We start from the raw sequence: 54,828 nt of genomic DNA, 5'->3' as shown, positions 1-54,828 counted from the left end.
GCAAAATCGTGCTGGCCACCGTCAAGGGTGACGTGCACGACATCGGCAAGAACATCGTCGGGGTGGTGCTCCAGTGCAACAACTTCGAGATCGTGGATCTCGGGGTCATGGTCTCCTGCGAGACCATCCTCAAGACGGCCCGGGAAGTGAACGCCGACATCATCGGCCTGTCGGGCCTCATCACTCCGTCCCTGGACGAGATGGTGCACGTGGCCAAAGAGATGGAGCGTCAGGGGTTCAAGCTGCCGCTGCTCATCGGCGGAGCCACCACTTCCAAGGCCCACACCGCGGTGAAGATAGAGCAGAACTACTCCGAGCCCGTGGTCTATGTCTCCAACGCCTCCCGCGCCGTGGGGGTGGCCCAGAGCCTGCTGAGCCCGGAGCTCAAGCCCGCCTTCGTCGCCCGCATCGACAAGGAGTACGAGATTGCCCGGGATCAGCATGCCCGCAAGCAGCCGCGCTCCAAGCCGGTCAGCCTGGCCCATGCCCGCGCCAACCGCCATCAGCTGGACTGGGTGGGCTATGAGCCCCCGGCGCCCCGGGAGCCCGGCGTGCAGACCTTCGAAAACGTACCCATTTCAGTGCTGCGTCCCTACATCGACTGGACGCCGTTTTTCCTGAGCTGGGAGCTGGCGGGCAAGTTCCCCCGCATTCTGGAGGATGACGTCGTGGGGGAGGAGGCGACGCGCCTCTACGCCGACGCCAACGCCATGCTGGATCAGCTGGAGAAGGATCAGAGCGTGCGCTGCGCCGGTATCGTCGGCCTGTTCCCCGCCAACGCCGTGGGGGACAGCATCGAGGTCTACACCGACGAGACCCGCACCCAGGTGCGCAAGGTGCTGCACCACCTGCGCCAGCAGAGCGAGAAGCAGGGCTTCCCCAACTACTGTCTGGCGGACTATGTGGCGCCGAAGGAGAGCGGCAAGCCCGACTGGATCGGCGCCTTCGCGGTGACCGGCGGCATCGGCGAGGAGGCCATCGCCAAGGCCTACAAGGCGGACCACGACGACTACAACGCCATTCTCATCCAGGCGGTGTGCGATCGCCTCGCCGAGGCCTTTGCCGAATACCTCCACGAGCAGGTGCGCAAAGTGCACTGGGGCTATGCCCCGGACGAGGCGCTCAGCAACGAAGAGCTTATCCGCGAAAATTACCAGGGGATACGTCCGGCGCCGGGCTACCCGGCCTGCCCGGAGCACACCGAGAAGGGGAGCATCTGGGAGCTGCTGGGGGTGGAGCAGGCCATCGGTATGCAGCTCACCGAGTCCTACGCCATGTGGCCGGGGGCGGCGGTATCCGGCTGGTACTTCTCCCACCCCGAGAGCAAATACTTCGCCGTGGCCCAGATCCAGCAGGATCAGGTGGAAGACTACGCCATGCGCAAGGGGATGACCCTGGCAGAGGCCGAACGCTGGCTGGGACCCAACCTGCATTGATCCCCGTCTGCCTCGCCTCACGCGGTGCGGGGCAGACGCCGGGTATGCACGCCATATCGAGGTTGCCATGAAGATTGGATTTGTCGGTCTGGGGGCTGTGGTGCAGACAGCCTATCTGCCTGCACTCGCCGCACTGGCGGAAAATACCGAGATATGGGGTTTTGATCCCGCCATCACCCTGCCCGGCGTCATGTCCGCCCCGACCCTGGAAGCCCTGCTGGCCGAACCCCTGGATCGGCTGGTGATCGCCACGCCTTCCCTGCTGCATCTGCCTGTGCTGGAGCAGGCACTGGCCAGCGCCATTCCCCTCATCCTGGTGGAGAAACCCGTGGTGGCCACCCTGGCCCAGCACGATCGCCTGCACGCCCTGCTGGCGGACCCCGAGGTCGCAGCCAGGGTGCTGGCGCTGGATCACTGGATGGCCCGCAATGCCGTCCAGCAGTTGCTGCTGAGCGGCAAACTGGATGAAGGCTGGCAGCCTCGGGAATCAGACGGCGCCGGGGGCGGGCTGGCCACCCTCGCCGATATCAGCGCGGTGGAGGGCTTTTTGCTGGAACCCTGCGGCCTGGACGAGGCGGGGGAGCCCTATGCCCTCAACTTCGCCACCGGGGAGCCGGATCGGCGGGTCCTGCGCCATCCAGACGGGGTGATCCTCGACATCGGCACCCATCTGCTGGCGATGATCCGGGAGCTGCTGGTGGCCCTGGGTGGGGACGACCGCCTGCACCTGATCGCGGAGGGCGTCTGCGACCGGCTGGGGCAGCCCATCCGGCGCGGGGATCTGGAGACCGCCGAGGGGCGGGCCTGCCTGCGCGGCGAGGCGGCAGGGGTGCCCCTGACCCTCTGGCTCGACAAGTATGCCGGTCCCGGGGTGGAGAAGAAGGGGCTTTGCCTGCACTTCAAAGACGGGCGGCGCATCGAGCTGCTTCGCCGCGGCAACCTGGAGTGGCTGCACCATCACGACGTCGACGGGATGCGGGGCTGGCAACGTGAGGGGCCCCTCTATCGCCACTGCATCGCCCAGACCCTGCTGGTCCCCGTGCCTTTGGGAGGCTGGGCCGGCACCACGGCGCGCCGTTTGCAGGAGGTCGCCCTGCTGCTTGAGTTGCAACAAGGGCTGCGCGGCCCCCATTGACGTCGCTGTGCGCCATCCGGCATGAGGGCTGGTGGCTGGCGCCGTCTTGCAGAACGGTCCGTTCTTGAGTGCAGCACTCTCGGTTTTTGCCCGTTCTTGCAGAACCGCGCATGGTGAGGGGAAAGGATTGGCGTTGCCAGTCGTTCATGGCACCTTATACTCTCCAGTCCGATTATCAGGTCTGCCATTTCCATGAATATTGCCATTTTATCCCGTGAGCCCAACAACTATTCCACCCGCCGTCTGGTCGAGGTGGCCCGGGCCCGTGGGCATCAGGTCGAGGTGCTCGACACCCTGCGCTGCTACATGAACATCGCCTCCCACAGCCCCTCCATCCATTACGAAGGACGGGAGCTGGAGAGCTATGACGCAGTGATCCCGCGCATCGGTGCCAGCATCACCTTCTATGGCACCGCCGTGCTGCGCCAGTTCGAGATGATGAGCACCATGGCTCTCAACAGCTCGGTGGCCATCTCCCGCTCCCGGGACAAGCTGCGCGCCATGCAGCTGCTCTCCCGTCACGGCATCGGCCTGCCGGTGACCGGCTATGCCCACAGCACCCACGACGTACCGGATCTCATCACCATGGTGGGGGGCGCCCCCCTGGTGGTGAAGCTGCTGGAGGGCACCCAGGGGATTGGCGTGGTGCTGTGCGAAACCCAGAAGGCCGCGGAGAGCGTCATCGAGGCCTTTATCCAGACCAACAACAACATCCTGGTGCAGGAGTACATCCGCGAGGCCAACGGCGCCGATATCCGCTGCCTGGTGGTCAACGGCAAGGTGGTGGCCGCCATGCGCCGCCAGGCCCAGCCGGGGGAGTTTCGCTCCAACCTGCACCGGGGCGGCACCGCCGAAGCCATCAAGATCACGCCGGAAGAGCGTGCCACCGCCGTGCAGGCCGCCAAGATCATGGGGCTGGACGTGGCCGGGGTGGACATCCTGCGTAGCGCCCGCGGCCCGCTGGTGCTGGAAGTTAACTCCTCCCCCGGTCTGCAGGGGGTGGAAGCCGCCTCCGGCAAGGACGTGGCGGGCAAGATCATCGAGTTCCTCGAGCTCAAGGCGAGCCGCAAGCATAAGCCGGCGGAATGAGTCCCAAACGAGTGTCAGACAGGTAAACACAGGGCGCCCTCGGGCGCCTTGTTGCTATCTGGCGGGTGGGCTGGAAGGCAGCGGGCTTGCCGGGAACTGTCTCCCTTCTCCCGTTGTGTTGAACAGCCGGGGAGAAGGGCCGGGGATGAGGGGGCTATACCGCCCCGGGGGCGCCGGGGATCATCACCAGCCGGGCGCTGAAGACCCCCTCCACCAGGTGGGTCTCAATCTGCCAGCCCAGCTTCTCGCAGATGCGCTGGATGATGGTGAGACCGCAGCCGTAGCCGAGGATCTGATCCGGCGCGGCGGCGGTGGGGTTGCTGATGGTGAGCACCTGCTCGTGCAGGGTGATCTCGATGTGCCCCTCGGCGTAGCTCAGGGCGTTTTTCAAGAGGTTGCCGAGGGCGATGGCGAGCAGGGAGAGGGGGGCCTGCACCTCGCTCTCCTCGTCCAGTTGCAGGCGAATGTCCAGCGTCTCCCGTTGCAGCAGGGGGGCGAGGCGGGTCAGTTCCCGGCGAATGAGCTGCGCCACCTGCTGGGGCGGGCGTTCCACGGCCTCCTTGCGTCCCAGCAGCAGGAAGGTTTCGGTGAGCAGGGCCATCTCGTCGGCGGCGGCGCGGATGCGGCTGACGGCGCGGGCCGCCGGGGCGGGCAGGTCATTCACCTTGCCGAGCAGGGCGGCGGATCCCTGGATCACCATGTTGGGGGTGCGCAGCTCGTGGCTGGCAAAGCGGCTGAACTCCTGTTCACGGGCAAACACGGCGGCCACCTCGTGCTTGCCCGCCAGCAGCGCCTGCTCTATCTCACGCAGCTCCTGCCAGGGGGCATCGGGCACGAAGTCCCCCTGATCCGGGGTCAGGTGGGCGACCCGCTGGCGCAGCCGCTCCAGCGGCCTGGTGATGTGACGCACCAGCCAGATGCCGAAGGCGAGGCTCCCCAGCAGCAGGGCCAGGCCGATGAGGCGGGTCACCAGATGCAGCTTGGCTTCGTAAGGGTCGAGGTAGTCGTCCGCATCGTCGTTGAACACCAGATAGAGCAGCCCCTGACCCGAGGGGTGGGCGCGTACCAGGAAGTGCTTGTCCTCCCGGCCCAGCTGATGCTCGAAGAAGCCTGGGCTTTGGTAGGCCTTGAGCCAGGCGGGCAGGCGGCCCGCCTCTGTCCAGTAGCTGGAGAACTGGCGCGGGCTGGGGGCGGGGGCCGCCATCCCGAGGCGCAACCAGTCGTCGTCATAGCGGGTTGCCTCCGCCTCCAGCCAGTGGCGCAGGCTCAGCTCCTCCATCTTGTTCTCGGCCACCACCATCAGCAGGCTCAGGATCACCAGCAGCAGCAGACCGGCCCCTCCCAGCGCCAGCACCAGGCGCCGGCGCAGGCTCGGCAGGCCGGGGGCAAGGGGCTGCGTCGGGTTCGTCATGGGGTCACCAGCCGGTAGCCCTGGCCGTGCAGGGTCTCCAGCATGGGGGTGGGGAAGGGCTTGTCGAGGACATTGCGCAGGGCATAGATGTGGCTGCGCAGGGCGTCGGAGTCGGGCTCCTCGTCGCCCCAGACGGTGTCGAGCACCTCCTGGCGCGTCACCAGCTGGGGCGCGCGCTTCACCAGCAGGGTGAGGATCTGGAACGGGATCTTGCCGAGCTTGAGCTCCACCCCGGCGCGGGTGGCGCGGCCGCTGGCGGGATCCACCGTCAGATCGCCAAAGCAGAGCACGCCCATGTCCCCTCTGGGGCCACGCAGGCTGAGGGCCTCCAGGCGCACCTCCAGCTCCTCCATGGCGAACGGCTTGATCAGATAGTCGTCGCCCCCCGCCCGAAAGCCTGCCAGCTTGTCCTCCAGGCTGTCACGGGCGGTGAGAAAGAGCACCGGGGTCGCGATGCCGTCCGCACGCAGCCGCTCCACGGTACGCAGGCCGTCTAGGCGCGGCATCATGACGTCCATGATGATGACGTCGAAGCGCTGCTCGGCGAGCAGTTGCAGGGCGGCCTGGCCGTGATAGGCGCAATCCACCCTGTGCCCGGCCAGCGCCAGATAGTCCATGATGGTCTCCGCCACCTGGGGACTGTCTTCCACCACCAGTATTTTCATGCTCTGATCTCCTGGTCTGTGCCGATATTTCACGGCCATTTCACACCGGATGGGTCATCCTGTGTGCCAGTGTAACCCCGAGGATCCCCGATGAAGAAGTCTCTCTGCGCCTTCTGGTTATTGATTCTATTGCCTTTTGGTCTGGTGCAGGCGGCCGAGTTCAAGCTCACGGGCCGCACCACCTGGCAGCTTGGCCAGTTGATGGTCAACGGCATTCCCTTCGTGATCGATGAGCGCACCCGCTTCAAGGATGGCTTGGATGAGGACGATCTCGGCGGGACCTGGGTCGATCTGGAAGGGGTCGTGCAGGAGACGGCGGCAGGGGCGCAGCGGCTCGTTCGCGAGGTGGAGGCGCTGGAAGAGGAGGACGAGATGGAACTGGAAGGGCCGGTGGAAGGGGGACGGATCTGGGGTTATGTCACCTCGGATGGGAGCCTCTCCCCGTTTGAGGGACGCTGGCTGGAGCTGGAGTGCAAGTTTGACGGCATGCGCCTGAGCCAGTGCCGGGAGGATGACTGACCGGTCAGGGCGGACCGGGAAAAATTGCTCGTCCGGGGCCATAGTTAAACCTCACCCCGTGACCCCGGACCGTCTGCCATGACCCGAACCGCACTCTGCCTGCTGCTGTTGCCCTTCTGCACCCTTGCCGACGACGCCGAGCTCTGGCTGGTGGAGCTGGAGCACAACGACGGGGTGCGCCTGCAATTCCAGGGGGCTGAGTTGGAGCTCGGCAGTGCCGAACTGCACGGCGTGGCGCTGCCGGACGGGCTCGTGCCCGGCATGCACCTCGCGATCCAGAGCCGCTACGGCGTCGCCGAGACGATCCGGGTGCTCGACGGGGCGCCGGATCCGGCGCTCGGGGCCAGCTGGCGGCGGGCGGAGGATCGACTGCTCACCCATAATCAGCAGGCATTGCTGCTACAGGATCTCGGCGTGCTGGTGTTTGATGCTGACACTCGCTGGATCAACGGCAGCGCCGCCGATCTGCAACCGGGTCGCCGCCTGGTGCTGAGCCGGGATGAAGAGGGCCGCCTCACCGACATCCTCATTCCTGACCCCGAGGATCCCCTCGACGCCGAAGAGTGAGACCTCTCTCCCTTTCCCCTTGTTAATGGCTTGTACTTTAAATTTCCCCACTTATACTGGCGCACATCTTGTCGGAGTGCTGACCGTCGAACGACGCTAAGCTGAGACCGTTAATTCGGGATCCGTGGAACCTGATCAGGTTAAGACCTGCGAAGGGAAACAAGGGTAACTTGCGGGTTACCGCGCCGGGGAAGGCACACCTTTCCGCCAGCTGGAGGCAGACCGCCTCTGGCTGGCACAGGCGCACAGGGGGAGGTTGTCCCGCCGGGCCGTCAGGCCTGCGGATCTGCCACACAGGGCAGAGGGACGGCAGAGCAGGGAAGATCCATGCCCGACTCACTCCCCCGAGCACACCCCGCCGCAAGTTCATCTTCTCCTCGAACTCCAGACAAGCAAACACCCATAACTTCAACCAGTTAATGTGAGTTTTGCTATGTCTACCAATGTTTCTGATACCGCCAAATCCAGCCGCCGCGAGCAGCGCTCCAGCGCCCAGACCTTTATCGACAACCTCAAGGGGATGGCTCACCCCAACTCCCGCCGCATCTTTATCCAGGGTTCTCGCCCTGACATCCGGGTGCCTTTGCGGGAAATCCAGCTGGCCGACACCTTCGTCGGCGGCACCAAGGACGCTCCCCAGTTCGAGCCCAACGAGCCGGTGCCGGTTTACGATACCTCGGGCCCTTATGGGGAAGAGGCCGCCCCCATCGACGTGCGCCGCGGTCTGCCGCGCCTGCGGGAGAATTGGGTGCTGGAGCGTGCTGACACCGACGCGCTGGACGGGCTGAGCTCCACCTTCACTCAGGAGCGGCTGGCGGACGAGGGGCTGGATCACCTGCGTTTCGAACATTTGCCGAGCGCCCGCCGTGCCAAGCCGGGCCGCCGGGTCACCCAGCTGCACTATGCCCGCCAAGGCATCGTCACCCCCGAGATGGAATTTATCGCCATCCGCGAGAACATGGGCCGCGAGCGGGTGCGCTCCGAGCTCCTGCGCACCCAGCACCCGGGTCAGGGCTTTGGCGCCAGACTGCCCCAGAACATCACTCCCGAGTTCGTGCGCGATGAGGTGGCCGCCGGTCGCGCCATCATCCCCAGCAACATCAACCACCCGGAAGCGGAGCCCATGATCATCGGCCGCAACTTCCTGGTGAAGATCAACGCCAACATCGGCAACTCGGCGGTCACTTCCAGCATCGAAGAGGAAGTGGAGAAGCTGGTCTGGTCCACCCGCTGGGGCGCCGACACCGTGATGGATCTCTCCACCGGCCGCTACATCCACGAGACCCGCGAGTGGATCCTGCGCAACAGCCCGGTGCCCATCGGTACCGTGCCCATCTATCAGGCGCTGGAGAAGACCAATGGCATCGCCGAAGACCTCACCTGGGAGCTGTTCCGCGACACCCTGCTGGAGCAGGCCGAGCAGGGGGTGGACTACTTCACCATCCACGCCGGCGTCTTGCTGCGCTTCGTGCCCATGACCGCCAAGCGCCTCACCGGCATCGTGTCGCGCGGTGGCAGCATCATGGCCAAGTGGTGCCTGTCGCACCACAAGGAGAACTTCCTCTACGAGCACTTCCGCGAGATCTGCGAGATCTGCGCCACCTACGACGTCAGTCTGTCGCTGGGGGACGGTCTGCGTCCGGGCTCCGTCTACGACGCCAACGACGAGGCCCAGTTCGCCGAGCTGCGCACCCTGGGCGAGCTCACCAAAATTGCCTGGGAATACGACGTGCAGGTGATGATCGAGGGCCCCGGCCACGTGCCCATGCACATGATCGAGCGCAACATGACCGAGCAGCTGGAGCACTGCCACGAGGCGCCCTTCTATACCCTGGGCCCGCTCACCACCGACATTGCACCGGGGTACGATCACTTCACCTCCGGCATCGGCGCCGCGCTCATCGGCTGGTACGGCTGCGCCATGCTCTGCTACGTGACCCCCAAGGAACACCTGGGTCTGCCCAACAAGGAGGATGTGAAGCAGGGGCTCATCACCTACAAGATCGCCGCCCACGCCGCCGATCTGGCCAAGGGTCACCCGGGCGCCCAGATCCGCGACAACGCCATGTCCAAGGCGCGCTTCGAGTTCCGCTGGGAGGATCAGTTCAACCTGGCCCTGGATCCCGACACCGCCCGCGCCTACCACGACGAGACCCTGCCCCAGGAGTCCGGCAAGGTGGCCCACTTCTGCTCCATGTGTGGCCCCAAGTTCTGCTCCATGAAGATCACCCAGGACGTGCGCGATTATGCGGCGAAACTGGAAGCCGTAGAGATAAAGCTGGTCGGCATGGACGGTCAGCAGGAGCGGGTGGTGGCCGAGGTGGAGAGCGGCATGGCCCGCATGGCGGAAACCTTCAAGGAGACCGGCGGCGAGATCTACCATCAGGCGGCGACCCTGAAGCAGGCCGCAGGGGAGGAGGCGTGAGCAGCGAGCGCGGGGCTGTCAGCCCCGCCGACCTGTCGCCTGTGACGCAGGCCCGCCCCGTGGTCTGGACCATCGCCGGGTCCGACTCCGGCGGCGGGGCCGGCATTCAGGCCGACTTGCACACAATGCATGACCTCGGCGTGCACGGCTGCTCCGTCATCTCCGCCATCACGGCCCAGAACTCGGTGGCGGTGAAGATGGTCGACCCCGTGCTGATGCAGACCTTCGCCGCCCAGATCGATGCCCTGGGGCTGGATCTGCCACCCGCCGCCATCAAGATCGGCCTGCTGCCGACCCGGCTGCATGTGGAGGTGCTGGCACGCAGGTTGTCGACCGTCGAGGCTCCCTTCGTGGTCTACGACCCGGTGGCCATCGCCAGCACCGGCACCCCCATGGCGGAGCCCGGCATGCTGGTGGCGGTGCGCGAGCACCTGCTGCCGCGCCTCTCCTTGATCACCCCCAACGGCCCCGAATTGGAAGCCCTGACCGGCCTGCCTGCCACCAGTCCCGAGCTGGTGCGCCTCGCCGCCCGGCGGCTGCGCGAACTCGGCGCTCGCGCCGTGCTGGTCAAGGGGGGCCACCTTGAATGGGGCGGGGATCTCTGCCTCGACTACTACCAGGATGAGACCCGCGAATTCTGGCTCGCCGCGCCGCGCCTCGATACCCGCCACGGTCACGGCACCGGTTGCGCTTACGCCAGCGCCATCGCCGCCGTGGTGGCGCAGGACTATCCGGTGGAGGACGCCATCACCCTGGCGCGCGCCTACCTGCAACAGGGCTTGGCGGCGGCGCAAGGGGTGGGGGCAGGCCCGGGGCCCATCGCCCATCTCGGCTGGCCTGCCGATCTTGCCCACTTCCCCCGTGCCGTGCTGGCGGGCTCACCGCTCGATCGCCGCTTTGGATTGTATGAAGCGAGCAGCGCCCGTCTGCCGCAGGGCCCCTTTGCGCCGACCGAACACCACCTCGGTCTCTATCCGGTGGTGGACTCGGTCAAGTGGCTCAAACGTCTGCTGGGGGCCGGGGTCAAGACCATCCAGCTGCGGATCAAGAATCTGCCCGCCACAGAGGTGGCGCCGGCCATTCGTGATGCGGTCGCGCTCGGTCGCCGCCATGGAGCGCGGCTCTTTATCAACGACTACTGGCAGCAGGCCATCGAGGCGGGCGCCTGGGGCGTACATCTGGGGCAGGAGGATATGGAGACCGCCGATCTCGCCGCCATTCAGGCGGCGGGGCTGCGCCTTGGCATCTCCACCCACGGCTACTTCGAGCTGATGCGGGCCCGCGAGCTTGCCCCCTCCTATATCGCGCTGGGCCATATCTTCCCGACCAACACCAAGGCGATGCCTTCGCGCCCCCAGGGGCTGGCGCGGCTGCACCACTACCGCGCCCTGATGGCGCAGTGGCCCACGGTGGCCATCGGTGGCATCAGCGAGGAGCGGGTGGCGGCGGTCAAGGCAAGCGGGGTCGGCAGCATTGCGCTGGTCTCGGCCATCACGGCGAGCGATGACTGGCTGGGCGCGACCGAGCGGCTGCTCGCTGCCGTGGGGGCGGGGGATGAACCGCGCTCGGCCTGCGTGATACGGGAGGCAGAACATGCGCTCTGATGCGGCTTCTCTTAGTGACAAAGAGTATCTGAGATACGGCCGCCAGCTGATGCTGGCGGAAGTGGGGGAAGCCGGTCAGGCGCGGCTGAAAGATAAGTCCGTGCTGATCGTGGGCCTCGGCGGGCTCGGCTCGCCGCTCGCCCTCTATCTGGCGGGGGCCGGGGTGGGCACCTTGTGGCTGGCCGATGGCGACACGGTGGATTCCAGCAACCTGCCGCGCCAGATCCTGTTCGATAGCGAGGCGGTCAACCACTCCAAGGCGGAGCTGGCCCGCGAGCGCTTGGCCGCCCACAACCCGCTGGTGGAGCTGATTGCCATCAATCAGCGACTCGATGCCGCCAGCCTGCCGGAGTTTGTGGCCGAGGTGGATCTGGTGATCGACTGCTGCGACAACCTCGCCACCCGCCAGGCCATCAACGCCGCCTGCGTGGCCCAGGGCAAGCCCTGGGTCTGTGCCGCAGCAGTGGGCTGGCAGGGGCAGCTGATGGTGCGCACCAGCAGCGATCACGCCTGCTACGCCTGCCTCTATCCGCTGGATACCGAGATCAGGGAAAGCTGCGAGACCAGCGGCGTCACCGGCCCGCTGGTCGGGGTGATGGGCTCTTTGCAGGCGCTGGAGGCACTGAAACTGCTGCTCGGGATGCCGAGCCCGGTGGCGGGCACATTGCGCCGGTTCGATGCGTTGACCCATCAGTGGCAGACCCTCACGCTGGCTCCCGACCCCGATTGCCCGGTTTGCGGCAGCACCCACCCGGCCCAGGAGAATTAACCATGAAGATCCGATTGAACGATATCGAGCTGACGCTGCCCACCGGCCAGCGCCTGACTGAGCTGCTGGCTGTGCAGGAGATTTCCCCTCAGGGGGTAGCGGTGGCCCTCAACGGCGCCGTGCTGCCCCGTGGCCGCTGGGCCGAGACCCGTCTCAATGACGGGGATGAACTTCACCTCTTCACCGCCATTGCGGGAGGCTGACCCATGATGCTCGCAGTCCCATCTTCGAGCGCCCTGCCTTGCGGCGGGGCCTCATCTCTTCTTATCGCAGTGGCCGGAGGCTGACATGCTCAAAATTGCCGATCACACCTTCTCTTCGCGCCTCTTCACCGGCACCGGCAAGTTTGCCCGCCCGGAACTGATGGCCGCCGCCATCGAGGCGAGTGGCTCCCAGCTGGTCACCATGGCCATCAAGCGGCTCGAACCGGGCAAGGCCCACGACGATATCCTGAGCCCCTTGCTGCAACTCGGGGTCAAGCTGCTGCCCAACACCTCCGGCGCCAAGACCGCCGCCGAGGCGGTGTTTGCCGCCCACCTCGCCCGCGAGGCGCTGGGGACGAACTGGCTGAAGCTCGAGATCCACCCCGACCCTCGTTACCTCCTGCCCGATCCCATCGAGACGCTGAAAGCCGCCGAGCAGCTGGTGAAAGAGGGCTTTGTGGTGCTGCCCTACTGCGGTGCCGACCCCGTGCTCTGCAAACGGCTCGAAGAGGTGGGCTGCGCCGCCGTGATGCCGCTGGGCGCCCCCATCGGCTCCAATCAGGGGCTGGTGACCCGGGAGTTTCTCTCCATCATCGTCGAGCAGGCCAATGTGCCTGTGGTGGTGGATGCGGGCATAGGTGCGCCGAGCCATGCGGCCGCCGCCTTTGAGCTGGGGGCCGATGCCGTGCTGGTCAACACCGCCATTGCGGTGAGCGGCGACCCGGTTGCCATGGGCCGCGCCTTTGCGCTGGCCTGCACCGCCGGGCGCAGCGCCTATGAAGCAGGTCTCGGCGCCCGCGCCCTGCAGGCCCAGGCCTCCAGCCCGCTCACCGATTTTCTGGGGGCGTTATGAGTCAGCATGACAATGACCCCACCCCGACCCTCCCCTTGCCAGGGGAGGGAGTGTCGACTCCGCCCTCTTGTGAAGTAGGAGATCGGGGGAGCGGATTAACACCTCCCCCTTGTGAAGGGGGAGGCCGGGAGGGGGTTGAGAGAAAGTTGGAGAGTTTTCTCGATAGATGGCTCGAGCTGGAGTGGGACGATATCGGCATGCAGATCCGCGCCAAGACCGCCGCCGATGTAGAGCGGGCGCTGACTACCTCCCGCCGTACCCTTGCGGACTTTATGGCGCTGATCTCCCCGGCCGCCGAGGCGTATCTGCCGCAGATGGCGGCCGAGGCCGAGCGGCTCACTCGCCAGCGTTTTGGCAACACCATCGGCTTCTATGTGCCCCTCTATCTGTCGAACCTGTGCGCCAACGACTGCACCTACTGCGGCTTCTCCATGAGCAACCGCCTCAAGCGCAAGACCTTGAATAGCGAGGAGATTGAGCGCGAGTGTCTGGCCATCAAGGCGCGCGGCTTTGACAGCGTGCTGCTGGTGACCGGCGAGCACGAGCACAAGGTGGGGCTCGCCTATTTTCGGCAGGTGTTGCCCATCATTCGCCGCCACTTCAGCACGGTGGGGATGGAGGTGCAGCCCCTCTCTCAGGACGAATACGCCGAGCTGAAAACCCTCGGCCTCGATTCGGTCATGGTCTATCAGGAGACCTACCACGCTCCCACCTACGCCCGCCACCACCTGCGCGGCAACAAGCAGGACATCGCATGGCGCCTCGCCACGCCGGACCGACTGGGTCGCGCCGGTATCGACAAGATCGGGTTGGGGGCGCTCATCGGTCTCTCTGCGGATTGGCGTGCCGACAGCTACTTTGTCGCCGAGCACCTCGCCTGGCTTGAGCGCCACCACTGGCAGAGCCGCTATTCGCTCTCCTTCCCGCGCCTGCGCCCCTGCACCGGCGGGCTGGAGCCTGCCGTGGTCATGTCGGATCGCCAGCTGGCCCAGCTTATCTGCGCCTGGCGCCTCTTCTCGCCCACGCTGGATTTGTCCCTCTCCACCCGCGAGTCGGCTACGTTTCGCAACGGCGCGGTGCGTCTTGGCATCACCCAGATGTCCGCCGAGTCGCGCACCCAGCCGGGGGGCTATGCCGAGGGGGATGCCGAGGAGCTGGAGCAGTTCGCCATCCACGACGATCGCCCAGTGGGGGAAGTGGCCGCCGCCGTGCGGCAGGCCGGGTTGCAGCCGGTGTTCAAGGACTGGGAACCGTTTTTGGGCCGATAGGGGCGGCCACGCCCCCCTTTACCGGGTGGCGCCCGGCATAACGATTGGGCGCCGTTCGGCCACACACCTTGCTGGTGGCGACGCTTTGGCTCCCTCCCCTGCGAAGGGGAGGGCTGGGGAGGGGTCTTGATGCGATGTTTCATTGCCATCGTAGGGTCGATTAGCCGTCAGGCGTAATCGTCCGAGGGGATAGTTGATGGCACGGCTTCGCCGAGCAGGACGCGAGGCCGTTGGCCTCGAAGGGGTTTCGCCCGCCCTTCGGGCTTGGGCGAGTGACTTTTCTTTGCGTGGCCAAAGAAAAGTCACCAAAAGAAAGGCCACCCCCGCTTATTCGCCCGACTTACGTCGGGTTCCTTCGGCTCACCCGCTTGTCCGACGGCACGCGCCGACGGGGCATCCCTGCCCCGGCGCCGCTCGCTCGACATCCTGTCTCGCGGCCTGGACAAGCGGGCTCGCCTCAGCGAATAAGAGGGGGAACCAAAACCGTGCCCGCCATAACCTCAGGGAGTGGTCGTAGGGTGCCAGAAGCGGAGCGCATTGCACCACCAACAAACAGACTATGATGGAATCTGAATCCTCTATTTCTAGTAGTTGATAATCTCACGTAGGTATTTCATGAAAGGCACTTTGTCAAAGTCAGCATGCTCTCTATTTGGTTGAAGGATATTTTTCCAGTAGAGATTTGCGTTTAGTGGCTTGCCCTGTGCTTGTTCTTTATATCTTAATACTTCCGGAATCTTTTCATCTTGGTGAGCCGGTTCAAATGTCGTGTGATGAACTCTCATTAGACCACTGATTCCATAATGTTTATCAACAACAAACTGTTCGCTTATTGTTTTTTGTATGTGAGTTGAGAAGTAAGGGTTCTGCTCTTTATCATGGCCGGTGATTGCTCTGCCATCGGTATCACACACAATATGATATTTTATTTTAAATCTAGAGAATATTTTTTGGTAAAATGGGATGTTATTAACTGTGCCACAGTTTAAGATAAATAAATCTTTTCCTGAATCATATTCCTGAAGGAATGCTCGAGCAATAATTTCCTCTGTGGGTCCCTCAATTAACAAAACTTCATCAGCATAGAAAGATTCGCAAATATAAGGGTTAAATCGAAGAATTTCATTCATCTCTTGTTTTAATTCTTCATTTGTACTAATCCCCTTTGCTTCTTTTAAAAATGAGTCATTTATCTGATGAGTAAGGGTTCCGGTGTTGGACTTTGTAAGCCTAATAATGGATGATTTTGGTTGTGATATATCAATCATCGATGGTGAGTGTGATGCGCACAAGACTTGATATGGGAGGTCATCAATACTTACCTTATATATCAAATCTCGCAATTCTTTTATGATTTTAGGGTAAAGGAACAGCTCCGGCTCTTCAAATAAAACCATGTAATCCTTTCTACCTGGCTGGCGTTCAAATTTCTCTGCAACATCTTTCATTAGTAGAAGAGTAAAAATTGCAGTCCGGATCGTTCCATGCCCTACTGTGTCAGAAGATGAGGGAATAGATATATCTGGTTTGCCTTCTTGGTCAGTCTTGAAAAAATCAATGCTAAAATCTTTGCCTAGTTTATTTTCACTCCATACTAAGCGATCCTTTGATTCTTTGAAGATTAGTGTAGTGTCTGAGAATATCTGAGAGAAATATGAATTAACAGAATCTTGATAGCTTTTAATTACTTCTGGGTTATACATTTTGTCTTGTAGTTCTTGAATCTTTGCTTTGGCCTCGTGCAATGCAATAAGGTCATCAGATTTCAAGGTATTTTCCGCCATGCTTTTTAGAATGACGTTTAATATTTCCTTAGCCTCATCTTCTGTCGGCATTGCTTTTATAAAAATGGGCTTCGGCATACAAGACTGGAATACAGTATGCAATCCGATACTGGCATACCCCACATCCTCATATTTTTTATCTATATAGTTATACGTCTGATTTTTTTCTTTTATTGCACCTTTGCCATCAGATAACCATGTTTTCTTGATTTTTATCTTATCCTCGAAGAGATATTTCTTATACGATTCCTTTTGTTTTGCTGCTGTGGTTTCTATACGGTCCTTATCAAGTTGTTGTAAAGAGACTTCGATTTCGAATTCAATGTTGTTTTTTATTTCACATTTATAGAAATCATTTTTAGATGGTTTTTCGTTTTGATAGAAAAACTGATATGCCTTTAAGAAAGTAGACTTTCCAACATTATTCTGACCATATATAAATAAGGTGTTGGTATTTTCAAACGTTATTTTGTTACTTTCCAAACCACCTGATATCCCTCTGAAATTATTTACAGAAAAGAAATTTATTTTCATTCTTTATCTCCATAATATTGGCGATTTTAATAAGTGCCTATTAATAGTGAATTGCTGAATGACATGTGTCATGGAATTTATATATTGATAACACTTAATAAATACACATTTTTGAATGTGCTTTCTAGACGTTTTGTTTAGCATTTTAAATGTTTGGAAAGATGATGCTTTAATATATATTTTGAGTTGCATCAAAGTTTTGGGAACTATTTAAAATGCTAAAGAAGAATGTATCTTTTAAAAATTAACATTATTCACACAATAGACGTTAATTTTTGTTAGTGTACCTTTGACTAGGTTTTATCTGAAGCTGAGGTTGCTGATAATGTGAGCTGCATCAGCTTTGATATACAGGCAGAGTCTTTGGGTTTTCTTCCTCAGTATTACCACGGTTGAATTCTATAAACTCCCCTTCTCCAACTCGTCCATTTCCCCGCCACCGATCAACTGCAAATTCCGGCTGATCCGCTCCACCGGCCAGTCCCACCAGGCGAGGGCGTTGAGACGGGCGATGGTGTCGTCGTCAAAGCGATAGCGGATCACCTTGGCGGGGTTGCCGCCGACCACGGCGTAGGCGGGTACATCGCCGGTGACCACGGAGCGGGCGGCGATAATGGCGCCATTGCCGACTTTGACTCCCGGCATAAGCAGGGCGTCATAGCCTATCCAGACATCGTTGCCGATGACGGTATCCCCCTTGTAGGGGAGGCTGCCAGGGGCCGGGGCGGCGCTCTCCCAGCCGTTGCCGAAGATAAAGAAGGGGTAGGTGGAGAAGCCGGAGGTCTGGTGGTTGGCGCCGTTCATGATGAACTTGACCCCGCGGGCGATGGCGCAGAACTTGCCGATGATGAGCTTGTCGCCGATGAAGGGGAAGTGGTAGAGGACGTTGCGCTCGAAGCCCGCCGCATCCTCCGGATCGTCGTAATAGGTGTAGTCACCCACCTCGATATTGGGTCCCTTGATGGTGTTCTTGATAAAGCACACCTGGGGGAAGCCGTTCATGGGGTGGGGGTTGGCGGGATCGGGTCCGTGCATGGGGGCTCCTCTGGGGTCCGGGCTCTGGCTACCCTAACGGAATCGGGTGGAGCCTTGCCACCCTTTTGTGCCCTCCGCTTCGCCAGTCTCTGTCGCCCCCTGCCCATGTGCGCATCGACCCGGGGCGGGTTTGTCTCTAGCATGGAGGGGCGGCGGAGTCTGGCTCCGTCAAAATGGATGATGGACGAAGTGCGCCTTGCACACTTCTGGCGGAGAGAAAAGATGAAGCTGCGTTCCTTGTTGATGGTGGGTGCCCTGCTGCTGGGCGGGTGTGCGGTCAATCCCTATGGGGGGACGCCTGCGCCGGTCGGCGAGCCGGACAAGCCGGTGACCAAACCAGAGAAACCCGTGGCCGAGCCTGACAAGGCCGAGCCGGTGCCTGCCCCCAAACCCGTGGCACCGACGGGGCTGGCGGTCGCCCTGGCCGATGATTTCCTGAAGGCCGCCGATGTGCAGGCGCTGGCGGGCAGCAGCCCGGTACTGCTGCTGATGGCGCCCCAGAACGGTACAGGTGAACCCTTCAGCACCCAGCCCCTGGCGGTGGCCATGATCCAGCGCATTCAGGCCAATAGCGGCTTTCGTTTCGCAGATCCGGGCCAGGTGGCGGCCATCACGGGTCAGCTCGAATACCAGCAGGGAGGCATGAACCCCGCCTCCCTGGTGCGCCTGGGTCGCCAGACCGGGGCGGGTTACATGCTCTACGGGGATCTCCTCTCTGAAGGGGGCCGCTACCGGCTCGCCATGAGCCTGATGGATCTCAAGAGCGGCGAACTGCTCTGGAATGCCAGCCGATCCGCTGCCCGCTGATGCCGGCTCGTCATGAGCCTGATGGATCTCAAGAGCGGCGAACTGCTCTGGAATGCCAGTCGATCCGCTGCCCGCTGCCCGCTGCCCGCTGATGCCGGTTCGCCGGATCCCACTTGACCGGGATCCGGCCCTGCCCCCCTTGTCCGGGGGCGGGAATACCCCTATGGCGCCCCTGACGTCACAGGGGTTGGCATGTCGCACTGCCTGAAGGCAAAAAAACCTTCCTGACTGTCTGACAGCTCTGGTTCTGACAGCATCCCCGATTGCTACCATTCACTTTGCCGGAGGCTTGTCCGGTGAGCACGTCACCGACCGCATCCTTCCCGCCCGGCAGGCAGCTTTCTGCCCCTGTGCGATACTCCATGAGTCTTGTATAACAGGAGTACAGGGACCCACTCCCACGGATAGCAAGGAGCTCGGATGGCGCTCTCAGTGGCACAACTCTACGAAGTGATGGCCCAGTTGCCGGATCCCGTTTTCATCCTCAGCGAAGATGGCTACTACATCGAGTACATCGGCGGGATGGAGCAGCAGTCCTACCAGAACGGCAATCCGCTGATCGGCAGACAACTGCTGGACGTGCTGCCCGAGGACAAGGCGCAGTGGGTGATGGCGCAGGTGGCTCAGGCCCTCGCCAGCGGCCAGGTGCAGGTGGTGGAGTATGACCTCTCCCCCGACGAGGTGGACGGCATCGACGCCGACGCCGGGCCCCAGGGAATGCAGCGTTTCGAGGGCAAGATAGCGCCCTTGCCCTCTTTATATGAGGGGAAGCGGGCGGTGGCCTGGATGACCCGCAGCATCACCCGCCAGCACGAGCTGCAACAGCGGCTCAAGCGGCTCGGGGAGACGGATCAGCTCACCGGCCTCTACAACCGCCACTTCTTCTTCGACCAGTATCACCACAGGGTGCAGGGGCAGCATCTCACCGGCCTCATCATGCTGGATCTCGATCACTTCAAGCAGATCAACGATCGCTTCGGCCACCAGACCGGTGACAAGGTCCTGTGCCGGGTCTGCGAGTGCGTCTCCGCCCAGTTGCGAGGGGAGGATCTCTTCGTGCGCAGCGGTGGCGAGGAGTTTCTGATCCTGCTGCCGCAGATAGACGAGGGGATATTGCTGAAGGTGGCGGAGCGGATCCGCGCCGCAGTGGCGGCCATGGCGCCGGATCCCGCCCCGGTGACCGTGAGCCTGGGCACCACCCTGATCCGGCCGGGAGAGGATCTTGGCACCGTGCTGGCCCGGGCGGACGAGTGGCTCTATCGGGCCAAGCGGGGCGGGCGCAACCGGGTTGCCCACGATGGGGCACCCTGAGGGGCGCAGTGAACAGGCAAGAGGGCGACCCGGGGTCGCCCTCTTTCATTTGGCCGGGCCAGATCAGCCGAACAGGGTCGAGATATTCTGCCCCGCCATCAGCAGGCCGATGGCCAGGGCGCTGAACCAGACCAGGGTGGCGGCGACCAGGGCATAGCCGAGGGCGACGAAGAGCCCGTCCCGCTGCAACATGCCGATGGCCAGCAGCAGGATGGCCCAGGCGGGCATGGCGTTGGTGAAGGGAATGGCGCCGAGCGGCAGCATCAGCAGCAGGGCGGCCAGCATGATGAGCAGGCCGTTGCAGCGGTTGATGGTCACGCTGCCGGTCAGGATGAGCAGGCGCGGGCGGATGAAGCGGTCGATGCGGGCCAGCAGATCCGCCCCCTTGTGCAGGGTCGGCTTGAGGTGCTCGGCGGCGAAGCGGCGCTCCATCAGGAAGGCGGGTAGCCAGGGCACCCGGTTGAGGGTAATGCCGATGCCGATGAAGAGGATCAGCAGGCCAAAGGGGGTGCTGACGCCGGGAATGGAAACCGGCAGCAGGAAGGGAACCGTGAGCAGCACGCAAAACAGCAGCATGCCCTGCTCGCCCACCAGGGCCAGCATCTGGCGCAGGCTGATGTGGCTCTCCTCGATGGCGTGGGCGGTGGCCCTCAGGGTATCGGAGAGCGTGCTTTGGGGGTCGTTGAGTTGCGCGGCAACCATTCCTGAGATCCTCGTCTGTTGATGCCACTGCTGTGGCGCCGCCAGCTTACGGGGACGAGGTTAATCCCAGATGAATAATGTGAGCCGGCGCAAGTTTTGATGGCAAGGATGCGCCGGGAGCGGGGGCGGGTCGCCAAAATGGGGCGATACAGCCCCCGTCCAGGGTCGGATGGAACAGGCTCTGATATGCTTTTTGACGCAATCCATGTGAACCGGGGAGAAGAGCGTGACGAGAGCGACGATGATGGTGCTGGGACTGTGGTTACCGCTGACGGGCTGGGCAGCCGAGCCCCCGGCGACGGGCTGGCAGCTGACTCCCTTTGCGGGATACAGCTCGGCCATCGACTTTCGGGCCATGGACGAGCCGGCCCCCACGCCGCACGGGAGCGACATCGACACCCTGCAAGGGGAGCGCTCCGGCAGCTGGGGGCTCTTCATCAGCAGGGAGGTGGATGACCCCGGCATGGTGGAGCTGCTCTACAGCCACCAGTCGACCCGGGTGTCCCCCGAACTGCCCGACAGGCTGACGGTGGACACCCTGCAGTTTGCCGGGGCCCTGACTCTCTCGGACAACCTGATGGCCCCCTATATCGGCGCCGGGATCGGGGTCACCCGCTTCGATGCCTACGACAGCGAGACGGCCCCTTCCATGTCCCTGGCCCTCGGGGTGCAGCCGCGCCTGACCGAACATCTGGCCGTGCGGGCCGAGGTGCGCGGCTACGGCTCCCTGGTCAATGACGACAGTGCGTTTCTCTGCAATCCCGAGGTCTGCGCCTTTCGGGTGCGAGGGGAGCTCATCACCCAGTGGCAGGCCAATATCGGCTTGACCCTGAGGTTCTGAGCCTCATGATTGGGCTACTTTGACCAGACAAGGCGATACAACTCCGTGCCATCCCTGCCCCGTGAACTGCCCGTACTGCTGACCCCAAGGGGGCGACTGCGCCCCTTCGATGGGCGGGATGCTGCCGATCTCTTCGCCATCTACGGGGATCCCCTGGTGATGCGCTTCGTCGGGGAGCCGCCGTTTCCCTCCCTTGCCACCGTGTCGCAGATGCTGGCTAGCGTCGAGCGGTTGCTGGCTGGCGGCGAGTCGCTGGAGTGGGGGCTGGTGTTACGCGGCAGCGGCCGCCTGGTGGGCACCTGCGGCTTGCACAGCTTTGCGGCCGGCGCCAGCCTGCGCCAGGCGGAGGTGGGCTGCATGCTGGCCCGCAGCCACTGGGGACAAGGTCTGATGGGGGAGGCGCTGAGCGCCCTGATCGTCTATGCCCGCCAGCTTGGCATCGTCACCCTGCTTGCGGATATCGAACCGGACAATCTGCCCAGCCAGCGGCTATTTGAGCGGCTGGGCTTCATCTGGCAGCAGGATACCTGCTACCGGTTACTGCTGGGCGAGGAGATCACACCAGACCGCGCGTGACGCGGCTGAGGGGCTCGTTGACGTCGAACACCTTGTACTGCACCGCGCTGGCGCCCATGGCGAGCACCCGCTGCTCATGCATGGTGGCGTAGGCGAGGGCGCTCCCCTCATCCTCGAACAGATAGATGCCGCCCGCCTCGCCGGTGCGGGGGTTCTCGGTCCAGATCTTGGAGATGAAGCCCGGCTCCCGGGTGATGGAGTCGGCCAACGGCATGGCCGCAGCAGTGAGGGCCGGTCCCATCATCTCGGCGGGGAAGTTGAAATGGATCTGCAGCAGGCTGGGCATCATAAACCTCTCGTGGGTGTTGATTGACGGAATCCGCATCATAGGAAGCCGGTATCTTGGCTGCAAGAAGGCACATTTTCGTGGCATAGTTACCGCAAAGTAACCACTCACGAGCCATACCGTGCCCTCACTGCCCTGTCCCGCCTATCAGGTATTGCGCCTGCTGACCGGCAAATGGAAGCCGGCCATTCTGTTTCATCTGCGCGAACAGACCCGGCGCTTTGGCGACCTGCGCCGCTGCCTGCCCGAGGTGAGCCAGAAGGTGCTAACCGCCCAGCTCAAGGAGCTGGAGAGCGACGGTGTCATCATCCGCACCCTCTACCCCGACGTACCGCCCAGGGTGGAGTACAGCCTGAGCCCGCTTGGCGTCGCCCTGATCCCCCTGCTCCAGCAGATGCACGATTTTGCGCTGAACCACGTTGATCTGCTGGCTGGTCAGGGTCCTGTTTCTAGCGAGCCCGCAGCAACCAGCGGCTGAGGGCGGTGGCCGCCAGCAGTCGGTAGCCGAGCAGAGTGAGCGCCAGCAGCGCGGGTACCTTGAGGAGTTCCCACCACACCTGTTTGCCCTGGGGGCCGAAGATCATCAGCCACACCACCAGCATCATGTGCAGACAGTAGAGGCCGAGCACCTTGGGGGCCTGGCGCTCCAGCCAGCTGCCTTTGCCCCATGCGGGGTTGGCCAGCAGCAGGCCGAACAGCCCCAGCGCCCAGGGGAGCGAACCCAGCAGGAAATCATGACGAGCGAGGGGGACGGCGGCAACGCGCAGCAGACCTGCGGCCTCCAGGGCATAAAGCCCCATCCCCGCCATCATCATCAGGGCGCAGCGCCTGGCGTCCGGCTGCCAGGCACGCAGGCGCAGCTCGGCGCCAAGCGCCACGAACAGCAAGGAGAAGAAGGGGCCGTTGCGGGTCAGCAGGGCCCACTCGCCCCCCGGCAGCAGCGGGCCATAGGAGCCACCGATCAGGGCCAGGCTGTAGAGCAGGGCCCCCAGCAGCAGGGCCAGCCTCGGCAGGCGGGCCTGCTGGCAGAGCCCCAGGATCAGCACCGCCACCATCAGGGCGGGCAGGAACCAGAGGTGGATCATGCCGCCCACCCACCAGACGTTGAGATGATCCCCGAGCTGCATCTGCCACTGGCCCGCCATGGCGGGCAGGTAGCCCTCGCTCACCGCCGCGAGCGGGTTGAAGGGTATCAGCACGTAGAGCAGGCTCCACGCCAGCCAGAGCCCCAGCAGGGGTCGGCAGTAGCGCAGTGCGACCGTCAGCGGGTGGCCCGCGGCGAGGGCGGGTTGCAAGAAGTAACCGGCGCACAGGAAGAACAGCGGCACCGCGAAGCGGCAGAGCTGGTTGATGACGGCCCCGACCAGAGGGTAGGGCGTGCCGTCCCACAGGGCGGGGTCGAAGGGGTTGCTGAAGGGGGAGAGATGGATGGTCATCACGGCCAGGATGGCCACCACTCGCCCGCATTCGATGCTGGAGATGCGCATGATTCCTCGCGGCGTTCGGGAGCTGGGCGCACCCTATCAGCCGCAGGTGCTCCCTATCCAGCCGCCTGGTCGCCAACTGTGACCCCCATCGGCGGCCGGTTACCCTTTGTTACCCGAGGTGCGGGCAAGGTTACCGCCGCCGGGAGCGGGATCCCGTTTTGGTGTCGGTAAAAGGGCTAGAGCAGGGCCACCAGCACGGTGACCAGGGCGCCCAGCAGCAGCAGGGTGATGCCGCGACCGGCGGGGCCGTGCAGCTTGTTCCACATCAGCAGGCTGGTGAGGGCCAGCAGCAGCATGGCCAGGGCCGCCAGATCTCCCACCAGTTGCCAGGGCAGGCCGGTGCCCATGCCACGGTGCAGCCGGTTGAGGCTGGCAGCGAAGTTGGCCTGCTGCAGCTCGGTGCGCACCAGCAGAGTGCCTTCCACATAGCTGGCGGCCACGCTCTGGCTGAGGGTGACACCGCGCAGCTCCCAGCGGGCCGGCAGGGTGAGGGCGCCGGATGGTGTGGGCAGGGTCTGGGGCGGGGTGATCTGGGGTCGCCCCTCCTCGAACATGTCTGCATAACGCTGTTGCAGCAGGGCTTTCAATTCATCCGGGCTGGCCAGCGGCGTGCTCAGTACTATCTCTTCGCTCGATTTGGCGGTGTGGGGACCGGGCAGGGGCAGCACGGCCCTGTGTTGCAGCCAGAGGCCGGTGAGGCCGTAGAGCAGCATCAGGGTGAGGGTGGCAAAGCCGGCCCAGGCGTGGATGCGGCGCACCCACTTGTTGTTGTGCAGGGGGAGTTTTCTGCGTGTCATCGTTCGGTGCTTCATAACAATCTGGCCAGCGAACGCTGGCCAGAGGGGTCGGTAAACAGGGAGGATCAGAAGCGGTAGGCGGCGGTCAGGTGCAGCTGACGGGGCGTGCCCGGCATGATCTGGGCCGCGCTGGTGGCGCTGACGAAGTAGTCGTGATCGGTCAGGTTCTCCACGCTCAGCTGGGCTTCCCACTGGGGCCAGCGGTAGCCGGCACGGGCGTCGAAGCGGGCGTAACCGGGCAAGGTGGTGGTGTTGGCGTTGTCGGCGAAGCGATCCCCCACCGCCGTCATCCCGGTCTCGCCGAACCAGCCCTGCTTGCCGCTCTGGTAGCCGGCGAACAGCTGGCCGTTCTGGCGGGAGACGTTCATCGGCCGCTTGCCTTGCAGGTCCGCGTCTGCCTTGACCTGCTCGGCATCCTGGATGGCGACGCCGCCGCGCAGATAGATCTCGTCGGTCAGCTGGGCACGGGCGCTCAGCTCGATGCCGTCGGTGCGCTGCAGACCGGTGAGGATCACCCGGGTGGGATCCAGCGGATCCTTGCTGCGTTTGTTGTACATCTCCAGCCGGTAGAGAGAGAAGGTGGTGGCGAGGCGGCCGTTCAGCCAGTCGCTCTTCACGCCCCCTTCATAGAGCCGGGTGTGCTGGGGATCCAGGTTGTTGTTCTTGTCCCCCGGGGTGATGCCGATAAGCTCACCGCCCACCGGGGTGAAGGTCTTGCTGTAGGAGGTGTAGAAGGCATGCTCCTCGATGGGGTTCCACACCAGGCCCAGGCGCGGACTCAGGCTGGTGACCGAGAGGGTCTCTTCCTTGTCGAGGTCGTTGCGGCGGCTGGTGACGGTGAAGTCGTCGCGGCGCAGGCCTGCCAGCAGGTGCCAGTCGCCCAGGCTGAGCTGATCCTGCACATAGAGGCCGACACCGCGCACCCTGTGATGGGCGTCGCTGGAGAGTTTCATGGCGCCGTCGTAGGTGGGCAGGGAGCCCGGATCATAGAGGTTGCCTGCCGGGATCGGGTTGGCGTTCTGGTAGAGCTTGGGGGTGCGATCCTGCCAGCCCTGCTCCAGACCCACCAGCAGACGATGGGCGATGGGGCCGGTTTGCAGCTGGCCTTCCGCCTCGGTGTTGCTGGTGAGGCTGCTGGCCTTGAGATCCTGCTGCCAGCGGGCGCGGGTCACCTTGTCACCCTTGACGCTGGTGACATAGGTATTGTCGAACTGGCTGTCGAGGGTGGTGTAGCCGAGCTGCTGGCGCAGTTGCCACTGATCGTTGATGTCCCAGGTGAAGCGGGAGCGGGTGGACTGGGCCACATCGTCGATGAAGTCGCGGCGTGTGTCGCTGTAGACGCTCTCGATGGGGACATCCGCCGGGCGACCATCGACGCCGGGAATGCCGCGATCCGGGGTGCGATCGTGCTCGTTGCGCTCGTATTGCACCAGCCAGTTCAGGGTGTCGGTGATCTCCCAGTTGACGGAGGGAGCCAGCAGGGTGCGCTTGCTGGTCACGTCGTCGCGAAAGCTCTCCTTGTCCTCCTGGGCCAGGTTCAGGCGCACCTGTACCCGCTCTCCTGCCTCGCCGTTGAGATCGGCGGCGAAGCTGCCGACCTGGGCGCTGACGCTGGAGGCCTGCCCCTTCTGGGGAACCTTGCTGACCCGGTTGACGATGCCGCCCGTGCTGCCACGGCCGTAGAGCACGGCGGCGGGGCCCTTGAGCACTTCGACCCGTTCGATGTTGCCAAGGTCGCGGGTGTATTGCATGTCGTCGCGCAGGCCGTCGAGGTAGAAGTCGTTGCTGGCGCTGAAACCGCGGATGGTGACGCCGTCAAAGCGGGTGTCGCCGCTGGCGTTGACGCCGGGGATGCCGGTCAGGGCTTCACTCAGGGTGGGCTGGCCGAAGGCGGTCAGCTCGCTTGCCTTGACGCTCTCGATGCTCTGGGGCACCAGCTTGGCCGGGGTGGCGGTGCGGGTCGCGGTGGCGACCTCTTCATGTTGGCTGCGTTTGCCGACCACGGTCAGGGTTTCGTCTTCGGCACGGGGGCTGGTGCAAACCGCCAGCAAGGCGACGCCCAGCAAGGCGCGCGGGGAGTTGGAATGGTTCATCTGGGTGTGACTCTTTGTCGACCAATCGGCCTGAACTTGTTGATTTAATTGTAATTATTGATTTCTCTCATCGCGAGAGGTTGCTAATGATATTGATTTTCATTTGCCTTGCAAGGAGAAGATGCAAGAAAAAGAGATCATTGGCGGCAGGCACTGAGGGGGCTGGAACCTCGGGGAAAAGGCCGGGGGAACCTTGGTTCGGTTCGGAGGGGACGCTACCATGGTGGCCTCGCGCCTTGGCGCACCATCCGGAACACACAGGGAGAGAAACATGGTCGAGATCATCAGGGCGGATCTGCACAACCCTCGCCACGGCGAGGCGCTGATCGCGATGCTGGACGAATACGCCAGGGACGAGATGGGGGGCGGCAGTGCACTGGCGGACGAGGTGAAGGCGAATCTGGCCGAAGCACTGGCCGCGCGACCCGGTGCTCATGTGCTGCTGGCCTGGGTCGATGGGGAGCCCGCTGGCGTTGCCACCTGCTTCGAGGTTTTTTCGACCTTCGCCTGTCAGCCGCTGCTCAATATCCACGACGTGGCGGTGCACCCTGCCCATCGCGGCCAGGGCATCGGCAAGCGGCTGTTGGCGGAGGCGGAGCGGCTCGCCCGGGAACTCGGTTGCTGCAAGCTGACCCTGGAGGTGCTGGAGGGGAACAAGGTGGCGCAGGCTGCCTATCGCGCCAGCGGCTTTGCGGGTTATGAGCTCGATCCCGAGGTGGGCCGTGCCCTGTTCTGGCAGAAGAAGCTGGGGTGAGAGGGTCGGCAAACATGATCTGCCGGGCTTGCCTCTGAGACTCCTGTCCCCTAGAGTGGCACCAGATTTTTCAATGTGTTGATGGAACCGGCCCGGCCGGGTGAGTGACATGACCCTTTATGCTTCGGATCAGCGAGTGACCCGAATGAACTCCGTACAGATGCGCACGATGAAGCATTGTCCGGAGCCGGTGGAGGCCCAGACCTCCCATCCATTCATCGTGCAGTGACGACCGGATCTCGCTACCTCGCGGGAGCCGTGACCTTGCCGCACGACTGAACCAAGGCCATAGACGTTGCCTCGTCTATGGCCTTTTTTGTTGTCCCGCAGCCAGGCTGCGGGTGCGAGACAGAGCAGAGGCCCGCCCGGGTCTCTGCTTTTTTTATGGTCTGTCATGACCGACGGGTATGCTTGGCAAGGGCCGGGTCGTCGGCCAGAGAGGCTGACCATCTTCAAGAGGAAACAGTGCAATGTCACAAAATATCTATGACGAACCAGGGTTTTTTGAGGGCTATGCCCAACTGCCACGCTCCCTCCACGGGCTGGCGGGGGCGCCGGAGTGGCCGGCGCTGCACGCCATGCTGCCGGATCTTACCGGCAAGCGGGTGCTGGATCTGGGCTGCGGTTATGGCTGGTTCTGCCGGGCAGCCAGAGATCTCGGGGCTGCCGATGTGGTCGGTATCGATCTCTCCGCGAAGATGCTGGCCCGTGCCGCCGAGCTGACCCGGGATGAGGCCATCCGCTATCGGCAGGGGGATCTGGACGGTCTTGCGCTGTCCGATGAGCCTTTCGATCTCATCTACAGTTCCTTGGCGCTGCACTACCTGCCCGAGGTGGCGCCGCTGTTTGCGGAGATCCACCGTGCGCTGGTGGCTGGCGGCAGCCTGGTGTTCTCGGTGGAGCACCCCATCTTCACCTGCCCGCAGCCGCAGGGCTGGCTGGTGGATGCAGAGGGACGCCGCTCCTGGCCCATCAACGGCTATCAGGCGGAGGGCAAGCGGGTCAGCAACTGGCTGGCGGAGGGGGTAGTCAAGTATCACCGCACCCTGGGCACCTACCTCAATGCCCTTGTCGCCGCCGGGTTCCAGATCCGCCGCGTGGAGGAGTGGGGGCCGACGGCGGCGCAGATTGCGGCCAACCCGGCCCTGGCGGAGGAGGCGGAGCGCCCCATGCTGTTGCTGGTGTCGGCGTACAAATCCCTGGCCTGACGCAATAAAAAACGGCGCGCAGAGTGCTCTGCGCGCCGTGTCGTCAGGTGGTTGCCGACTTAGAAGTCGTAGCGGGCCGCCAGCTGGAAGTCATCCTTGGTGTTGAGCTTGCCGCTGTCATGGCTGTCGAGGTTGTTGATGCGGTACTCGCCGATGACGCGCAGGTTCTTGTTGAACTTGTACTGGGCACCCAGGGTGTAGTAGTCGATGGAGTCGTAGTCAGACTTGCCAGCCTGCTCCACCTTCTGCTTGTTCCACAGGGCCATCAGGCCGAAGCCGCTCTCGAAGTTGTAACCCAGCGCTCCTTCCCAGCCGGTGTGATCCTTGCCGGTGGCCAGGAAGTCGCTGCCGTCGGCATAGCTCAGGGCGGCGTAGAGGGCCTTGTTGTCGTACTTGGCGGAGAGCAGCCACAGCTTGGCATCCTCTTCACCGCTCTTGTCGCGGATGCCCACGTTGTAGGCGGTCCCCAGGGAGAGGTTGAACGGGAAGGTGTAGGCCACGGCGGCACCGTAGGCGGCATCGCTGTCCTTGCTGGAGGTCTCTTCGGTGTCACCGCCATCGAACTTGTAGCTGGTATCTACCTGGAAACCGTTGAACAGGCCGGAGTACTTCAGCACGGAGCCGGCGCGGTTGGTGGCGAAGGTGTCGGTCTTGGCGCCCAGTGCCTCGTTGCCGTAACCATCGGAGAGGGAGACATCAGTCCAGTCCGCCAGGAAGCCAGGAGCCCCCTTCTGGCGACCGAAGGTGACGGTTCCCCAGTTGGCGCCGACACCGGCGAACGCCAGACGGGTACGCAGGTTGTCGGAGTTCTCGCTGACGGTCTTCTCGCTGTCGTTGATGTACATCTGCAGTTCGTACTGGGCCAGCGCCTTGAGACCCGGGTTGATCTCGCTCTCTACCTTGGCGCCCAGACGGACAAACTGGTTGGCCCCCTGCTTGTCGCTGTATTCGTTTTTGATGTCACCGTTGGCGTCCAGCTCTTTCTTCTCGCCGAAGAACTGGCCGGCGTAGATGCGGCCGTAGAGGTCGAGCAGGGTGCTCTCGTTTTTGTACACTTCAACGGCTTGAGCCTGGAAGGCGGCGGTAAGAGCCAATGCTACTACTGTCAGCTTTTTCATCATGATCCCTTGTGTTGCAAGCTTTTGTTTTAAAAGACGGGGCCATGCTAGAAGTGACAGATGACAGTCGGGTGACCGTGCAATGAACAAACCGTGTCGGTTCCATGTCAGCGGGATGAAAACCGGGATTTATGTGGCTGGTCGCCACTTTTACGCGCAAAGGTTTGCCCTTGTGGTAGAATGCCGCCCGTTTTCGAGCTCCTAAGGTTGGATATGCGATGAGACGTGAACTGGCAATCGAATTTTCCCGAGTGACGGAAGCGGCTGCACTGGCTGGCTACAAGTGGCTCGGACGTGGTGACAAGAATATCGCCGATGGCGCGGCCGTGGCGGCCATGCGTCACATCCTCAATCAGATCCAGATCGATGGCGAGATTGTGATCGGCGAAGGGGAGATCGACGAAGCCCCCATGCTCTACATCGGCGAGAAGGTGGGCACGGGCCAGGGCGACGCCGTGGACATCGCGGTCGACCCCATCGAGGGGACCCGCATGACTGCCATGGGTCAGGCCAATGCTCTGGCCGTGCTGGCGGTGGGCGACAAGGGATCCTTCCTCAAGGCCCCCGACATGTACATGGAAAAGCTGATCGTGGGCCCCAAGGCGAGAGGCGCCATCGATCTCGATCAGGCCCTGGAGCTGAACCTCAAGGCCGTGGCCAAGGCGCTCGGCAAGCCCCTCTCCCGTCTGACCGTCATCACCCTGGCCAAGCCGCGTCATGACAAGGCGATCAAGGAGATGCAGGGTCTGGGAGTGCGGGTGTTCGCCATTCCCGACGGCGACGTGGCCGCTTCCATCCTCACCTGTCTGCCGGACAGCGAAGTGGACATGCTCTACGGCATCGGTGGCGCGCCGGAAGGGGTGATCTCCGCCGCGGTGATCCGCGCCCTGGACGGCGACATGCAGGCTCGCCTGATCCCCCGCCACCAGGTCAAGGGTGACAGCCCCGAGGTTCGTGCCCTGGGTGAACAGGAGATCGCGCGCTGCGAGGAGCTGGGCATCGACGTGAGCAAGGTGCTCAAGCTCGAAGATCTGGCCAAGAATGACAACGTCATCTTCTCGGCCACCGGCATCACCAAGGGTGATCTGCTGGAAGGGATCACCAGCGACGGCGTCATGGCGACCACCGAGACCCTGCTGATCCGCGGTAAATCGCGCACCATCCGTCGTATCAAGTCGATCCACTTCCTGGATCGCAAGGACAGCGTGGTACGCGACATCATCCTGTGATGTGCTGACTCCCGCAGCAAAAAGCCCGGCACTGCCGGGCTTTTTGCGCTCTGCAGGGCGCCAGGGTGCCCGGGCAGGGATAAGGCTTAGGAGAAACCGGACTCCTTGCTACACTGCGGTGCCCCACAGAGGAAAAATCACATGGAATGTCGTCAGGGATGCGGTGCCTGCTGCATCGCCCCCAGCATCAGCAGTGCCATTCCCGGCATGCCGGACGGCAAGCCCGCCGGTGTGCCCTGTGTGCAGCTCGATGCGCACCTGGGGTGCAAGATCTTCGGCCAGCCGGAGCGCCCGGCGGTGTGCGGCGGCTTTCGCCCCATGGCGGACGTGTGCGGCTCCCATCGCCAGGAGGCCATCTGGCTTATCGGCGAGCTGGAGCGGCTGACCGCCTGAGCCCTTGACCCTTTCCCTCGGGGAAAGGGTGTCTGCTTGTCCTCCTCATCCCCGCCCCCTTCTCCCGCAAGGGGAGAAGAGAGCCACCATTCGGAACAATGGCAATAAACAATCCCAATAAAAAGAGGCCGCAATTGCGGCCTCTTTTTATTTCGCGACGAACGGGCGTCAGATGTCGGCCAGCTGCAATGCCTGGCGGTAGTACTCGTTGGCCTTGTTGGTCAGGCGGCGCTTGTCCATCACCTGGCCGAGGGCGTGGTAGAGGGCGGCATCCGGCGCCTTCGCCACTTCCTGCTCCAGCAGCCGCTGGGCGTCGTCCAGCTGACCGGCCAGCAGGCAGACCCGGGCCAGCGCCGCTTCGGCGCCCGGTTGATCCTGGATCTTTCTGAGCAGGGTCAGCATGGGCTGGTAGTCGTCCAGTTTGAGCTTGGGCAGACGGGCGAACAGCTCGGGGGAGGGATCCTTGCGCAGGGCCTCCAGCCAGAGATCGGCGGCTTCGGCATCGGCCCCCAATCGGCGCAGGCGATCCCCGTAACTGGCCAGCAGCACGGGATCCTGGCGCTGTTTGCGGGGCAGACCCTGCCAGACCGTGCGCAGGGTGTCGAGGGAGCCGCTGGCGGCCTCCAGACGACCGCACCACGCCTGGTGCAGCAGGGTCTCTTCCTGCTGGGCGGTCAGCTTGCCCACCTTGCGCAGGGCAGGGGCGAGATCGATGAGGGCCGCCCAGTCTTCACGGGCCAGATACACCTGACGCAGCTGATCCAGCACCATGGGGTGGCGCGGGTTGAGGGCATAGATGGACTCGAGGCGACCGAGGGCGCTGTCGTACTGGCCCTGCTCAATCTGCAACTGGGTCTGGATCAGGGTCAGTGCCAGCTCTGCCTTGGGGTTCTCTTCCTGAGCTTTCTGCAGGTAGTGATCCCGGCGCACGTCATCGCCCCGGGCCTGGGCCACCCGGGCGGCGCTCAGGTAGTTGAGCAGCGGGGTGTCGCTATTGTCTGCGCCCTTGATGAGAAGCTTCTCGGCCTGGTTGTAGTGCCCCTCTGCCATGGCCAGGGTGGCATTGACGGTTTGCAGGTTGGCCTTGCGTCGGCGGCGGGAACCGAACCAGCCCTGGGTCTTGCGACGCAGGCCGAACAGGCGGGCCAGCACCCATTCCACAATGAGCAGGGCGCCATAGAACAGCACCGCCAGGATCACCGCGCTGGTGACCGAGGATTCCACCGTGTAGTTGCCCAGCGAGATGAGCACATAGCCCTTGTTGCCGGAGGCTTCGGGCCCGAAGATGAGGCCCGCCACCATCACGGCGACTATGACGATCAGACGAATCATGGTCTCCTCCTCAGTTGCCGGCCAGGATGCGTTGCAGGCGTTCGGTCAGCACCTGTTCCAGCATGGTCTGGGTCTTGAACTGATCCGGGTAGTCAAACTGGATCTGCTCGCCTTTGAGCTTGTCGAGCTCGGACTGCATGTACTGGGTGGCGCTGTTGTCGGCATCGAAATACTGGGTCAGCCAGCGCTGGGCCTTCTCCAGGCTGTCGACATAGAGGGACTGCTGTTCACGATAGACGGCGAGCTGGGCCTGCAGCAGCTTGGTCTTGAGGTTCTCCCGCAGGAAGATCTCCTGCTGCGGGGAGAGCAGGGCTTCCACGGCGCCATCGTGGCGACGAATGGTGATGAAGTTTTCGGTGAACTTGACCCAGTTCTTCTTCAGGTTGCTCTGCCACTCGTCCGGGTTGGTGCTGACGGTCTGGTCGGGCTCGCTCTTGGCTTCCGGCATGCTGACGGTGGAGAGGGGCAGCAGCTCGATCTGGTCCGAGAGGGCGGCCAGCTTCAGGGTCAACCCCTCGCGATCGACCCGTGGCATCCCCTTGAGCTTGGCGATGTCTTCCGCCAGCGCCTTGCGAATGGGCATCAGGCTGGGGTCGTTGAGCGCCTTGATGCGCTCGTCGGCGTTGCCGAGCAATGTGATGGCGGAGACGATGTCGTGTTCGAGCCACAGCTTGCGGCCCGCCATGCGCACCAGGTATTCGGATTCGGCCAGCATCCAGTCATTGGGGCGCTTGTCGTCCAGATCCAGCACCTTGGTCTGCAAGGCGTCCAGCGCCTCCTGCAACTGCTGCTGGCTCTTGCCGAGGGCACCGATCTGTTCGGCATCCTTGCTGCTGCCCTGATCAATCCTGGTCATGGCGTCGGCCAGTTGCTGCTTGAGGGCTACCAGTTCGGCCTGCTGGGCAACGGCGTTCTGGTGTCCGTGCACATAGAGACCACCGGCCAGCCCCAGGGCCAGCAGGATGGCGATGCCGCCAAGCACGGTGCCAGAGCTGCCCTTCTTGCTCCCTGTTGTTCCGGGAGCGGGCTTGTTGTTGTCGGCCACGGTGGCCGCGGCACTCGGCTGGACTTCTTGCTGTTCAGTCATTCCATCTTCCTCAGTTCCAGGGCGGCCACCAGAGCCTGGTTGGATGCACCTTGGGCAATCACGATACGGGTAAAACCAGCCCCTTCTGCCATCTCGGCCACCCGGGGACTGGGCACCACCAGCAGGCGGTCATAAAGCCAGGGGTGCTGCGGGCCGGGCACCAGGGCCAGCAACCGCTGCAACAATTCGCCACTGGTGATGAGCAGGCTGTCGAGCCCGGCTGCCTGCCAGTGGCGGGTCAATGCGTCCCCGTCAAGATCGGGGTAGTGGCGCTCATAGGTGGCACAATAGTGCACCAGTGCGCCCCGTGAGGCCAGCGTCCGGGCGATGAGATCCCGCCCGTCGTTGCCGCGCAGGATCAGCACCCGGCGGCCACTCACCCCTTGCAGCGCCGGCAGGGCCAGCAGCCCTTCACTGCGGGGATCGGCCGGGCACAGGGCCTGGATGCCCGCCTCGGCGAAGGCATCCGCACTCGCCTGGCCGACTGCAAAGTAATCAATATGTGGCCAGGTCTGACCAGTTTGCAACAGAAAATGATGTGCAAAATGAACGGCATGCATGCTGACGGCGATAACGAGGTCCGCCTCCCGCAGCATGTCACCCAGGTGAGGGAGGTCGCATCCCGGCCGGGTTTCCAGCAACGGACAGCAGAGCGGTGCATGACCCAACTGGTGCAGCATCTGCACCAGCTGGTTGGCCTGGGCGGCCGGGCGCACCACCAGGGGGACCATCAGGCGGCGCTCCAGGCAGATGACCGTGAACCTGGCTGTGCTGCACTCATGCCCGGTAGACCTCGGCCAGGATAACGTCGGCGCCGGCGGCCAGCAGGCGCTGGGCCAGGGTGTGGCCCAGCGCCTCGCCCTCTGCCAGGGGGCCGCGGATCTCATCGCGAATGACGTGGCTGCCATCCGGGCTGCCCACCAGGCCGCGCAGCCATACCTCTTCTCCCTGTACCAGGGCATAGGCCCCGATGGGCACCTGACAGCCACCTTGCAGGGCGCGGTTCATGGCGCGCTCGGTCAGCACCCGGATGCGGGTCTCGGGGTGTTCGAGCGGCGCCAGCAGGGCGTGCAGCTCAACATCATCCAGGCGGCATTCGATGCCGACCGCCCCCTGGCCGTTGGCGGGCAGGCTCTGCTCGGGCTCGATGAAGGCGGCGATGCGATGGGCCATCTCCAGTCGTTTCAGGCCGGCGGCGGCCAGGATGATGGCGTCATATTCACCGGCATCCAGCTTGGCGAGGCGGGTGTTGACGTTGCCCCGCAGGTCGCGGATCACGAGATCAGGGCGGGCAGCGCGCAGCTGGCACTGACGGCGCAGGCTGGAGGTACCGACCACGGCCCCTTGAGGCAGCTCGTCTATCTGGTTGAAATGGTTGGAAACAAAGGCATCACGCGGGTCTTCGCGCTCACAGATGGTGTGCAGGCCGAGCCCATCGGGGAACTCCACCGGTACGTCTTTCATGGAGTGGACAGCGATGTCGGCACGCCCTTCCAGCATGGCAGTCTCCAGCTCCTTGACGAACAACCCCTTGCCGCCGACCTTGGCGAGGGGGGTGTCGAGGATCTTGTCACCCTGGGTGCTCATGGGCACCAGTTCGACCTGCAGATCCGGATGGAGTGCCTCCAGCCGATCTTTCACAAAATTGGCCTGCCACAGGGCCAGTGGGCTCTTTCGAGTGGCAATTTTCAGGGTTCGGGCTGCCATATCAATCAGTTGTTTCATCTTTTGAGAGGAAAACGATCTTACCACCCTTTGCAGGGGCTTTCATGGCGCAGCCCGCAAAAGCGGGGCCAAGCTCAAAAACGGGGGCTGAAAATTATTTTCATTCAGCCAATAATTGATTTTAAGTTATTGAAAGTAAGCAACTTTATTGCTTTCCTCTGATACCGTTACGAACGGGGTCAGAAATAATCCGGTGATTGTGTGCGGGCTTGTTTACCACTGCTGTTTGCATTGTTAACATGATCACACTTTTTTGACGTCTCCCCGTTTTGGTGCGTCATTTCTCTTCCCCATAGGTAGGGCATTGCTGGTTAAACTCGACACGCTGGTGGCGCGCTACGACGAACTCAATCGTCTCAAGACGCAACGAGCGCTGGATCTCATGAGTCGCTACGGGCAGCAGGTTTTCCACTTGCTGCCTGTCATGCTGCACTTCAATCACCCCCTGTTGCCCGGTTATGTGGCAGGGGATGTGCCTCATGGTATCTGGAGTTTTGTCGCCAACGAGGCCCAGCAGGCCTTCATCCAGGATCTCTGCCAGAACGCCAACTGCCAGGGCGGTCTCAGTACCCACGACAAGTCCATCCAGGGCCTCTACTCCATGGGGAGCACCTCCTCCATCGGTCAGTGCTGCCACTCGGATCTCGACATCTGGGTCTGCCACGTGGCCGGTCTGTCGAGCGAGCGCCTCGCCCTGCTGGAACAGAAGTGCCAGCACCTCTCCATGTGGGCCGAGCAGCGGGGGGTCGATCTCAACTTCTTCCTGATCCCCGAAGACAAGTTCCGTCAGCGCAACGATGCCCAGATGCAGGGGGAGAGCTGCGGCAGCGCCCAGCACCTGCTGCTGCTCGACGAGTTCTACCGCAGCGCCATGCACATCGCCGGCAAGCGGCTGCTCTGGTATCTGGTGCCTGCCGAATATGACGATCACTACGACGACTACGTCAACGGCCTGTTTGCCCACGGCAAGTTGAGCCAGGATGACTGGCTCGATCTGGGGGGCTTTGATCGCATTCCTGCCGAGGAGTATTTCGGCTCCGCCCTGTGGCAGCTCTACAAGGGAATCGACTCCCCCTACAAGGCGGTGCTCAAGTCGGTGCTGATGGAGGCCTACTCCCACGAGTATCCCAACACCCGGCTGCTGTCGGTGACCAGTCGCGACTGGTTCCAGCACAACGAGGGGATGCACTACCGCCTCGACAACTACTGCCTGATGCTGGACAAGGTGACCAACTACCTGAAGTCCATCGGCGACATGCAGCGCCTCGATCTGGTGCGTCGCTGCTTCTATCTGAAGGTGTGCGACGGGCTGAGCCATCCCAAGGAAGATCACTCCCCGGACTGGCGCCGGGAGCAGATGGCCCAGCTGGTAGCCTACTGGGGCTGGAGTCCGGAGCGCCTTTACCACCTTGATCACCGCCAGGAGTGGAAGGTCGAGGACGTCAAGGTGGCCTACGCCGAGTTGCTGGAGGCTCTGATGCAGAGCTACCGCAATCTCATCCAGTTCGCCCGGCGCAACAACATCAGCGAGTCCATCAACCCGGAAGACATCGGCATCCTGTCGCGCAAGCTCTATGCCGCATTCGAGAGCCTGCCGGGCAAGGTGCAGCGCATCAACCTCAAGATTGCGCCGGATCTCGGCGAGCCGGATCTCAGCCTGGTACAGGTACCCCACGGCCGCCTGAATCGCGCCGGCTGGTATCTCTACAAGCATTCCCTCGAACCCGCCGACATCATTGGCCGGGCGCCGCTCGAATATAACGGCTACATCAGCAAGCTGGTTGCCTGGGCCTATTTCAACGGCCTGCTGACGCCCCAGTCCCGGGTGCACCTGTTCAACCAGGGCTCGGATCTGCACATCGACAACCTGCATCAGTTCTGTCGCGATCTCTCCGGCACCTTCCCGGTCAAGTATCCCCGCGCGACCAACCTGGCCCTGAGCCGGCCGTGCGAGATCCGCCAGCTCTCCATCTTCCTGAACCTGGAGACGGACCCGTCCAGCCACTGGGTGGGGCAGGTGATCGAGTTCGATGCCAACGCCGCCGATGTCTTCTCGTTCGGTCGCAACCAGGAGTGTCTGGTGGGATCCGTGGATCTCGTCTATCGCAACTCCTGGAGCGAGATCCGCACCCTGCACTTCGAGGGAGAGGAAGCCGTGGTGGACGCCCTCACCACCATCCTCGGCAAGATGCACCAGGACGCCGCGGCCCCCGAGATGATCGAGGTGTTCTGCTACAGCCAGCACTTCCGCTCCCTGGTGCGCACCCGCTTCCAGCAGCTTGTGGCTGAATGCATCGAGTTGCGCCTGGCCCGGGACAAGCAGCAGCTGGTCAAGACGCTGGCGCTCGGTAAGGAGAAGTACGGCATCTTCTTCGAGCGGCGCGGGGTGTCGGTCAAGAAGCTGGAAAACGCCATCGACTTCTACCGCCACATCTCCCACAACAAGCTGGATCACCTGCCGCTGCGCCTCGACAAGACTCACAGCCAGCATCTGCCCGGCATCGTCGACGCCTACGCCAGCGAAGGGCTGGTGCAGTTCTTCTTCGATACCCGGGATGCAGGCACCAACATCTATATCCTGGACGAGGCGAACCGGGTGGAGATCTACCAGCACTTCGCCGGCAACAAGGACGAACTGGTACAGGGGGTGAATCGCTTCTACACCTCGGGTCACGAGCGATTCAGCAATGCGGGTCAGTTCAGCAACTTCAACCTGCCCCAGTACTACGAAATCGTGCAGGTGGGTGACAAACTCGATGTGATCCCCTACCGCAGCCAGAGCCCGCAGCGGGACACCCCAGGCGCGGCGCGGGAAGTAGGATGATGTGCTGATAACAGCACAGGCAAGATGGCAAACGGTCTGCATGATGCAGGCCGTTGTCCTATCCGTGGTGCGGGAATCTGGCGTGGAGGGGGCGCAGCCAGTGGGGGGATGCCGTCGAGCATCGCCGTCAGGGATGAAAGCAAACGGCCTGCTGATGCAGGCCGTTGTCTTACCCGTGATCCGACAATCAGGCGCCGAGGCGGGCCAGCAACCAGCTGCGAATGTCGCCCAGCTGGGGGCGGCAGATCTCGTGGCGCATGGGGTATTCGTGCCACTCGGGGCTGAGTCCCACCGCTTCCAGCCGGTTCTTGGCGTCCCAGCCCATGGAGAGGTTCACCACGTCGTCATAGATGCCGTGCATGTAGCAGATGGGCAGGGCGCGGGCCGCCTCGCTCATTTCGCCGGGCAGGGCATCGGGTACCGCCAGATAGGTGGACATGCAGAGCAGGCCTGCCAGTGGCACCGGATGGCGCAGGGCGGTGAAGGAGGCGATGACGCCCCCCTGGGAAAAGCCGGCCAGCACGATGCGCTCGGGGGCGAAACCCTCGGCCACCAACTGTTCGATCAGCGAAGCGATACGGGCCGCTGACTCCCTGACATGGGACTCCACGGCGCGATCCGCCGGATCCTCGAAGCTCTTGATGTCGTACCAGCCGCGCATCCGGTAGCCCATGTTGATGGTGATGGGGCGCTCGGGCGCATCCGGCAGCAGATGGCGGACGGGCAGGTTGGCGGGCAGGGCCAGCGCCTCCACCAGGGGGGCGAGGCCGGCGCCGGAGTCCCCCAGCCCGTGCAGCCAGATCACCGCATGGCGGGCACCTTCGGGATGCAGATCCGTCATGAGAAGACCACGGGCTCGCCGGCCTGGGTGGTGCAGGCCCGGGTCAGCAGGGCCTTGAGCTCGTCGCCGAAGCGGTTGTCGATCCAGCTGTCACCGCGCAGCTCGAAGTGGAAGCCGTTCTCCCGGGTGGCGACCCAGATCTGGTGCAGGGGCTCCTGCTTGTTGATGATGACCTTGGTCTTGTTCTCGAAGCTCAGGGTCAGCACCCCGCCGGCGCGTTCGCAGTCGATATCCGGATACCCCTCGTCGATGGTGTCTTCCACATACTGGAAAAAGGCGTCGGTCAGGGCGTGATACTCGTGATCCTTCATCGGTTTATCCTGTTGCTTTTAACAATGTGAGTGCGATTATAGAGGGCCAAAAATTTTTTCGCAGCGAACCATTATGATTACCCAGTTCACCAAGTGCCTGTTTGCCGCGTCGCTGTCGCTCGGGTTGGCCGCCTGTGGCCTGACGGGGCCGCTCTACATGCCGCCGGCCGAACAGCCCGCACCTGCAGAGCAGACACAGCCCAAGACAGAGAGTACACCGCAAGCCGCCTCGCCTGCGACCGCTACACCGGCCTCAGAGGCCGCGCCGCAATAATCTAGGAAGGAACCGCCCCCTTGGATCACTTTAACTACGACGCAGACGGTCAGCTTCAGGCCGAACAGCTTCCCCTGCAACAGCTTGCCGACCAGTACGGCACTCCGCTCTATGTCTACTCCCGCGCCACCCTGGAACGCCACTGGCATGCCTTCGACCAGGCGGCTGGCGACATTCCCCACCTGATCTGCTACGCGGTCAAGGCCAACTCCAACCTGGCCCTGCTCAATCTGCTGGCACGCCTCGGTTCGGGCTTTGACATCGTCTCCGGCGGCGAGCTGTCCCGGGTGCTGGCGGCGGGCGGTGATCCGGCCAAGGTAGTCTTCTCCGGCGTCGCCAAGAGCGAAGCCGAGATGCGCCTTGCGCTGGAAAAAGAGATCCTCTGCTTCAACCTGGAGTCCGAAGCCGAGCTGGAGCGCCTGAACCGGGTCGCAGGCAGCATGGGCAAGAAGGCGCGGGTCTCGGTGCGGGTCAACCCGGACATCGACGCAGGCACGCACCCTTATATCTCCACCGGCCTCAAGCAGAACAAGTTCGGCATCCCCATCGAACAGGCGCCCGCCATCTACCGCAAGGCAGCGGCCATGGCCCACATCGAGATCAAGGGGGTGGATTGCCATATCGGCTCGCAACTCACTGAATTGAATCCCTTTATGGAGGCGGCGGACAAGCTGCTCAAGCTCATCGACGAGCTGGCGGCGGAAGGCATCCACATCCATCACCTGGACGTGGGCGGCGGTCTGGGGGTCAACTACGGCGCTGAGCAGCCGCCGCACCCGACCGAGTATGCCGAGGCGCTCAAGCAGAAGCTGGCTGGCCGGGATCTGACCCTCTTGTTCGAACCGGGCCGCGCCATCGTCGCCAACGCCGGTGTGCTGTTGACCCGGGTCGAGTTCCTCAAGCCCGGCGAGACCCGCAACTTCGCCCTGATCGACGCCGGCATGAACGATCTGCTGCGCCCCTCCCTCTACGGCGCCTGGATGAACATCATCGAGGTGGACAGCCGCGCGACCCACGAGAAGGCACTCTATGACGTGGTGGGCCCGGTGTGCGAGACCGGCGACTTCCTCGGCAAGGAGCGTACCCTGGCGATTGCCGAGGGCTCCCTGCTGGCGGTGCGTTCCGCCGGCGCCTACGGCTTTACCATGTCCTCCAACTACAACACCCGACCCCGTGCGGCCGAGGTGCTGGTGGACGGTGACCAGGCGCACCTCATCCGTGAGCGGGAGCAGTTGGCGGATCTCTGGCGTGGCGAGCACCTGCTGCCGTGATGGATGGATTTTCAGCGTTCCTCCATGTGAGAGCGTGATTAACGGTGAGACAGGAACGCGCGATGTTGATTGAGTTTTCCAAAATGCACGGCCTCGGTAACGACTTCATGGTGGTGGATGGCGTCACCCAGAAGGTGTTCTTCAGCAACGACATCATCAAGAAGCTGGCGGATCGTCACTTCGGTATCGGCTTCGACCAGCTGTTGCTGGTGGAGCCGCCCTATGACCCCGAGCTCGACTTCCACTACCGCATCTTCAATGCCGACGGCAGCGAGGTGGAACAGTGCGGCAACGGGGCCCGTTGCTTCGCCCGTTTCGTGCGTCTCAAGGGGCTGGTCAACCGGGATCGCATCGCGGTCAGTACCGCCCGGGGCCGCATCACTCTGCAGCTGGAAGGGGAGAACCAGGTCACGGTCAACATGGGGGTGCCCCAGTTCGAGCCGGGCAAGATCCCGTTCCGTGCCCAGAAGGCGGAGAAGACGTATCTGCTGCGGGCCCAGGATCACACCGTGATGTGCGGTGCCGTCTCCATGGGCAACCCTCACTGCGTCATCGAGGTGCCCTCGGTGGCCGATGCGCCGGTGGAGACCCTGGGACCCATCATGGAGCGCCACGAGCGCTTCCCCGAGCGGGTCAACGTCGGCTTCATGGAGATGGTCAACGCCAGCGAGATCAAGCTGCGGGTCTTCGAGCGCGGGGTGGGGGAGACCCTGGCCTGCGGGACCGGGGCCTGTGCGGCCGTGGTGATAGGCATCAGCCAGGGCAAGCTCAAGGAGCGGGTCACCGTCACCCTGCCGGGTGGCAAGCTGACCATCGCCTGGAAGGGACCGGGTCAGCCCGTCTATATGACGGGGCCGGCCGAGCACGTCTTTGACGGCCAGATAGAGTTGTAGACAAGGAGCGGGTGATCCCGCTCCATCAACGGATCATATCGGGGCCCTTGGCCCCTTTTTCGGATGGATCAACCAAGTTATGAGCGAACTCAAACGGCAGGAATCACTGGTGGATGAAGCCACAGTGCTGGAGTACCTGGCCCGTTATCCCGAGTTTTTCCTGCGTCACGGGGCCATGCTGGACAAGATCCGCATTCCCCATGGGCAAAAGGGCACCATCTCCCTGGTGGAGCGCCAGCTGGACCGTCAGCGGGAGCGCATCGAGCAGCTGGAGCAGGAGATCACCGAACTGATGGGGGTCGCCAGCGAGAACGAGCGGATCTTCCGGGTCTATGCGGATCTCTACGGGGAGATCTACGGCTGCCAGACCCTGTTCGAGCTGAGCGCCGTGATGGGCAAGGCCTTCGTCCAGCGGCTGCGACTCACCGGCCTGCGGCTCTGGCTCAATCCCAGGCATTTCCAGCTGAGCGGCCCCGAGCAGCGTTTCCTGGCGCAGGGCAAACAGCTCGAACAACTGCTGGGCCTGCGCCTGCCCGGCACGGACTACTATTTCGGTCGCCTCAACCAGAGCGAGAAGCAGGCGCTGTTTGGCAATGATGTGCTGGTCAACTCGGTGGCCCTGATGCGGCTCGGGGAGCTCGGCGTGCTGGCCTTCGCGAGCTCGGATCCCAGCCACTTCACCCCCCACAACGACACCCTGCTGCTGGGTCAGCTGGGGCGTCTGCTGCAGCTGCGCCTGCCCGAGCTGGCCCGTGGCTAAGGCAACGACCCGATCCCCTGCCAAGACGCCCCCTGCCGCCGACCCCCTGCCGGTCGCACTGGCGGGGGAGCTGGACGCCTTTATCGAATACCTGCGGGTCGAGCGCCAGCTCAGCCCCCACACCCGCAGCAACTATCAGGCCCACTTAGAAGCGATGACCGCCGAGCTGATGAAGCTCGGGGTCGACGACTGGGCCCGGCTCGAGGCGAGCCAGGTGCGCAGTCTGGTGACCCGGATGCACAAGGGGGGGCTGGCGCCCCGTTCCCTTGCCACCAAGGTGTCGGCCCTGCGCAGCTTCTGCGACTGGCAGGTGCGCCAGGGGCGGCTCACCGCCAACCCGGCGCGGGGCATCGTCACCCCCAAGCAGGGGCGGCCCCTGCCCAAGAACCTGGACGTGGACGAGATGTACCAGCTGCTCAACATCACCGACGAGCAGGATCCACTGGCGGTGCGGGATCGCGCCATCATGGAGCTGATGTACTCCTCCGGCCTGCGCCTTGCCGAGCTGGTGGGGCTCAACCTCGCGGACGTGAAGCTCGAGGAGCGCCAGCTCAGGGTGATCGGCAAGGGCTCGCGGGAGCGGGTGCTGCCCATCGGGCGGATGGCGGTGGAGTGGTTGCACAAGTGGCTCAAGGTACGCCCCCTGCTGGCCGGTGACGAGGGGGAGGCATTGTTCGTCTCCAAGCGCAGGCAGCGGCTCTCGGCCCGCTCGGTACAGGAGCGGCTCGACGGCTGGGGCAACAAGCAGGCGCTCAATGCCCACGTGCACCCCCACAAGCTGCGCCACAGCTTCGCCACCCACATGCTGGAATCCTCCGGCGATCTGCGGGCGGTGCAGGAGCTGCTGGGGCATGCGGATCTCTCCACCACCCAGATCTATACCCACCTCGACTTCCAGCATCTGGCCAAGGTATATGACAGTGCCCACCCGCGAGCGAAGCGGGATCCGGAAACGCCGGAGGATGAGTGATGTGGTGTGCGATCTGCGGGGATGACAATCTCCACGTCGCCCGGGTCAGACGGGAGCTCGCAACGCCAGAGGATGAGGAGTAAAGAGGAACAGCCATGCAGTTTTACCGTCGCTGGCAGCCGGTGGCCGCCATCTCGTTCGATCTGGACGACACCCTCTATGACAACGGCCCCGCCATCACGCGGGCGGAACAGTGGATGCTGGACCACCTGCGCAGCGAATACCTGGCTACCGCCATGCTGGACAAGCCGCGCTGGCTCGCGCTCAAGCGCCAGTTGCTGCTGGACCACCCGGCGCTGAGCCACGACGTCAGCCTGGCGCGCCAGCGGGGCATTCGCGAGGCCCTGGTGCAGGGGGGCATGGAGCCCGGGCTGGCGGAGCAGCAGGCCCGGGCGGTGTTCACCGGCTTCATGGCCGAGCGCTCGAAGATAGAGGTGAGCGAGGCGACTCACGCCCTGCTGGCTCGTCTGGCGGCGCGCTACCCGCTGGCGGTGATCACCAACGGCAACCTGGATCTGGAGCAGGCGGGCCTGGCTGGCTACTTCACCTTGGTCTGCAAGGCGGGAGCGGGAGCCAGAATGAAACCGGCTCCCGACATGTTCGTGCAGGTGCAAGAGGCCCTGGGGCTGACCCCCGGCCGCATCCTTCATGTGGGGGATCACCCGGTGACCGACGTACTGGGGGCCAGGCTGCACGGCTTTCGGGCCGCCTGGCTCAACGAGAGCGGTCAGTCCTGGCAGTCGTTGTCGCTGCTGCCGGATGTGGAGCTGGGGCAGCTGCAGGATCTGGCCACCCTGCTGCTCTGAGCTGGGGGTGAGGGACAGATTCCGTGATCTATATCTGGCAATAACAACAAGGGAGCAAGGGCGTGAAGGGAATGAAGGGTGTCATCTGGCTGGCGATCCCCATGATGCTGGCGGGATGCGATCTGGTGCAAGACCGTTACCGGATGGAGTTCAGGGACGGATCCTGGCGGGAGATCGCCATCTCCCCGTTTTCCGACGAGGCGCGCTGGCGCGAGGGGTGTGCCACCGGCGAGATCCAGGTGGACATGACCCTGCCCCTGAAACGGGGCAAGGTGGTGAATGGCCGGGAGCAACTGCTCATCGGCGGCGAGCTGTTCGAGCTGGAGGATGCCCGTCTCTATCGCGGCAACGGCATGGTGCTCGGGCAGGCCCCGGACCATATCCAGCGGGGCCTCAAGGGGCTGGATGTCTGCCGAACCCTGCGCCCTGATCGCGGGGCCCTGCCCAAGCTCAAGGGCAAGGGATTTGGCGACTAGCCCGTCTGCTGCCTGAGCGGGCGGCAGGCGTCGCCGAAGGCAGTGGACAGCTTGATGGCGTGGAGGTTCACAGGACCGCCACGTCGGATGCCTCCGGGCAGCCCCCGATGTACGGGGCCCTGTCCAGGCTCAAGGGCAAGGGGTCGGCGACTAGCCGACCTGCTGCCTGAACCGGCGGCAGGCGTCGCCAAAGGCGGTGAAGAGCTTGATGGAGTGGGGGTTCTCGCTGGCCTTCCACTCCGGGTGCCACTGCACCGCCAGCAGGAAGGGGGAGAGAGCGGGTGCGTGGATCGCCTCGATCAGCCCGTCTTCGGCATGGGCCAGGGGGGCCAGCCCCTTGGCCAGCGTCTTGATCCCCTGCCCATGGAGGGAGTTGACCGGAATCGACGGCTGCCCCATCAGCTCGGCCAGCCAGGTACCGGGCACCAGCTCGACCTGATGGCTCTCGCCATACTGCTCGTCCACCGGGTCATCTGCATCCTCCCGATGATCGTCATAACCCGGCTCGCAATAGACCTTCTGGTGAATGTCGCCTCCCAGAGCCACGTTGATCTCCTGCATGCCGCGGCAGATCCCGAGGATCGGCAGGCCACGGTCGAGGGCGGCGCGCACCAGGGGAATATCGAACAGATCCCTGTCCCTGTCCTGGGGCTTCTCCGGGGTGAGGTTCTCCTGGCCATAGAGGGCAGGATCGATGTTGGATCCGGCACCGCTCAGATAGACCCCGTCGGCGAGGTCCAGATACTGCTCCAGATCCTCGGTGCCACAGCAGGTGGGCACCAGCAGCGGCACGCAGCCGCTGATCTCCACCAGAGGCTTGATGTATTTGTGGGTCATGACCTGGTAGGCGTGGCCACTGCGGGCCTGGGCCCCCATGGTCATCAGCACGACGGGTTTGTTATGGGCACTGGGGTTGGGCATAGGTCACCTTGGCTATCCTTGGCGGTCTCATCCTGCGCCTTGGGAAGGCCCTTGCCGCCTCTGCTCGCAAGGGCATGCCTCAAGGCATGGTCGTGGGATCAGGGTCGCGCCAGCGTGCCAGAATCGTCGGTCAGCCTTGGCAACGACAGCCTGGATCCTGCCTCCAGTCTGCCAAGGCCGTTCAATATGTCAAACAAAATGATGCAATTATGTTAACCGTTGATGTCGGGATACGGCTGTGAGTCCCATTTAAAGGGGCTTGAGGGGGAATGCCTGGTGCGGCGAGAGATTTGATGGTGGATATATTAAACATCTGGCCGGGCGGCCGGATAGCAGAAGGGGCCCACAGGGCCCCTTGTCGACTCAGGCGTTCAGGATGAAACGTTCGATCACCTGGGCGACCCCGTCTTCATCGTTGCGCCCCGTGGTGTGCTGTGCCAGCGCCTTGATCTCGTCGGTGGCGTTGCCCATGGCGACCCCGAGTCCGGCGTAGGCGATCATGTGGTGATCGTTGCCCGCATCCCCCACCGCGATCACCTGGGAGGCATCCAGCCCCAGGTGCTCGGCCAGGGCGGCGACGCCGGTGCCCTTGTTGCTGCGCTTGTTCATGAACTCGAGGAAGTAGGGGGCGCTGCGCACCACGGTATAGCGCTCGTGGAGTTCGGCGGGCAGCTGGGCGATGGCACGGGAGAGCAGGGGCTCTGGGTCAATCATCATCACCTTCATGATCTGCTCGTCGTCGGGCAGGGTGGCGAAGTCCACCAGGTTGATGGGTTGACCGATGAGGCGGGATTCGTGCTCGGTATAGGGGCTGATCCTGGGGCTGATGAGCCCCTGGCGGACGGAGAAGCCGTGGATGTTCACCCCCAGCTCACAGGCCAGGTGGGCGATGGCACGGGCATCGCTGCCGGTCAGCAACTGGCTGCGGATGATGCGTTGCTCGGACACCTGCTGCACCAGGGCGCCGTTGTAGCAGATGACGTAGTCATCCTGGCCGGTGAGGCCCAGCTCGGTCAGGGCGGCGGTCATGCCTTCCAGCGGGCGGCCGGAGGCCAGCACCACGGTCACGCCCCTGGCGCGGGCTGCCGCGATGGCGGCCTGGGTGCGGGGGGAGATTCGGCCCTCTGGGGTCAGCAGGGTGCCATCCATATCCAATGCGATCAGCTTGTACATCTTCTCACTACCTGAGTCTGGCCGGCCCGCCCGATGGGGCCATGGGGAGGCCGAGTGTAGCGAAAATCGCCGCCGGGATCACGCCGCCTGCCGACGCGGGGGCACGTTGCCCCTCAGCGCTGTCCCTGGTAGGGGGTCAGTTGCAGCTGATCTTCCCGGATGGCGAAGTGGATGGGGCCGTGCTCGATGTCGACCCTGTTGTGGTGGTGGGCCATCTCCACCTCGACGCCGGGGAAGAGGCGCTGGGTGGCGATGATGTCCATGTTGGCCATGAGCGCTTGCAGCTCCCGCTGCGCCTCGGCGAGCTGCTCGTCCAGGCTCTTGCTCTCGTCGAACTGGCGGGTGCGCAGCGCCTTGATCTTCTGCAGGGTCTCGGGATTGCGCTTGTCACGAGGCAGTTGCAGCAGCCGCAGGATGAGATCCTGCAGCTTGTCTATCTGCTCGGCGCAGGTCTGTTTGCGCTGGCGCAGCGCCAGCTCCTGCTCCTTCTGGCTGAAATAGCCACCGAGGATCTGCAACCGGGTCCGATTGGCCGCCGAGGCTCCGAGCACCGGTGCCATGATGAGCCGGTTGGCGATGTTGATGCCGCCGATGAGGTGCCCCTTGCGCATGGCGCTGTCCCCCACCTTGAGATCCTGGCCGCTGCGGCAATAGCAGTGGCTGAGCTGGCTCAGGATATGGATGTCGCCATCGGCCTCCAACCTGGCGTACTGGGCATAGCTGGCGTGGATCTCCCCCCCGGCGTTGAGGTGGCAGAGGTATTCGTCGTCCGCCAGCTTGCGCCCTATGATGCCGTTGCGCACCGTGATGGTGCCGCCGGATTCGATGTAGCCGCCCTCGACGAAGCCGCCGATCACCACGTCCCCGCTGGTCTTGACGCGCATGCCGGGCATGACGTCCCCGGTGACCAGCAGGGATCCCTCGAACTCGACGTGGCCGTGGCGGATGTCGACCTGCTTGACGTTGAGTACCTCGTCGACCCGCATCCCGGCACGCTCCTGACAGGGGAGTCCCGGGCGTGTCGCCAGCAGCAGGTCCGGATCCTCGGGGGAGAGGCAGGTGCCGTCACCCGGCGTCATGGCGCTCTCCTTGCCGTGGCGGGCGGTCAGGGTCTGGCCCGTCACGGTGAAGCCGTCGATGCCCTGGGTGGCGGGGTGCCTGCGCATCAGCAACGCCCCCGCCTTGACGGTGAGCAGGGTGCCGAGGTCGCGCATGTCCACCTTGCCGTGATCCCGCTCCTGGGGTTTGAGGATCCGCTCGGCTGCGGTCTCCACCAGCCGCTCCAGGCGGGTATCCAGGCCGTGCCTGGCGGCCTTGCCGAGGGCGATGACGGGATTGAGCTGGGCACCGGGGGCCGCCTCACCCGCTGCCTGGATGGCGGCGGCAAGGAGTCGCTCGCTCACCCCCTGCTTGACCGTGCTGGCCGCCAGGGCCTCCTGCAACCGGGCCAGGGTCAGGGGCTGGCCACCCCAGTCCGCGGTGATCTGCGCCCTGGCGCTCATCTGGTCCTTGTCCACCTGGATGAGCAGCCTGGCATCCTGGCGCCGGGCAATGGGGACTGGTGGATGCGCGGGGGCATCCGGCTCTGCGATGAGGGCGTTGAGCAGGGTGACGGCTTCGCGGATCCCCTCGCCGAGGGGTTCGTAGCGCCGACAGTTGGAGAGTCGCAGCAGGGCCAGGACGTCGCTTTCCTGGATGGGCTCGGTGAGGCCCGGGGTGATGCGCAGACAGACATAGCTCATGTCGGCCGACAGCTGAAACCACGCTTTGCTTAACACCGGGCCCTCCTTCGTTGTCCCTGTCCGGTTTGCCCCATGTCGGGGCCTCTCCTTGCCGGCATCCGATGCCGCCGGGGCGGATCCAACGCGCAGTATTCGGGTATTTTTCCTTCCGGGTCAACGATCTGAATGCAAATGGGTGAGCCGGGTTGAGGAAATATCGGCTGACGGGAGAGGGGCGGAGCCGGCCATGCCATGGGCTCCATTGCGGTTTTTTAGCGCAATATGCTGATGTTTTATGCTTTCGCTATCCAGAGTGTCCATCACGTTCAAGGAGGCGACGCAAATCACCTTGCCAGGCAGGAAGAGAAGGATTTTAATCTGCCGCCGCCCCAGGGCGAGGACCCTGGTCGCCATCGATCAGCCCCTTTTTCTGTCCAACCGAACGAGCCCCATGACCGCCCAAGGCCACCTGCTGTTTTCCGTCACCTGCGTCCTGCTTGCCCACAAGGTCGGGCTGACTCCGGCCCTGGCCGATGCCAGCCTGTGGCACATCGTCCCCATGGCCCTGGCGAGCGCCCTGCTGCCGGATCTCGATCACCCCCGTTCCCTGCTCGGGCGGCAACTGCCCTGGATCTCGGGGCCGCTCTCCCGGCTGTTCGGCCATCGTGGCTTCACCCACAGCCTGCTGGCGGTGGGGATGGGGGTCTGGGGGCTGGCCCAGGTGGAAGCCCCCTGGTTGCTGTCGGGGGCGGTGAAGGATGCCCTCATCGTGGGCTATCTCAGCCATCTGCTGGGGGACTGGCTCACCCCCATGGGCATTCCCCTGCTCTGGCCCTGGCGTCGGCGCTTTCGCCTGCCCGGCCTGCCCCTCAAGAGCGGCGGGGGCTACGAGAGGGCCTTCTGCCTGCTGACCCTGGCGCTCGCCGGGTACTGGGTCCATGGCGGTGCAGGCTTGGCTCACTTCTAGCCCCGGGCGCCCTCCTGGCCCCTGGCCGTTCGGGTCAGGGTGAGGTAGTCGGCGAGCACCGGCAGCCCCAGCAGGTGGCGGCGCAGCATGTCGAGGGCGGCGAAGGCGAGGATCCGGCGACCGCTCGCGGGATCCGGGTGGCTGACCCTGAGCGTCTGGCCGTGCAGTTGCCCGTCGGCGCAGAGCAGCAGCGGCACGCCGTCCGGCCCGGCACGGCCTATGGTGAGGCTCAGGGGGGCGGCGGGCACCGCCAGTTGAGTCAGATCGTCGCTCAGGGTGTGGCTGAAGCCGGCGGTCAGGGCCGGGTGCCCGTGACACATGGCCAGCAGGGCGCCCCGGCTCTCCCCTTCTTGCAGGTGCAGCGACCGCTCCCCCAGCAGGGCCAGGATCTGGCTGGCAGGCGCCTCGTTGCCACGCCCTACCAGCCAGGGGGCGATGGCCGCAAGCAGCCTCGCCTCGGCGGCGTCCATGTCGGCGGTGCTGGCACCGTGGCCGATGAGCTTGAGCTCGATGAGAGGCATGGAGGAGCGGTAGCCCAGCTCGATGCCGGCAGGCCAGGGGGCCGCATCCAGCATGTCGCTGAGGGCGGACTCCGAGACGCCGAAGGTGTAGAAACGGCGCAGCTCGGTGTCCGTCTCTTCCCCGGCCAGCGCCTTGAGGCGGGGCATGATCTGTTCGCGCACCATCTGCTTGAACTCGAACGGCACGCCCGGGGTGAAGAAAAGCCGGCTCTGGCCGTGGCTGGCCGGGTGGCGGACCACAAAGCCGCAGGCGGTGCCCACCGGGTTGTCGAGGATCTCGCAGTCCCGGGGCAGCCAGGCCTGCTTGGTGTTGCTCCGGGCCATGGTGCGGCCCCGGCTGGCATAGCGTTCGGCCATGGTGGCGAGCCAGTCCGGGAACAGGGTCAGGGGCTGGTCAAACGCCTCGGCCGCGGCCTGGGCGGTGAGGTCGTCCGCCGTGGGGCCGAGCCCCCCGCACACCAGTACCACCTCGGCGCGGTTGGCGCTCTCCTGCAGCACAGCTGTCAGATCCGCGAGGTTGTCCCCCACGGTGGCGCGGCGGCGCACCTGCCAGCCCTGCTCCAGCAAGAGGGCGCTGAGCCAGGCGGCATTGGTGTCCACCACCAGGCCGGTCACTATCTCGTCGCCTGTGCTGATGATCTCGATGCGCATGGGGACTCCTTGGGTGGGGCCAGCCCTCTCAGGGCTTGCCGTGTTCGAAGTAGTAGCTGATCCGGGTGCGGGGATTGAGGTATTCGAACACCGCCGGGGGCAGGCGTTTGGGCTGGATCACCTTGGCGATGGTCAGCCCGGCCGCGTCGAGGTCGATGATGGCCGCCTCCTGGCGCGGAATGCGGGGGTCGTATACCAGCACGGCGGGGTAGAGCAGGCGGGAGGCGTTGACCGACATCACCAGCCCCACCTGGCCGTTGGAGAGCTGCACCACGCTGCCCGGGGGGTAGACCCCCATCAACCGGATCAGCATGCCGAGGTGATCGGCGTTGAACTGGGACTTGCGCTGCTTGTAGAGGCTGCCGAGAGCCGCGTAGGGCACCTTGGCCTCCAGGTGGCAGAGGTTGTCGTACTCGTTGATGAGGGAGACGATCTGGGTGAGGGGATCGAGCTGATCCCCCTTGAGCCCCTGGGGGCCGGTGCCGTCCAGGTACTCGTGGTGGTTCTGCACTATCTGCTTGGCCGCTTCCGGAAAATCGCTGACCAGCCCCAGCAGTTCCAGGCCGTAGCGGGGATGCTGGGCCATCAGGTTCTGCTCCGGCTTGGTCAGCGGCTCCGTCTTGCGCAGGATCTGGCTCGGGATCCTCAGCTTGCCGATGTCGTGGAACAGGGCCCCCATGCCGACCTGACGGATTGCCTCGGCCGGCAACTTGCACTCCCGGGCGAGCAGCATGCTGAGCACGCTGACGTTGAGGGAGTGAAACTGCAGGCTGTTGCCATCATCGCTGTCTGAGACCAGGTGCAGCACCATCTCGTCCACCGAGAGGAGCTGCTCCGTCATGGCGTTGATCAGCTCCTGGGCCTCGCTGATGGCGTTGAGGGGGCGGGACTGGATCTTGCCCATGAGGTTGCGCACCTGGGCCAGGGATTGGCGGAACTGTTTCTCGCACTGCTGCAGGTCGCGGCGATAGCGCTGCAACTGCTCGATGCGCCGCAGTTTCTCCTGCTGCATCTCCTCCTGGCGGGCGACAAGACCCTCTCCCTCAACCTCATCTGCCTGGGACTGGGTCTGTCCGAGGGGCTTGGGCGGCGTGTCGCTCTTGTCGGGAATGATGGTCACCAGCTTGAGGCCAAGGCGACGAATGAGCTCGATCTCCTCCTCGCTCTTGAGCTTGAAGCTGGAGAACAGAAACGGGTGCTCACGCCATCCCAAAGGCAGGGAGACATAATTGCCGACTTGCAGCCGTTCTACGGAGATCTTGATTCCTGTCATGGGGTTGGGCACGAGGGACACACTGAGCCGTATGCTAGTCAAAGGGCGGGGTGAATACAAAAGGTATCTGATGACAGCGGGAGCGCTTTATTATAGGCTTCTAGATGTCCAGACATATTTACCGATGCAGTACAGGGAGTCAGCATGCCGATCAAGATCCCGGACCAGTTGCCCGCCGCCGAAGTGCTGGGGCAGGAGAACATCTTCGTGATGACGGAATCCCGGGCCGTCACCCAGAACATCCGCCCGCTGCGGGTGCTCATCCTCAATCTGATGCCCAAGAAGATAGAAACCGAGATCCAGCTGATGCGGATGCTCTCCAACTCGCCCTTGCAGGTGGACGTGGATCTGTTGCGCATCGACGATCGGGAGTCGAAAAACACGCCCCAGGCGCACCTGGAGAACTTCTATCACGACTTCGAGCAGGTGAGAGGCAACAACTACGACGGCATGATCATCACGGGGGCGCCGCTCGGGCTGGTGGAGTTCGAGGAGGTGGTCTATTGGCCCCGCATCGTCGAGATCATCGAGTGGTCCCATCAGCATGTCACCTCCACCCTCTTCCTCTGCTGGGCGGTGCAGGCGGCGCTGAAAGCCTTGTACGGCATGGAAAAGCAGACCCACGGCGAGAAGCTCTCCGGGGTCTATCGCCACCACCGCCTCGACGAGCACGAGGCGCTGCTGCGTGGCTTCGATGACGAATTCGTGGCGCCCCACTCCCGTTATGCGGCCTTCGACGGGGATCTCATCCGCGCCCACACCGATCTGCAGATCTTCGCCGAGTCGGAAGAGGCGGGTGTCTATCTGGCCGCCACCAAGGATTGTCGCCAGGTGTTCGTCACCGGCCATCCGGAATATGACGCCCTGACCCTGGATGGGGAATACCGGCGGGATCTGGCGGCCGGGCTCACCCCCGTCATTCCGGTCAACTATTACCCGAACAACGACCCGAGCCAGACCCCGCGCGCCACCTGGCGTAGCCACGGTCACCTGCTGTTTTCCAACTGGCTCAACTATTACGTCTACCAGTTGACCAGCTACAAGGTGGAAGACATCGGCAAGGTGTTTACCTACCAGCAGCCCAAGGGATAGAGCCCTCAGTCCGCCCCGGCCAGCCGCCGTCCACGGGTATCGAGCCAGTGACGGTGGCAGGCCAGGGTGAAGGCCCGTGGCCGTCTGGCCCGGATGAGGGTCATGGCCTCCTGCTGGGGCAGCCCCTGGGTCATCAGCACCAGGGCGGCCGCCAGCCCGGTACGCCCGCTTCCGCCGTGGCAGTGAATGGCAAGGTGCCGTCCCTCGCGCAGCAGGGCGAGCAGTCGGGGTTGCACCCCGGGCCAGGCCTGTTCGAAGGCGGCATCCGGTGCCTCGTCATCCGCAATGGGCAGATGGAACCAGCTCATGCCTCTGGCCTGCACCAGCTGCCCGAGAGAGAGGGGCCCGCACAGGGCCAGCTCTTCTTCCGTCATCAGGGTAAGCACCCCGCCGGCACCGGCCAGCTGCAACTGGGCAAGGGCGTCGGCCATGGGGACCTGCTGGCTGCCGGGGCAGGGGGTGAGCAGGAGCTGGCCGTCGAGCCGTGGAATGTCCAGGCTCCAGAAGGGATGGGCACTGAGCATGGGGTTCCTCGTGGTGGCCGGGATCAACGGGATCGGCATCCCGCGGGTGCGGCACAGCATAGAGGGGCCGGAGGCGATGTCAATCTGCGTTGTGTTCGGCCCGGTTTACGGGCAGAGTCTAAAAAAATCGAGCGATGCAAGGAGTAAAGATGAGAAACCTGGATCAACTGGACTTGGACATCCTGGCCCATCTGTTTCGCGATGCGGGCATGACCAACAAGGATTTGGCGGCCCTGGTCGGGGTGGCGCCGTCCACCTGTCTGGAGCGGGTGCGCAAGCTGCAGCAGGATGGCGTGCTCAAGGGGGCGCACTGCGAGGTGGATTACCAGGCCCTAGGCGGACACATCCAGGCCATGGTCTCCCTGCAACTGGCCCGTCACAGCCGCCAGATCATCGATGCGTTTCGCGACGCCATCCTGGCCCTGCCCGAGGTGATCAGCCTGTTCCATATGGGTGGCAAGGATGATTTCCTGGTGCACCTGTGCGTCTCCGATACCGAACACCTGCGCAATTTCGTCTTCGATCACTTCACCTCCCGGGAAGAGGTGGTCCATCTCGAGACCTCCCTGGTGTTCGAGCACAGGTTCAGCCGCTCGCTTCCCTGCTTCCCCCACCCCTGACGGGGCGAGCCGCAAGAAAAAACCGCCCGAGGGCGGTTTTTTTGTGGGCGGTTCCTCAGTTGAGAGCCAGCCGGCTGTCCTGCGCCGTCCGGTAGAGCCCCTGCTGATAGGCCAGGCTGCCCCACAGGACCAGCCCCAGGGTGGCATCCTTCATGGCGCCCGGCTGCGGCGCCGGGGTGAGCGTCTCGGTCGCATCCTCGTAGATGAAGCCTTCCGGCGCCCGCTCGGGCTGCAGGATCACCACATCCTTGCCGCGCATCAGGGCGAAGTTCTTGTCGTATTGCATGATGGCGCGCCCCGGCCAGTCGGCGGGCATGCGGGTGAGATCCTTGCCCAGCATGGGGTAGTCGGCACTTATGCCCATGAGGGAGAGCAGGGTCGGGGCCATGTCGATCTGGCTGACGATGCGAGGGTCCTTTCTCGGTGCTATGCCGTCCCCCAGGATGACCCCCGGGATGTGGAAGCGGGGGATGGGCACCAGGCTGGCTCCCCCGACCCGGCTGTCGTGATCGGCGATGACCAGGAACAGGGTGTCCTGCCAGTAGTCCGATGCCCTGGCCTTCTTGAAGAACTCGCCGACGGCGTAGTCCGCGTACTTGGCGGCGTTGTTGCGGGTCTGCTTGGGCTGCTCGTACAGGGCGATGCGGTTGTCGGGGAATTCGAAGGGATCGTGGTTGCTGGAGCTGAACACCAGGCTGAAGAAGGGTTTGCCCTCCTTGTGCAGCGCCGCGAAGGTCTCGTTGGCCTTGGCCATCAGATCTTCATCCGAGGCGCCCCAGGATCCCTCGAACACCGGGTTCTTGAAGTCCTTCTGCTCGACGATGGTGGTGAAGCCGTTGCCGAGGAAGAAGCTGCGCATGTTGTCGAAGTGGCTCTCGCCACCATAGATGAAGCTG

At 63.6% G+C, this 54,828-nt stretch carries 55 protein-coding genes and 1 riboswitch (2 of these 56 running past the window's edge); of the genes, 31 read left to right on the top strand and 24 right to left on the bottom strand.

Going from position 1 to position 54,828, the window contains the following annotated elements; translation table 11 throughout:
- The 3 genes from metH to rimK form a co-directional block, all read left to right on the top strand.
- A protein-coding gene (gene metH / locus ACVDHI_RS11265; protein ID WP_447212097.1) for a methionine synthase crosses the window boundary here: on the top strand, positions 1–1,436 show its final stretch. It extends 2,260 nt beyond the left edge of the window; only the last 1,436 of its 3,696 coding nucleotides appear in the window; its start codon lies beyond the left edge, outside the window; the stop codon is at positions 1,434–1,436.
- Positions 1,437–1,503: 67 nt separating this feature from the next.
- Positions 1,504–2,571 (top strand): Gfo/Idh/MocA family oxidoreductase, encoded by a 1,068-nt coding sequence (locus tag ACVDHI_RS11260; RefSeq protein WP_447212096.1) that lies wholly within the window; start codon positions 1,504–1,506, stop codon positions 2,569–2,571.
- Positions 2,572–2,763: 192 nt separating this feature from the next.
- Complete coding sequence (gene rimK / locus ACVDHI_RS11255) at positions 2,764–3,660, top strand: 30S ribosomal protein S6--L-glutamate ligase (protein WP_010672657.1); 897 nt, start codon at positions 2,764–2,766, stop codon at positions 3,658–3,660.
- 154 nt (positions 3,661–3,814) lie between these two features.
- On the opposite strand, the gene ACVDHI_RS11250 is transcribed toward rimK, so the two are convergent.
- Both ACVDHI_RS11250 and ACVDHI_RS11245 read right to left on the bottom strand, forming a co-directional pair.
- Positions 3,815–5,071 (bottom strand): sensor histidine kinase, encoded by a 1,257-nt coding sequence (locus ACVDHI_RS11250; protein ID WP_447212095.1) that lies wholly within the window; start codon positions 5,069–5,071, stop codon positions 3,815–3,817.
- Entirely contained in the window at positions 5,068–5,736 is a 669-nt protein-coding gene (locus tag ACVDHI_RS11245; protein WP_447212094.1) for a response regulator transcription factor, read from the bottom strand. The genes ACVDHI_RS11250 and ACVDHI_RS11245 overlap by 4 nt, the downstream gene beginning before the upstream one ends.
- A 90-nt stretch (positions 5,737–5,826) precedes the next feature.
- On the opposite strand from ACVDHI_RS11245, the gene ACVDHI_RS11240 reads away from it, so the two are divergent.
- The 8 genes from ACVDHI_RS11240 to thiH all read left to right on the top strand — a co-directional run bounded on the left by ACVDHI_RS11240 (position 5,827) and on the right by thiH (position 13,944).
- Entirely contained in the window at positions 5,827–6,255 is a 429-nt protein-coding gene (locus tag ACVDHI_RS11240) for a hypothetical protein (protein ID WP_277856368.1), read from the top strand.
- A gap of 78 nt (positions 6,256–6,333) precedes the next feature.
- Positions 6,334–6,822: a hypothetical protein gene (locus tag ACVDHI_RS11235; RefSeq protein WP_104451992.1), complete on the top strand. Its 489-nt coding sequence runs from the start codon at positions 6,334–6,336 to the stop codon at positions 6,820–6,822.
- Between the two features lie 62 nt (positions 6,823–6,884).
- A riboswitch (TPP riboswitch) is annotated at positions 6,885–6,998 on the top strand.
- A gap of 257 nt (positions 6,999–7,255) precedes the next feature.
- On the top strand, positions 7,256–9,247 hold the full coding sequence (thiC, locus tag ACVDHI_RS11230) for a phosphomethylpyrimidine synthase ThiC (protein ID WP_447212093.1): 1,992 nt from the start codon (positions 7,256–7,258) through the stop codon (positions 9,245–9,247).
- The gene (gene thiE, locus ACVDHI_RS11225) at positions 9,244–10,851 is read left to right on the top strand and encodes a thiamine phosphate synthase (protein WP_447212092.1); all 1,608 of its coding nucleotides are present in this window, start codon (positions 9,244–9,246) and stop codon (positions 10,849–10,851) included. The genes thiC and thiE overlap by 4 nt, the downstream gene beginning before the upstream one ends.
- Positions 10,841–11,620, top strand: a complete 780-nt coding sequence (locus ACVDHI_RS11220; protein WP_201894953.1) for a HesA/MoeB/ThiF family protein — start codon at positions 10,841–10,843, stop codon at positions 11,618–11,620. Before thiE ends, ACVDHI_RS11220 begins: the two co-directional genes overlap by 11 nt.
- 2 nt (positions 11,621–11,622) lie before the next feature.
- Positions 11,623–11,823 carry a sulfur carrier protein ThiS gene (gene thiS / locus ACVDHI_RS11215; protein WP_010672666.1) on the top strand — a complete coding sequence of 67 codons (201 nt, stop codon included), beginning with the start codon at positions 11,623–11,625 and terminating at the stop codon, positions 11,821–11,823.
- Between the two features lie 85 nt (positions 11,824–11,908).
- On the top strand, positions 11,909–12,676 hold the full coding sequence (locus ACVDHI_RS11210; protein ID WP_042081355.1) for a thiazole synthase: 768 nt from the start codon (positions 11,909–11,911) through the stop codon (positions 12,674–12,676).
- Positions 12,673–13,944: a 2-iminoacetate synthase ThiH gene (gene thiH, locus ACVDHI_RS11205; protein WP_447212091.1), complete on the top strand. Its 1,272-nt coding sequence runs from the start codon at positions 12,673–12,675 to the stop codon at positions 13,942–13,944. Before ACVDHI_RS11210 ends, thiH begins: the two co-directional genes overlap by 4 nt.
- A 584-nt stretch (positions 13,945–14,528) precedes the next feature.
- On the opposite strand, the gene ACVDHI_RS11200 is transcribed toward thiH, so the two are convergent.
- Positions 14,529–16,262 (bottom strand): ATP-dependent nuclease, encoded by a 1,734-nt coding sequence (locus ACVDHI_RS11200; RefSeq protein ID WP_266136265.1) that lies wholly within the window; start codon positions 16,260–16,262, stop codon positions 14,529–14,531.
- Between the two features lie 399 nt (positions 16,263–16,661).
- Positions 16,662–17,297, bottom strand: a complete 636-nt coding sequence (locus ACVDHI_RS11195; protein ID WP_447212090.1) for a Vat family streptogramin A O-acetyltransferase — start codon at positions 17,295–17,297, stop codon at positions 16,662–16,664.
- A 222-nt stretch (positions 17,298–17,519) separates the two neighbouring features.
- Between ACVDHI_RS11195 and ACVDHI_RS11190 the strand changes: the two genes are divergently transcribed.
- Together ACVDHI_RS11190 and ACVDHI_RS11185 are read left to right on the top strand one after the other, a co-directional pair.
- Positions 17,520–18,104 carry a hypothetical protein gene (locus tag ACVDHI_RS11190; protein ID WP_010672673.1) on the top strand — a complete coding sequence of 195 codons (585 nt, stop codon included), beginning with the start codon at positions 17,520–17,522 and terminating at the stop codon, positions 18,102–18,104.
- A 420-nt stretch (positions 18,105–18,524) separates the two neighbouring features.
- The gene (locus tag ACVDHI_RS11185; protein WP_447212089.1) at positions 18,525–19,415 is read left to right on the top strand and encodes a diguanylate cyclase; all 891 of its coding nucleotides are present in this window, start codon (positions 18,525–18,527) and stop codon (positions 19,413–19,415) included.
- A gap of 63 nt (positions 19,416–19,478) precedes the next feature.
- On the opposite strand, the gene ACVDHI_RS11180 is transcribed toward ACVDHI_RS11185, so the two are convergent.
- The gene (locus tag ACVDHI_RS11180) at positions 19,479–20,117 is read right to left on the bottom strand and encodes an exopolysaccharide biosynthesis protein (protein WP_010672675.1); all 639 of its coding nucleotides are present in this window, start codon (positions 20,115–20,117) and stop codon (positions 19,479–19,481) included.
- Positions 20,118–20,361: 244 nt separating this feature from the next.
- Between ACVDHI_RS11180 and ACVDHI_RS11175 the strand changes: the two genes are divergently transcribed.
- Both ACVDHI_RS11175 and ACVDHI_RS11170 read left to right on the top strand, forming a co-directional pair.
- Positions 20,362–20,958, top strand: coding sequence for an outer membrane beta-barrel protein (locus tag ACVDHI_RS11175; RefSeq protein WP_447212112.1), 597 nt, complete (start codon positions 20,362–20,364; stop codon positions 20,956–20,958).
- A 45-nt stretch (positions 20,959–21,003) separates the two neighbouring features.
- Positions 21,004–21,534: a GNAT family N-acetyltransferase gene (locus ACVDHI_RS11170; RefSeq protein WP_368211947.1), complete on the top strand. Its 531-nt coding sequence runs from the start codon at positions 21,004–21,006 to the stop codon at positions 21,532–21,534.
- On the opposite strand, the gene ACVDHI_RS11165 is transcribed toward ACVDHI_RS11170, so the two are convergent.
- On the bottom strand, positions 21,515–21,820 hold the full coding sequence (locus ACVDHI_RS11165; RefSeq protein WP_039040460.1) for a monooxygenase: 306 nt from the start codon (positions 21,818–21,820) through the stop codon (positions 21,515–21,517). The genes ACVDHI_RS11170 and ACVDHI_RS11165 overlap by 20 nt on opposite strands.
- Positions 21,821–21,941: 121 nt before the next feature.
- On the opposite strand from ACVDHI_RS11165, the gene ACVDHI_RS11160 reads away from it, so the two are divergent.
- Positions 21,942–22,298, top strand: a complete 357-nt coding sequence (locus ACVDHI_RS11160) for a winged helix-turn-helix transcriptional regulator (RefSeq protein WP_223953061.1) — start codon at positions 21,942–21,944, stop codon at positions 22,296–22,298.
- On the opposite strand, the gene ACVDHI_RS11155 is transcribed toward ACVDHI_RS11160, so the two are convergent.
- The 3 genes from ACVDHI_RS11155 to ACVDHI_RS11145 form a co-directional block, all read right to left on the bottom strand.
- Positions 22,270–23,307: an acyltransferase gene (locus ACVDHI_RS11155; protein WP_324049259.1), complete on the bottom strand. Its 1,038-nt coding sequence runs from the start codon at positions 23,305–23,307 to the stop codon at positions 22,270–22,272. The genes ACVDHI_RS11160 and ACVDHI_RS11155 overlap by 29 nt on opposite strands.
- Positions 23,308–23,483: 176 nt before the next feature.
- The gene (locus ACVDHI_RS11150) at positions 23,484–24,104 is read right to left on the bottom strand and encodes a PepSY-associated TM helix domain-containing protein (RefSeq protein ID WP_069652288.1); all 621 of its coding nucleotides are present in this window, start codon (positions 24,102–24,104) and stop codon (positions 23,484–23,486) included.
- Between the two features lie 65 nt (positions 24,105–24,169).
- Positions 24,170–26,197 carry a TonB-dependent receptor gene (locus ACVDHI_RS11145; protein WP_447212088.1) on the bottom strand — a complete coding sequence of 676 codons (2,028 nt, stop codon included), beginning with the start codon at positions 26,195–26,197 and terminating at the stop codon, positions 24,170–24,172.
- Between the two features lie 271 nt (positions 26,198–26,468).
- Between ACVDHI_RS11145 and ACVDHI_RS11140 the strand changes: the two genes are divergently transcribed.
- The gene (locus ACVDHI_RS11140; RefSeq protein ID WP_447212087.1) at positions 26,469–26,951 is read left to right on the top strand and encodes a GNAT family N-acetyltransferase; all 483 of its coding nucleotides are present in this window, start codon (positions 26,469–26,471) and stop codon (positions 26,949–26,951) included.
- Positions 26,952–27,421: 470 nt separating this feature from the next.
- Positions 27,422–28,159 carry a class I SAM-dependent methyltransferase gene (locus ACVDHI_RS11135; protein WP_447212086.1) on the top strand — a complete coding sequence of 246 codons (738 nt, stop codon included), beginning with the start codon at positions 27,422–27,424 and terminating at the stop codon, positions 28,157–28,159.
- A 59-nt stretch (positions 28,160–28,218) separates the two neighbouring features.
- On the opposite strand, the gene ACVDHI_RS11130 is transcribed toward ACVDHI_RS11135, so the two are convergent.
- Positions 28,219–29,277 carry a porin gene (locus ACVDHI_RS11130; RefSeq protein WP_029313567.1) on the bottom strand — a complete coding sequence of 353 codons (1,059 nt, stop codon included), beginning with the start codon at positions 29,275–29,277 and terminating at the stop codon, positions 28,219–28,221.
- Between the two features lie 218 nt (positions 29,278–29,495).
- Between ACVDHI_RS11130 and glpX the strand changes: the two genes are divergently transcribed.
- On the top strand, positions 29,496–30,506 hold the full coding sequence (gene glpX, locus ACVDHI_RS11125) for a class II fructose-bisphosphatase (RefSeq protein WP_039040467.1): 1,011 nt from the start codon (positions 29,496–29,498) through the stop codon (positions 30,504–30,506).
- A 141-nt stretch (positions 30,507–30,647) separates the two neighbouring features.
- Positions 30,648–30,899 carry a YkgJ family cysteine cluster protein gene (locus ACVDHI_RS11120; protein WP_010675884.1) on the top strand — a complete coding sequence of 84 codons (252 nt, stop codon included), beginning with the start codon at positions 30,648–30,650 and terminating at the stop codon, positions 30,897–30,899.
- A 168-nt stretch (positions 30,900–31,067) separates the two neighbouring features.
- Here ACVDHI_RS11120 and ACVDHI_RS11115 read toward each other — a convergent pair whose 3' ends face one another.
- The 4 genes from ACVDHI_RS11115 to hemC are packed head-to-tail and all read right to left on the bottom strand — an operon-like array spanning position 31,068 to position 35,025.
- A complete protein-coding gene (locus ACVDHI_RS11115; protein WP_045523022.1) occupies positions 31,068–32,231 on the bottom strand; it encodes a heme biosynthesis HemY N-terminal domain-containing protein in 1,164 nt (387 codons plus the stop codon).
- Between the two features lie 10 nt (positions 32,232–32,241).
- Complete coding sequence (locus ACVDHI_RS11110; RefSeq protein ID WP_447212085.1) at positions 32,242–33,318, bottom strand: uroporphyrinogen-III C-methyltransferase; 1,077 nt, start codon at positions 33,316–33,318, stop codon at positions 32,242–32,244.
- Positions 33,315–34,049: a uroporphyrinogen-III synthase gene (locus ACVDHI_RS11105; RefSeq protein ID WP_039039810.1), complete on the bottom strand. Its 735-nt coding sequence runs from the start codon at positions 34,047–34,049 to the stop codon at positions 33,315–33,317. The genes ACVDHI_RS11110 and ACVDHI_RS11105 overlap by 4 nt, the downstream gene beginning before the upstream one ends.
- A 46-nt stretch (positions 34,050–34,095) precedes the next feature.
- A complete protein-coding gene (gene hemC, locus ACVDHI_RS11100) occupies positions 34,096–35,025 on the bottom strand; it encodes a hydroxymethylbilane synthase (protein ID WP_042865387.1) in 930 nt (309 codons plus the stop codon).
- Positions 35,026–35,347: 322 nt separating this feature from the next.
- Here hemC and ACVDHI_RS11095 point away from each other — a divergent pair, with 322 nt between their 5' ends.
- A complete protein-coding gene (locus ACVDHI_RS11095) occupies positions 35,348–37,867 on the top strand; it encodes a class I adenylate cyclase (protein ID WP_042879398.1) in 2,520 nt (839 codons plus the stop codon).
- A gap of 187 nt (positions 37,868–38,054) precedes the next feature.
- Here the strand turns inward: ACVDHI_RS11095 and ACVDHI_RS11090 are convergent, their stop codons facing one another.
- Both ACVDHI_RS11090 and cyaY read right to left on the bottom strand, forming a co-directional pair.
- Complete coding sequence (locus ACVDHI_RS11090) at positions 38,055–38,708, bottom strand: alpha/beta hydrolase (protein ID WP_323943442.1); 654 nt, start codon at positions 38,706–38,708, stop codon at positions 38,055–38,057.
- Positions 38,705–39,019: an iron donor protein CyaY gene (cyaY, locus tag ACVDHI_RS11085; protein ID WP_010672698.1), complete on the bottom strand. Its 315-nt coding sequence runs from the start codon at positions 39,017–39,019 to the stop codon at positions 38,705–38,707. Before cyaY ends, ACVDHI_RS11090 begins: the two co-directional genes overlap by 4 nt.
- A gap of 73 nt (positions 39,020–39,092) precedes the next feature.
- Between cyaY and lptM the strand changes: the two genes are divergently transcribed.
- The 7 genes from lptM to ACVDHI_RS11050 all read left to right on the top strand — a co-directional run bounded on the left by lptM (position 39,093) and on the right by ACVDHI_RS11050 (position 44,469).
- Complete coding sequence (gene lptM / locus ACVDHI_RS11080; RefSeq protein WP_010672699.1) at positions 39,093–39,293, top strand: LPS translocon maturation chaperone LptM; 201 nt, start codon at positions 39,093–39,095, stop codon at positions 39,291–39,293.
- A gap of 20 nt (positions 39,294–39,313) precedes the next feature.
- Positions 39,314–40,564, top strand: a complete 1,251-nt coding sequence (gene lysA / locus ACVDHI_RS11075) for a diaminopimelate decarboxylase (protein ID WP_039039806.1) — start codon at positions 39,314–39,316, stop codon at positions 40,562–40,564.
- A gap of 62 nt (positions 40,565–40,626) precedes the next feature.
- Positions 40,627–41,457 carry a diaminopimelate epimerase gene (dapF, locus tag ACVDHI_RS11070; protein WP_029313578.1) on the top strand — a complete coding sequence of 277 codons (831 nt, stop codon included), beginning with the start codon at positions 40,627–40,629 and terminating at the stop codon, positions 41,455–41,457.
- Between the two features lie 79 nt (positions 41,458–41,536).
- Positions 41,537–42,217 carry a DUF484 family protein gene (locus tag ACVDHI_RS11065; RefSeq protein WP_447212084.1) on the top strand — a complete coding sequence of 227 codons (681 nt, stop codon included), beginning with the start codon at positions 41,537–41,539 and terminating at the stop codon, positions 42,215–42,217.
- Positions 42,210–43,187 (top strand): tyrosine recombinase XerC, encoded by a 978-nt coding sequence (gene xerC / locus ACVDHI_RS11060; protein ID WP_324032167.1) that lies wholly within the window; start codon positions 42,210–42,212, stop codon positions 43,185–43,187. Before ACVDHI_RS11065 ends, xerC begins: the two co-directional genes overlap by 8 nt.
- Positions 43,188–43,282: 95 nt before the next feature.
- A complete protein-coding gene (locus ACVDHI_RS11055) occupies positions 43,283–43,993 on the top strand; it encodes an HAD-IA family hydrolase (protein WP_447212083.1) in 711 nt (236 codons plus the stop codon).
- Between the two features lie 71 nt (positions 43,994–44,064).
- Entirely contained in the window at positions 44,065–44,469 is a 405-nt protein-coding gene (locus ACVDHI_RS11050; RefSeq protein ID WP_103858871.1) for a hypothetical protein, read from the top strand.
- Between the two features lie 150 nt (positions 44,470–44,619).
- On the opposite strand, the gene ACVDHI_RS11045 is transcribed toward ACVDHI_RS11050, so the two are convergent.
- The 4 genes from ACVDHI_RS11045 to ACVDHI_RS11030 form a co-directional block, all read right to left on the bottom strand.
- A complete protein-coding gene (locus ACVDHI_RS11045) occupies positions 44,620–45,390 on the bottom strand; it encodes a gamma-glutamyl-gamma-aminobutyrate hydrolase family protein (protein ID WP_039039802.1) in 771 nt (256 codons plus the stop codon).
- A 363-nt stretch (positions 45,391–45,753) separates the two neighbouring features.
- Positions 45,754–46,563, bottom strand: a complete 810-nt coding sequence (gene yidA / locus ACVDHI_RS11040; protein WP_041214347.1) for a sugar-phosphatase — start codon at positions 46,561–46,563, stop codon at positions 45,754–45,756.
- 113 nt (positions 46,564–46,676) lie between these two features.
- Positions 46,677–48,341, bottom strand: a complete 1,665-nt coding sequence (locus ACVDHI_RS11035) for a DUF342 domain-containing protein (RefSeq protein WP_042864529.1) — start codon at positions 48,339–48,341, stop codon at positions 46,677–46,679.
- 117 nt (positions 48,342–48,458) lie between these two features.
- A complete protein-coding gene (locus ACVDHI_RS11030; protein WP_134997497.1) occupies positions 48,459–48,698 on the bottom strand; it encodes a hypothetical protein in 240 nt (79 codons plus the stop codon).
- A gap of 37 nt (positions 48,699–48,735) precedes the next feature.
- On the opposite strand from ACVDHI_RS11030, the gene ACVDHI_RS11025 reads away from it, so the two are divergent.
- Positions 48,736–49,251, top strand: coding sequence for a metal-dependent hydrolase (locus tag ACVDHI_RS11025; RefSeq protein ID WP_041214350.1), 516 nt, complete (start codon positions 48,736–48,738; stop codon positions 49,249–49,251).
- On the opposite strand, the gene ACVDHI_RS11020 is transcribed toward ACVDHI_RS11025, so the two are convergent.
- Together ACVDHI_RS11020 and ACVDHI_RS11015 are read right to left on the bottom strand one after the other, a co-directional pair.
- Positions 49,248–50,423 (bottom strand): competence/damage-inducible protein A, encoded by a 1,176-nt coding sequence (locus ACVDHI_RS11020; protein WP_447212082.1) that lies wholly within the window; start codon positions 50,421–50,423, stop codon positions 49,248–49,250. The genes ACVDHI_RS11025 and ACVDHI_RS11020 overlap by 4 nt on opposite strands.
- A 28-nt stretch (positions 50,424–50,451) precedes the next feature.
- Entirely contained in the window at positions 50,452–51,696 is a 1,245-nt protein-coding gene (locus ACVDHI_RS11015) for an HD-GYP domain-containing protein (protein ID WP_041212363.1), read from the bottom strand.
- 144 nt (positions 51,697–51,840) lie between these two features.
- On the opposite strand from ACVDHI_RS11015, the gene metA reads away from it, so the two are divergent.
- On the top strand, positions 51,841–52,788 hold the full coding sequence (metA, locus tag ACVDHI_RS11010) for a homoserine O-acetyltransferase MetA (protein WP_010672713.1): 948 nt from the start codon (positions 51,841–51,843) through the stop codon (positions 52,786–52,788).
- Positions 52,789–52,793: 5 nt separating this feature from the next.
- On the opposite strand, the gene ACVDHI_RS11005 is transcribed toward metA, so the two are convergent.
- Positions 52,794–53,312 carry a phosphatase domain-containing protein gene (locus tag ACVDHI_RS11005; RefSeq protein ID WP_447212081.1) on the bottom strand — a complete coding sequence of 173 codons (519 nt, stop codon included), beginning with the start codon at positions 53,310–53,312 and terminating at the stop codon, positions 52,794–52,796.
- A gap of 149 nt (positions 53,313–53,461) precedes the next feature.
- Here ACVDHI_RS11005 and ACVDHI_RS11000 point away from each other — a divergent pair, with 149 nt between their 5' ends.
- Complete coding sequence (locus ACVDHI_RS11000) at positions 53,462–53,932, top strand: Lrp/AsnC family transcriptional regulator (protein ID WP_010672715.1); 471 nt, start codon at positions 53,462–53,464, stop codon at positions 53,930–53,932.
- A 55-nt stretch (positions 53,933–53,987) separates the two neighbouring features.
- Here ACVDHI_RS11000 and ACVDHI_RS10995 read toward each other — a convergent pair whose 3' ends face one another.
- On the bottom strand, positions 53,988–54,828 hold the final stretch of the coding sequence (locus ACVDHI_RS10995; protein ID WP_447212080.1) for an LTA synthase family protein. Its footprint extends 1,124 nt past the window's final position; 841 of the gene's 1,965 nt are visible here — the last part of the coding sequence; the start codon falls outside the window, past its right edge; its stop codon occupies positions 53,988–53,990.

It is taken from the genome of Aeromonas sp. 25-248, assembly GCF_053005425.1.
Note: the sequence above shows the minus strand (reverse complement) of the source record. Positions and strands in the feature narration are given on the sequence as shown.

What these genes read in the sequence shown, in the direction of transcription:
- ACVDHI_RS11260 (WP_447212096.1), top strand. Translation starts at nt 1,504, where the DNA reads ATGAAGATTGGATTTGTCGGTCTGGGGGCTGTGGTGCAGACAGCCTAT.
- rimK (WP_010672657.1), top strand. Translation starts at nt 2,764, where the DNA reads ATGAATATTGCCATTTTATCCCGTGAGCCCAACAACTATTCCACCCGC.
- ACVDHI_RS11250 (WP_447212095.1), bottom strand. Translation starts at nt 5,071, where the DNA reads ATGACGAACCCGACGCAGCCCCTTGCCCCCGGCCTGCCGAGCCTGCGC.
- ACVDHI_RS11245 (WP_447212094.1), bottom strand. Translation starts at nt 5,736, where the DNA reads ATGAAAATACTGGTGGTGGAAGACAGTCCCCAGGTGGCGGAGACCATC.
- ACVDHI_RS11240 (WP_277856368.1), top strand. Translation starts at nt 5,827, where the DNA reads ATGAAGAAGTCTCTCTGCGCCTTCTGGTTATTGATTCTATTGCCTTTT.
- ACVDHI_RS11235 (WP_104451992.1), top strand. Translation starts at nt 6,334, where the DNA reads ATGACCCGAACCGCACTCTGCCTGCTGCTGTTGCCCTTCTGCACCCTT.
- thiC (WP_447212093.1), top strand. Translation starts at nt 7,256, where the DNA reads ATGTCTACCAATGTTTCTGATACCGCCAAATCCAGCCGCCGCGAGCAG.
- ACVDHI_RS11220 (WP_201894953.1), top strand. Translation starts at nt 10,841, where the DNA reads ATGCGCTCTGATGCGGCTTCTCTTAGTGACAAAGAGTATCTGAGATAC.
- thiS (WP_010672666.1), top strand. Translation starts at nt 11,623, where the DNA reads ATGAAGATCCGATTGAACGATATCGAGCTGACGCTGCCCACCGGCCAG.
- ACVDHI_RS11210 (WP_042081355.1), top strand. Translation starts at nt 11,909, where the DNA reads ATGCTCAAAATTGCCGATCACACCTTCTCTTCGCGCCTCTTCACCGGC.
- thiH (WP_447212091.1), top strand. Translation starts at nt 12,673, where the DNA reads ATGAGTCAGCATGACAATGACCCCACCCCGACCCTCCCCTTGCCAGGG.
- ACVDHI_RS11200 (WP_266136265.1), bottom strand. Translation starts at nt 16,262, where the DNA reads ATGAAAATAAATTTCTTTTCTGTAAATAATTTCAGAGGGATATCAGGT.
- ACVDHI_RS11195 (WP_447212090.1), bottom strand. Translation starts at nt 17,297, where the DNA reads ATGCACGGACCCGATCCCGCCAACCCCCACCCCATGAACGGCTTCCCC.
- ACVDHI_RS11190 (WP_010672673.1), top strand. Translation starts at nt 17,520, where the DNA reads ATGAAGCTGCGTTCCTTGTTGATGGTGGGTGCCCTGCTGCTGGGCGGG.
- ACVDHI_RS11185 (WP_447212089.1), top strand. Translation starts at nt 18,525, where the DNA reads ATGGCGCTCTCAGTGGCACAACTCTACGAAGTGATGGCCCAGTTGCCG.
- ACVDHI_RS11180 (WP_010672675.1), bottom strand. Translation starts at nt 20,117, where the DNA reads ATGGTTGCCGCGCAACTCAACGACCCCCAAAGCACGCTCTCCGATACC.
- ACVDHI_RS11175 (WP_447212112.1), top strand. Translation starts at nt 20,362, where the DNA reads ATGGTGCTGGGACTGTGGTTACCGCTGACGGGCTGGGCAGCCGAGCCC.
- ACVDHI_RS11165 (WP_039040460.1), bottom strand. Translation starts at nt 21,820, where the DNA reads ATGCCCAGCCTGCTGCAGATCCATTTCAACTTCCCCGCCGAGATGATG.
- ACVDHI_RS11155 (WP_324049259.1), bottom strand. Translation starts at nt 23,307, where the DNA reads ATGCGCATCTCCAGCATCGAATGCGGGCGAGTGGTGGCCATCCTGGCC.
- ACVDHI_RS11150 (WP_069652288.1), bottom strand. Translation starts at nt 24,104, where the DNA reads ATGACACGCAGAAAACTCCCCCTGCACAACAACAAGTGGGTGCGCCGC.
- ACVDHI_RS11145 (WP_447212088.1), bottom strand. Translation starts at nt 26,197, where the DNA reads ATGAACCATTCCAACTCCCCGCGCGCCTTGCTGGGCGTCGCCTTGCTG.
- ACVDHI_RS11140 (WP_447212087.1), top strand. Translation starts at nt 26,469, where the DNA reads ATGGTCGAGATCATCAGGGCGGATCTGCACAACCCTCGCCACGGCGAG.
- ACVDHI_RS11135 (WP_447212086.1), top strand. Translation starts at nt 27,422, where the DNA reads ATGTCACAAAATATCTATGACGAACCAGGGTTTTTTGAGGGCTATGCC.
- ACVDHI_RS11130 (WP_029313567.1), bottom strand. Translation starts at nt 29,277, where the DNA reads ATGAAAAAGCTGACAGTAGTAGCATTGGCTCTTACCGCCGCCTTCCAG.
- glpX (WP_039040467.1), top strand. Translation starts at nt 29,496, where the DNA reads ATGAGACGTGAACTGGCAATCGAATTTTCCCGAGTGACGGAAGCGGCT.
- ACVDHI_RS11120 (WP_010675884.1), top strand. Translation starts at nt 30,648, where the DNA reads ATGGAATGTCGTCAGGGATGCGGTGCCTGCTGCATCGCCCCCAGCATC.
- ACVDHI_RS11115 (WP_045523022.1), bottom strand. Translation starts at nt 32,231, where the DNA reads ATGATTCGTCTGATCGTCATAGTCGCCGTGATGGTGGCGGGCCTCATC.
- ACVDHI_RS11110 (WP_447212085.1), bottom strand. Translation starts at nt 33,318, where the DNA reads ATGACTGAACAGCAAGAAGTCCAGCCGAGTGCCGCGGCCACCGTGGCC.
- ACVDHI_RS11105 (WP_039039810.1), bottom strand. Translation starts at nt 34,049, where the DNA reads ATGGTCCCCCTGGTGGTGCGCCCGGCCGCCCAGGCCAACCAGCTGGTG.
- hemC (WP_042865387.1), bottom strand. Translation starts at nt 35,025, where the DNA reads ATGGCAGCCCGAACCCTGAAAATTGCCACTCGAAAGAGCCCACTGGCC.
- ACVDHI_RS11090 (WP_323943442.1), bottom strand. Translation starts at nt 38,708, where the DNA reads ATGACGGATCTGCATCCCGAAGGTGCCCGCCATGCGGTGATCTGGCTG.
- cyaY (WP_010672698.1), bottom strand. Translation starts at nt 39,019, where the DNA reads ATGAAGGATCACGAGTATCACGCCCTGACCGACGCCTTTTTCCAGTAT.
- lptM (WP_010672699.1), top strand. Translation starts at nt 39,093, where the DNA reads ATGATTACCCAGTTCACCAAGTGCCTGTTTGCCGCGTCGCTGTCGCTC.
- dapF (WP_029313578.1), top strand. Translation starts at nt 40,627, where the DNA reads ATGTTGATTGAGTTTTCCAAAATGCACGGCCTCGGTAACGACTTCATG.
- ACVDHI_RS11065 (WP_447212084.1), top strand. Translation starts at nt 41,537, where the DNA reads ATGAGCGAACTCAAACGGCAGGAATCACTGGTGGATGAAGCCACAGTG.
- ACVDHI_RS11055 (WP_447212083.1), top strand. Translation starts at nt 43,283, where the DNA reads ATGCAGTTTTACCGTCGCTGGCAGCCGGTGGCCGCCATCTCGTTCGAT.
- ACVDHI_RS11050 (WP_103858871.1), top strand. Translation starts at nt 44,065, where the DNA reads ATGAAGGGTGTCATCTGGCTGGCGATCCCCATGATGCTGGCGGGATGC.
- ACVDHI_RS11045 (WP_039039802.1), bottom strand. Translation starts at nt 45,390, where the DNA reads ATGCCCAACCCCAGTGCCCATAACAAACCCGTCGTGCTGATGACCATG.
- yidA (WP_041214347.1), bottom strand. Translation starts at nt 46,563, where the DNA reads ATGTACAAGCTGATCGCATTGGATATGGATGGCACCCTGCTGACCCCA.
- ACVDHI_RS11030 (WP_134997497.1), bottom strand. Translation starts at nt 48,698, where the DNA reads ATGGCGACCAGGGTCCTCGCCCTGGGGCGGCGGCAGATTAAAATCCTT.
- ACVDHI_RS11025 (WP_041214350.1), top strand. Translation starts at nt 48,736, where the DNA reads ATGACCGCCCAAGGCCACCTGCTGTTTTCCGTCACCTGCGTCCTGCTT.
- ACVDHI_RS11020 (WP_447212082.1), bottom strand. Translation starts at nt 50,423, where the DNA reads ATGCGCATCGAGATCATCAGCACAGGCGACGAGATAGTGACCGGCCTG.
- ACVDHI_RS11015 (WP_041212363.1), bottom strand. Translation starts at nt 51,696, where the DNA reads ATGACAGGAATCAAGATCTCCGTAGAACGGCTGCAAGTCGGCAATTAT.
- metA (WP_010672713.1), top strand. Translation starts at nt 51,841, where the DNA reads ATGCCGATCAAGATCCCGGACCAGTTGCCCGCCGCCGAAGTGCTGGGG.
- ACVDHI_RS11005 (WP_447212081.1), bottom strand. Translation starts at nt 53,312, where the DNA reads ATGCTCAGTGCCCATCCCTTCTGGAGCCTGGACATTCCACGGCTCGAC.
- ACVDHI_RS11000 (WP_010672715.1), top strand. Translation starts at nt 53,462, where the DNA reads ATGAGAAACCTGGATCAACTGGACTTGGACATCCTGGCCCATCTGTTT.